Annotated in this window: 48 protein-coding genes, 3 tRNA genes and 2 riboswitches (1 of these 53 running past the window's edge); of the genes, 29 read left to right on the forward strand and 22 right to left on the reverse strand. The window is 71.6% G+C overall.

The annotated features are described in order from the left end of the window. Window positions 1-157 precede the first annotated feature (157 nt). On the reverse strand, window positions 158-1,231 hold the full coding sequence (locus ABD976_RS17390) for a ribonucleotide-diphosphate reductase subunit beta (RefSeq protein WP_369774841.1): 1,074 nt from the start codon (window positions 1,229-1,231) through the stop codon (window positions 158-160). A 26-nt stretch (window positions 1,232-1,257) separates the two neighbouring features. Then, window positions 1,258-3,663, reverse strand: a complete 2,406-nt coding sequence (locus tag ABD976_RS17395; protein ID WP_345364402.1) for a ribonucleoside-diphosphate reductase subunit alpha — start codon at window positions 3,661-3,663, stop codon at window positions 1,258-1,260. Between the two features lie 105 nt (window positions 3,664-3,768). Next, window positions 3,769-3,959: riboswitch (cobalamin riboswitch) on the reverse strand. Window positions 3,960-4,079: 120 nt separating this feature from the next. On the opposite strand from ABD976_RS17395, the gene ABD976_RS17400 reads away from it, so the two are divergent. Then, window positions 4,080-6,461, forward strand: a complete 2,382-nt coding sequence (locus ABD976_RS17400) for a glycoside hydrolase family 3 protein (protein WP_345364404.1) — start codon at window positions 4,080-4,082, stop codon at window positions 6,459-6,461. Window positions 6,462-6,493: 32 nt separating this feature from the next. Further along, on the forward strand, window positions 6,494-6,937 hold the full coding sequence (gene cynS / locus ABD976_RS17405) for a cyanase (RefSeq protein ID WP_345364406.1): 444 nt from the start codon (window positions 6,494-6,496) through the stop codon (window positions 6,935-6,937). 131 nt (window positions 6,938-7,068) lie between these two features. Here the strand turns inward: cynS and ABD976_RS17410 are convergent. Next, window positions 7,069-7,141, reverse strand: a tRNA-Lys gene (locus tag ABD976_RS17410). A 336-nt stretch (window positions 7,142-7,477) separates the two neighbouring features. Here ABD976_RS17410 and ABD976_RS17415 point away from each other — a divergent pair. Continuing rightward, on the forward strand, window positions 7,478-8,632 hold the full coding sequence (locus ABD976_RS17415; RefSeq protein WP_345364408.1) for a L,D-transpeptidase: 1,155 nt from the start codon (window positions 7,478-7,480) through the stop codon (window positions 8,630-8,632). Between the two features lie 96 nt (window positions 8,633-8,728). On the opposite strand, the gene ABD976_RS17420 is transcribed toward ABD976_RS17415, so the two are convergent. From ABD976_RS17420 to ABD976_RS17440, 5 genes are all read right to left on the reverse strand, one after another. After that, window positions 8,729-8,804 (reverse strand) — tRNA-His (locus ABD976_RS17420). 128 nt (window positions 8,805-8,932) lie between these two features. Then, window positions 8,933-9,586, reverse strand: a complete 654-nt coding sequence (orn, locus tag ABD976_RS17425; RefSeq protein ID WP_345364410.1) for an oligoribonuclease — start codon at window positions 9,584-9,586, stop codon at window positions 8,933-8,935. Between the two features lie 46 nt (window positions 9,587-9,632). Next, complete coding sequence (locus ABD976_RS17430; protein WP_345364412.1) at window positions 9,633-11,264, reverse strand: AMP-binding protein; 1,632 nt, start codon at window positions 11,262-11,264, stop codon at window positions 9,633-9,635. Window positions 11,265-11,340: 76 nt separating this feature from the next. Continuing rightward, on the reverse strand, window positions 11,341-11,547 hold the full coding sequence (locus tag ABD976_RS17435) for a hypothetical protein (RefSeq protein ID WP_345364414.1): 207 nt from the start codon (window positions 11,545-11,547) through the stop codon (window positions 11,341-11,343). 112 nt (window positions 11,548-11,659) lie between these two features. Continuing rightward, window positions 11,660-12,400, reverse strand: coding sequence for a hypothetical protein (locus ABD976_RS17440; RefSeq protein ID WP_345364416.1), 741 nt, complete (start codon window positions 12,398-12,400; stop codon window positions 11,660-11,662). A gap of 147 nt (window positions 12,401-12,547) precedes the next feature. After that, window positions 12,548-12,639, forward strand: a riboswitch (TPP riboswitch). Here ABD976_RS17440 and thiD point away from each other — a divergent pair. The 5 genes from thiD (at window position 12,627) to ABD976_RS17465 (ending at window position 18,255) form a co-directional block, all read left to right on the forward strand. After that, complete coding sequence (thiD, locus tag ABD976_RS17445; protein ID WP_345364418.1) at window positions 12,627-13,424, forward strand: bifunctional hydroxymethylpyrimidine kinase/phosphomethylpyrimidine kinase; 798 nt, start codon at window positions 12,627-12,629, stop codon at window positions 13,422-13,424. It overlaps the preceding riboswitch by 13 nt. 37 nt (window positions 13,425-13,461) lie before the next feature. Beyond that, window positions 13,462-14,172 (forward strand): thiaminase II, encoded by a 711-nt coding sequence (tenA, locus tag ABD976_RS17450; RefSeq protein WP_345364420.1) that lies wholly within the window; start codon window positions 13,462-13,464, stop codon window positions 14,170-14,172. 174 nt (window positions 14,173-14,346) lie between these two features. Further along, window positions 14,347-15,195: an ABC transporter ATP-binding protein gene (locus ABD976_RS17455; RefSeq protein WP_345364422.1), complete on the forward strand. Its 849-nt coding sequence runs from the start codon at window positions 14,347-14,349 to the stop codon at window positions 15,193-15,195. An 11-nt stretch (window positions 15,196-15,206) separates the two neighbouring features. Then, window positions 15,207-16,181, forward strand: coding sequence for an ABC transporter substrate-binding protein (locus tag ABD976_RS17460; RefSeq protein WP_345364424.1), 975 nt, complete (start codon window positions 15,207-15,209; stop codon window positions 16,179-16,181). Further along, entirely contained in the window at window positions 16,153-18,255 is a 2,103-nt protein-coding gene (locus ABD976_RS17465) for an iron ABC transporter permease (RefSeq protein WP_345364426.1), read from the forward strand. Before ABD976_RS17460 ends, ABD976_RS17465 begins: the two co-directional genes overlap by 29 nt. Window positions 18,256-18,786: 531 nt before the next feature. Here the strand turns inward: ABD976_RS17465 and ABD976_RS17470 are convergent. Then, complete coding sequence (locus tag ABD976_RS17470) at window positions 18,787-19,917, reverse strand: polysaccharide pyruvyl transferase family protein (protein WP_345364428.1); 1,131 nt, start codon at window positions 19,915-19,917, stop codon at window positions 18,787-18,789. 160 nt (window positions 19,918-20,077) lie between these two features. Between ABD976_RS17470 and ABD976_RS17475 the strand changes: the two genes are divergently transcribed. Further along, window positions 20,078-20,377 carry a DUF2218 domain-containing protein gene (locus ABD976_RS17475; protein ID WP_345364430.1) on the forward strand — a complete coding sequence of 100 codons (300 nt, stop codon included), beginning with the start codon at window positions 20,078-20,080 and terminating at the stop codon, window positions 20,375-20,377. 237 nt (window positions 20,378-20,614) lie between these two features. Here ABD976_RS17475 and ABD976_RS17480 read toward each other — a convergent pair whose 3' ends face one another. Together ABD976_RS17480 and ABD976_RS17485 are read right to left on the reverse strand one after the other, a co-directional pair. Continuing rightward, a complete protein-coding gene (locus ABD976_RS17480) occupies window positions 20,615-21,100 on the reverse strand; it encodes a hypothetical protein (RefSeq protein ID WP_345364432.1) in 486 nt (161 codons plus the stop codon). Between the two features lie 19 nt (window positions 21,101-21,119). Continuing rightward, complete coding sequence (locus tag ABD976_RS17485) at window positions 21,120-22,031, reverse strand: hypothetical protein (protein ID WP_345364434.1); 912 nt, start codon at window positions 22,029-22,031, stop codon at window positions 21,120-21,122. 316 nt (window positions 22,032-22,347) lie between these two features. On the opposite strand from ABD976_RS17485, the gene ABD976_RS17490 reads away from it, so the two are divergent. The 8 genes from ABD976_RS17490 (at window position 22,348) to ABD976_RS17525 (ending at window position 36,313) form a co-directional block, all read left to right on the forward strand. Next, on the forward strand, window positions 22,348-23,673 hold the full coding sequence (locus tag ABD976_RS17490; RefSeq protein ID WP_345364436.1) for a GNAT family N-acetyltransferase: 1,326 nt from the start codon (window positions 22,348-22,350) through the stop codon (window positions 23,671-23,673). Window positions 23,674-23,754: 81 nt separating this feature from the next. Then, entirely contained in the window at window positions 23,755-30,801 is a 7,047-nt protein-coding gene (locus ABD976_RS17495) for an amino acid adenylation domain-containing protein (protein WP_345364439.1), read from the forward strand. Window positions 30,802-30,850: 49 nt separating this feature from the next. Beyond that, window positions 30,851-31,054, forward strand: coding sequence for an MbtH family protein (locus tag ABD976_RS17500; protein WP_345364441.1), 204 nt, complete (start codon window positions 30,851-30,853; stop codon window positions 31,052-31,054). Next, window positions 31,051-32,517 (forward strand): MDR family MFS transporter, encoded by a 1,467-nt coding sequence (locus tag ABD976_RS17505; protein ID WP_345364442.1) that lies wholly within the window; start codon window positions 31,051-31,053, stop codon window positions 32,515-32,517. Before ABD976_RS17500 ends, ABD976_RS17505 begins: the two co-directional genes overlap by 4 nt. 90 nt (window positions 32,518-32,607) lie before the next feature. Further along, on the forward strand, window positions 32,608-33,435 hold the full coding sequence (locus ABD976_RS17510; protein WP_345364444.1) for a siderophore-interacting protein: 828 nt from the start codon (window positions 32,608-32,610) through the stop codon (window positions 33,433-33,435). Window positions 33,436-33,548: 113 nt separating this feature from the next. Continuing rightward, complete coding sequence (locus ABD976_RS17515) at window positions 33,549-34,871, forward strand: lysine N(6)-hydroxylase/L-ornithine N(5)-oxygenase family protein (protein ID WP_345364447.1); 1,323 nt, start codon at window positions 33,549-33,551, stop codon at window positions 34,869-34,871. A gap of 126 nt (window positions 34,872-34,997) precedes the next feature. Then, window positions 34,998-35,381, forward strand: coding sequence for a DUF3817 domain-containing protein (locus ABD976_RS17520; protein WP_345364449.1), 384 nt, complete (start codon window positions 34,998-35,000; stop codon window positions 35,379-35,381). Continuing rightward, window positions 35,378-36,313, forward strand: a complete 936-nt coding sequence (locus ABD976_RS17525) for a heme o synthase (RefSeq protein WP_345364451.1) — start codon at window positions 35,378-35,380, stop codon at window positions 36,311-36,313. Before ABD976_RS17520 ends, ABD976_RS17525 begins: the two co-directional genes overlap by 4 nt. A gap of 11 nt (window positions 36,314-36,324) precedes the next feature. On the opposite strand, the gene ABD976_RS17530 is transcribed toward ABD976_RS17525, so the two are convergent. Next, window positions 36,325-37,050 (reverse strand): PIG-L deacetylase family protein, encoded by a 726-nt coding sequence (locus tag ABD976_RS17530; protein ID WP_345364453.1) that lies wholly within the window; start codon window positions 37,048-37,050, stop codon window positions 36,325-36,327. 147 nt (window positions 37,051-37,197) lie between these two features. Between ABD976_RS17530 and ABD976_RS17535 the strand changes: the two genes are divergently transcribed. The 4 genes from ABD976_RS17535 to ABD976_RS17550 all read left to right on the forward strand — a co-directional run bounded on the left by ABD976_RS17535 (window position 37,198) and on the right by ABD976_RS17550 (window position 41,256). After that, window positions 37,198-39,579: a GTPase-associated protein 1-related protein gene (locus ABD976_RS17535; RefSeq protein ID WP_345364455.1), complete on the forward strand. Its 2,382-nt coding sequence runs from the start codon at window positions 37,198-37,200 to the stop codon at window positions 39,577-39,579. 188 nt (window positions 39,580-39,767) lie between these two features. Next, the gene (locus tag ABD976_RS17540) at window positions 39,768-40,376 is read left to right on the forward strand and encodes an Rv1733c family protein (protein WP_345364457.1); all 609 of its coding nucleotides are present in this window, start codon (window positions 39,768-39,770) and stop codon (window positions 40,374-40,376) included. 84 nt (window positions 40,377-40,460) lie between these two features. Further along, window positions 40,461-40,649 carry a hypothetical protein gene (locus ABD976_RS17545; RefSeq protein WP_345364459.1) on the forward strand — a complete coding sequence of 63 codons (189 nt, stop codon included), beginning with the start codon at window positions 40,461-40,463 and terminating at the stop codon, window positions 40,647-40,649. A gap of 13 nt (window positions 40,650-40,662) precedes the next feature. Continuing rightward, complete coding sequence (locus ABD976_RS17550) at window positions 40,663-41,256, forward strand: GNAT family N-acetyltransferase (protein ID WP_345364461.1); 594 nt, start codon at window positions 40,663-40,665, stop codon at window positions 41,254-41,256. Here the strand turns inward: ABD976_RS17550 and ABD976_RS17555 are convergent. From ABD976_RS17555 to ABD976_RS17565, 3 genes are all read right to left on the reverse strand, one after another. Then, a complete protein-coding gene (locus ABD976_RS17555) occupies window positions 41,246-41,557 on the reverse strand; it encodes a hypothetical protein (RefSeq protein WP_345364463.1) in 312 nt (103 codons plus the stop codon). The two genes, ABD976_RS17550 and ABD976_RS17555, sit on opposite strands and share 11 nt — an antisense overlap. Before the next feature lie 42 nt (window positions 41,558-41,599). Next, window positions 41,600-42,136, reverse strand: a complete 537-nt coding sequence (locus ABD976_RS17560) for a GNAT family N-acetyltransferase (RefSeq protein WP_345364465.1) — start codon at window positions 42,134-42,136, stop codon at window positions 41,600-41,602. Between the two features lie 503 nt (window positions 42,137-42,639). Further along, a complete protein-coding gene (locus ABD976_RS17565) occupies window positions 42,640-42,963 on the reverse strand; it encodes a hypothetical protein (RefSeq protein ID WP_345364467.1) in 324 nt (107 codons plus the stop codon). Between the two features lie 449 nt (window positions 42,964-43,412). Here ABD976_RS17565 and ABD976_RS17570 point away from each other — a divergent pair, with 449 nt between their 5' ends. Beyond that, the gene (locus tag ABD976_RS17570) at window positions 43,413-44,111 is read left to right on the forward strand and encodes a hypothetical protein (protein WP_345364469.1); all 699 of its coding nucleotides are present in this window, start codon (window positions 43,413-43,415) and stop codon (window positions 44,109-44,111) included. Between the two features lie 230 nt (window positions 44,112-44,341). On the opposite strand, the gene ABD976_RS17575 is transcribed toward ABD976_RS17570, so the two are convergent. From ABD976_RS17575 to ABD976_RS17595, 5 genes are all read right to left on the reverse strand, one after another. Next, window positions 44,342-44,674: an ASCH domain-containing protein gene (locus ABD976_RS17575; protein WP_345364471.1), complete on the reverse strand. Its 333-nt coding sequence runs from the start codon at window positions 44,672-44,674 to the stop codon at window positions 44,342-44,344. A gap of 20 nt (window positions 44,675-44,694) precedes the next feature. Beyond that, a complete protein-coding gene (locus tag ABD976_RS17580; RefSeq protein ID WP_345364473.1) occupies window positions 44,695-45,288 on the reverse strand; it encodes a class IV adenylate cyclase in 594 nt (197 codons plus the stop codon). A gap of 7 nt (window positions 45,289-45,295) precedes the next feature. Beyond that, window positions 45,296-46,675, reverse strand: coding sequence for a class I SAM-dependent methyltransferase (locus ABD976_RS17585; RefSeq protein ID WP_345364475.1), 1,380 nt, complete (start codon window positions 46,673-46,675; stop codon window positions 45,296-45,298). A 373-nt stretch (window positions 46,676-47,048) separates the two neighbouring features. Next, window positions 47,049-47,252 (reverse strand): hypothetical protein, encoded by a 204-nt coding sequence (locus ABD976_RS17590; RefSeq protein WP_345364477.1) that lies wholly within the window; start codon window positions 47,250-47,252, stop codon window positions 47,049-47,051. Beyond that, window positions 47,249-48,061, reverse strand: a complete 813-nt coding sequence (locus ABD976_RS17595; RefSeq protein ID WP_345364479.1) for a TauD/TfdA family dioxygenase — start codon at window positions 48,059-48,061, stop codon at window positions 47,249-47,251. Before ABD976_RS17595 ends, ABD976_RS17590 begins: the two co-directional genes overlap by 4 nt. 138 nt (window positions 48,062-48,199) lie before the next feature. On the opposite strand from ABD976_RS17595, the gene ABD976_RS17600 reads away from it, so the two are divergent. The 4 genes from ABD976_RS17600 to ABD976_RS17615 all read left to right on the forward strand — a co-directional run bounded on the left by ABD976_RS17600 (window position 48,200) and on the right by ABD976_RS17615 (window position 53,014). Continuing rightward, entirely contained in the window at window positions 48,200-48,622 is a 423-nt protein-coding gene (locus tag ABD976_RS17600) for an NUDIX hydrolase (RefSeq protein ID WP_345364481.1), read from the forward strand. 6 nt (window positions 48,623-48,628) lie between these two features. Continuing rightward, window positions 48,629-50,074, forward strand: coding sequence for a helix-turn-helix domain-containing protein (locus ABD976_RS17605; protein ID WP_345364483.1), 1,446 nt, complete (start codon window positions 48,629-48,631; stop codon window positions 50,072-50,074). Between the two features lie 354 nt (window positions 50,075-50,428). Further along, window positions 50,429-52,006 carry a restriction endonuclease gene (locus ABD976_RS17610; RefSeq protein ID WP_345364485.1) on the forward strand — a complete coding sequence of 526 codons (1,578 nt, stop codon included), beginning with the start codon at window positions 50,429-50,431 and terminating at the stop codon, window positions 52,004-52,006. Window positions 52,007-52,204: 198 nt separating this feature from the next. Then, window positions 52,205-53,014 (forward strand): hypothetical protein, encoded by an 810-nt coding sequence (locus ABD976_RS17615; RefSeq protein ID WP_345364487.1) that lies wholly within the window; start codon window positions 52,205-52,207, stop codon window positions 53,012-53,014. Between the two features lie 657 nt (window positions 53,015-53,671). Here the strand turns inward: ABD976_RS17615 and ABD976_RS17620 are convergent. Beyond that, window positions 53,672-53,745, reverse strand: a tRNA-Arg gene (locus tag ABD976_RS17620). 113 nt (window positions 53,746-53,858) lie between these two features. Further along, window positions 53,859-54,413, reverse strand: coding sequence for a DUF3558 family protein (locus tag ABD976_RS17625; protein ID WP_345364489.1), 555 nt, complete (start codon window positions 54,411-54,413; stop codon window positions 53,859-53,861). An 84-nt stretch (window positions 54,414-54,497) separates the two neighbouring features. On the opposite strand from ABD976_RS17625, the gene ABD976_RS17630 reads away from it, so the two are divergent. The 3 genes from ABD976_RS17630 to ettA form a co-directional block, all read left to right on the forward strand. Continuing rightward, the gene (locus ABD976_RS17630; protein WP_345364491.1) at window positions 54,498-56,513 is read left to right on the forward strand and encodes a bifunctional copper resistance protein CopD/cytochrome c oxidase assembly protein; all 2,016 of its coding nucleotides are present in this window, start codon (window positions 54,498-54,500) and stop codon (window positions 56,511-56,513) included. 118 nt (window positions 56,514-56,631) lie between these two features. Beyond that, complete coding sequence (gene ssb / locus ABD976_RS17635) at window positions 56,632-57,045, forward strand: single-stranded DNA-binding protein (protein WP_345364493.1); 414 nt, start codon at window positions 56,632-56,634, stop codon at window positions 57,043-57,045. Between the two features lie 144 nt (window positions 57,046-57,189). Next, window positions 57,190-57,671, forward strand: partial view of an energy-dependent translational throttle protein EttA gene (gene ettA / locus ABD976_RS17640; protein WP_345364495.1) — the 5' portion only. Its footprint extends 1,195 nt past the window's final position; 482 of the gene's 1,677 nt are visible here — the first part of the coding sequence; it begins with the start codon at window positions 57,190-57,192; its stop codon lies beyond the right edge, outside the window.

Genomic DNA, 57,671 nt, shown 5'->3' on the forward strand with positions numbered 1-57,671 from the left:
CTGAGAGAGGGGTGGGGCACGAAGACAAGTTGGTCTTCGTGCCCCACCCCTCCTTTTCGCGTTCTGCATGCAGACCGGACGGCGGCGGGGCCCTTCCGCTCAGCGACTGAGCGGAAGGGCCCCGCGGGCCGGGCGCCGTCTCGGCGGCGGGAGGAACTCAGTCCCAGGAGAGCGAGGCCCCGGACTGGTACTCGATGACCCGGGTTTCGAAGAAGTTCTTCTCCTTCTTCAGGTCCATCGCCTCGGACATCCACGGGAACGGGTTCGCCGTCTCCGGGAACACGGGGTCCAGGCCGAGCTGGGCGCAGCGCCGGTTGGTGATGAAGTGCATGTACTCGGCGCACTGGTCGGCGTTGATGCCGAGGATGCCGCGCGGCATGGTGTCCCGCCCGTAGGCGATCTCCAGTTCGCAGGCCTCGGTGAGCATCCGCCGCACCTCGGCCTGGAACTCCTCGCTCCACAGGTGCGGGTTCTCCAGCTTGATCTGGTTGATGCAGTCGATGCCGAAGTTCAGGTGGATCGACTCGTCGCGCAGGATGTACTGGTACTGCTCGGCGATGCCGACCATCTTGTTCCGCCTGCCCAGCGCGAGGATCTGCGCGAAGCCGGTGTAGAACCACATGCCTTCGAAGATGACGTAGAACGCGATGAGGTCCCGCAGGAACGCCTGGTCGGATTCGGCGGTGCCGGTGGCGAAGTCCGGGTCCTCCAGGCTCTGCGTGTAGTGCAGCGCCCAGGCGTCCTTGTCCGCGATGGACGGGATCTCCCGGTACATGTTGAACAGCTCGCCCTCGTCGAGGCCGAGGCTCTCGCAGATGTACTGGAAGGTGTGGGTGTGCACGGCCTCCTCGAAGGCTTGGCGCAGCAGGTACTGGCGGCACTCGGGGTTGGTGATGTGCCGGTACACCGCGAGCACGATGTTGTTGGCCACCAGGGATTCGGCGGTGGCGAAGAAGCCGAGGTTGCGCTTGAGCAGCCGGCGCTCGTCCGCGGAGAGCCCGTCGGCGGACTTCCACAGCGAGATGTCGGCCTGCATCGAGATCTCGGTCGGCATCCAGTGGTTGTTGCACGCGGCGAGGTACTTCTCCCACGCCCAGCGGTACTTGAGCGGCAGCAGCTGGTTGACGTCGGCGCGCGCGTTGATCATCGCCTTGTCGCCGACGTCGATGCGGTCCGCGCCGCGGGCGATCTCGCCGAGGCCGGTGGCGTCGTGGTGCTGCACTGAGGTCATGGTGCGGTGCTCCTGGGTTCGGGTGCTCACTGGCAGGCTTCGCAGTCGGGATCGGTGACCGAGCACGCCGCCGCGACGTCGGCGGGCACGGCGGCCGGGACCGCGTTGAGCTTGCCGTCGGTGCCGCGCAGGGTGCTCTTCTCCACGTGCGTGGCGCTGGTGGAGCGCAGGTAGTAGGTGGTCTTCAGGCCGCTGCGCCACGCCCGCCGGTACAGCTCGTCGAGGGTGCGACCGCTGGGCGCGGCCACGTAGAGGTTCAGCGACTGGGCCTGGTCGATCCACTTCTGCCTGCGCGCGGCGGCGTCGACCAGCCACTGCGGGGCCACCTCGAACGCGGTGGCGTAGAGCTGCTTGAGCCGGTCCGGGATCCGCTGGACCGGGGCGAGGCTGCCGTCGTGGTACTTCAGGTCGGCGACCATCGCCTCGTCCCAGAGCCCCGCCGCCTTCAGGTCGGACACGAGCTGCGGGTTGATGACGGTGAAGTCGCCGGACATGTTCGACTTGACGTAGAGGTTGCGGTACAGCGGTTCGACGGACTGCCCGACGCCGCAGATGTTGGAGATCGTCGCGGTGGGCGCGATCGCCATCACGTTGGAGTTGCGCATCCCGTCCCGCAGCACCTGCTCGCGCAGCGCGTCCCAGTCCAGGGTGGACGACCGGTCCAGGTCGACGTCGCCGCCGCGCGCCTCGGCCAGCAGCTCCAGCGAGTCGATCGGCAGCACGCCCCGGCTCCACAGCGACCCGTCGTAGGACTCGTAGCGCCCGCGTTCGGCGGCGAGCTCGCTGGAGGCGGCGATGGCGTGGTAGCTGACCAGCTCCATGCTGCGGTCGGCGAACTCCACCGCCTCGGCCGAGGCCATCGGGATGCGCTGGGCGAACAGCGCGTCGGCGTGCCCCATCAGGCCGAGGCCGACCGGCCGGTGCCGCAGGTTCGACCGGCGGGCCTCCGGGATCGTGTAGAAGTTGATGTCGATCACGTTGTCGAGCATCCGCACCGCGGTGCGCACGGTGCGCCGCAGCCGCGCCGCGTCGATGCCGTCGGGACCGACGTGCTGGGCCAGGTTCACCGACCCCAGGTTGCACACCGCGACCTCGTCGGCGCTGGTGTTGAGGGTGATCTCGGTGCACAGGTTGGAGGAGTGGACCACGCCGGCGTGCTGCTGCGGCGACCGGAGGTTGCACGGGTCCTTGAAGGTGATCCACGGGTGCCCGGTCTCGAACAACATGGTGAGCATCCGGCGCCACAGGTCCACCGCGCGGACCCGGCGGAACACGGCGATCTCGCCCCGGTCGGCCGCCTGCTCGTAGGCCCGGTAGCGCTCGGCGAACGCGGTGCCGTAGAGGTCGTGCAGGTCGGGCGTCTCGTCGGGGGAGAACAACGTCCACTGCTCGTCGGCCTCGACGCGGCGCAGGAACTCGTCGGGCACCCAGTTCGCGGTGTTCATGTCGTGGGTGCGCCTGCGGTCGTCGCCGGTGTTCTTGCGCAGGTCGAGGAATTCCTCGACGTCGATGTGCCAGGTCTCCAGGTAGGCGCAGACCGCGCCCTTGCGCTTGCCGCCCTGGTTGACCGCGACCGCGGTGTCGTTGGCGATCTTGAGGAACGGCACCACGCCCTGCGAGTTGCCGTTGGTGCCGCGGATGTGCGCGCCGATGCCGCGCACCGGCGTCCAGTCGTTGCCGAGCCCGCCCGCGTACTTCGACAGCAGGGCGTTGTTGCTGATCGAGTGGAAGATCGCGGCGAGGTCGTCGTCCACCGTGGTCAGGAAGCACGACGAGAGCTGCGGGCGGGTGGTCCCGGCGTTGAACAGGGTCGGCGTCGAGCACATGAAGTCCATCGAGGACAGCAGCTCGTAGAACTCGATCGCGCGCGCCTCGCGGTCGTCCTCGCGCAGCGCCAGGCCCATCGCGACCCGCATGAAGAACGCCTGCGGCAGCTCGTAGCGGGTGCCGCCGACGTGCAGGAAGTAGCGGTCGTAGAGGGTCTGCAGGCCGAGGAACCCGAAGGCGAGGTCGCGGTCGGGCAGCAGGGCGCGGCCGAGCCGGTCCAGGTCGAACGAGGCCAGTTCCGGGGCGAGCTGACCGGCGTCGACGCCGAAGCGCACGTAGTCGGCGAAGTAGCCCGGGTACTGGTCGCGCATTTCGACCTGGTCGGCTTCCCGCGGCTGTCCGGCCAACAGGCTCAGCACCTCGCGGCGCAGCTTGTCCAGCAGCAGCCGGGCGGTGACCGCGAAGTAGTTCGGTTCGACTTCGACCAGGGTGCGCGCGGCCATGATCTGCGCCAGCGCGAGTTCGTCACCGCTGATGCCGTCGTAGATGGTGCGCTGGACCTCGGCCAGCACGGCGTCGGCCGATACCCCGGTCAGGCCGTCGCACGCCTGCTGGACCACGGTGGACACCCGGGTCCAGGTCGGGGTGGCGAGTGTTGCGGTCACTTGGGCTCTCTCCCTCGCGAGCTCGGTGGACCACGACGGCGCACGGGGAGACCGCGGGGCGGTCGTCCGCGTGGACCCGCCCTCGAGGTCCCGGACAGGCACGCGCGCGGCGTGCCACCGGTGGCAGGTCTTCGGACTCACGGGCGGCCTACTGGTCGTGGCTTCCCAGGCTCGACGAGCCCAGTGCCGGATACGACGGTCGTTCCCGTTCACCGCTGCGGGGCAGTCCCGGACTCGCACCGGGTTCCCTCTTCGCCACCGGATCGCTCCGGTGGACCACCAGCGGCCACACACTACATCTTGGGTCAGCTCCTCTTTCGGATGGCCACATACCGGTGTGTCGGGCTTCCGGTCGACACGCCCGGACCGGTCGCCGAGACTGGCGGGGCGGACCACGGGGAGAGGGGGATCCCGGCATGGGGGCCGTCGACGAGGCCGAATTGCGCAGGCTGCTCGCCCAGCTCAGCGTCGCGGACAAGGTCCGGTTGCTGACCGGGGCGGACCTGTGGACGCTGCACCCGCTCCCGGAGATCGGGCTGCGTCCCTTGGTGCTCTCCGACGGTCCGCACGGCGTGCGCGGCCCCACCTTCGACGAGCGCGATGCCTCGCTGCTGCTGCCGGTGGCCTCGGCGCTGGCCGCCACCTGGGACCGGGCGGCGGCGCGCACCGCGGGCGGGCTGCTCGGCGACGAGGCCCGCAGGCGCGGCGTGCACGTGGTGCTCGCACCGACCGTCAACCTGCACCGCACCCCGTTCTCGGGCAGGCACTTCGAGAACTTCTCCGAGGACCCGCTGCTGGTCGCCGCGATGGGCGCCGAGGTCGTCGCGGGCGTCCAGTCCCGCGACGTGGCCGCCACGCCGAAGCACTTCGCGGCCAACGACAGCGAGACCGAACGGCTGTCCTACGACGTGCGGGTGGACGAGCGGACGCTGCGGGACGTCTACCTCGCCCCGTTCGAGCGGATCATCGCCGAAGCCGGGCCGTGGGCGCTGATGGCCGCCTGCAACTCGGTCCTCGGCCGGTCCATGACCGAGAACTCCTGGCTGCTCAACGACGTGCTCAAGGGCGAGTGGGACTGGGACGGCGCGGTGGTGTCGGACTGGTTCGCCACCCGCTCGGTGGAGGCCGCGGCGCTGGGCGGGCTGGACCTGGCCATGCCCGGGCCGGGTGGGCCGTGGCGGGAGCTGGGCGCCGCGGTGGAGGGCAACCGGGTGCCGGAATCCGTGCTCGACGACAAGGTGCTGCGGCTGCTGCGGCTGGCCGCCCGCACCGGGGCGCTCGGTCCGGAGCGCCCGGAACCCGGTCCACCGCCGGAATCCGCCCGGCCCGCCCTCCGCGACCTGGCGACCCGGGGTTTCGTGCTGCTGCGCAACGAACCGGTGGACGGCGCGCCGCTGCTGCCGGTGCCGGGCGAGGTGTCCCGGATCGCGGTGATCGGGGAGAACGCGCTGCTGCCCGTGGTGCAGGGCGGTGGTTTCTCGCGCGTCAGCCCGCCGCACGTGGTCACCCCGCTGGACGGGGTGCGCGCCGCGTTCCCCGCCGCCGAGGTGTTCTACCAGCGCGGGGTGCACCACCGGCGGCTGCTCGACCCGATCCCGCGCGCGGCGGTGCGCGATCCCCGGGGCGAGGGGACGGGCCTGCGGGTGGAGCACCTCGACGCCGACGGCGAGGTGCTGCGCAGCGAGCTGCGCGGCACCGACCGGCTGCTCTGGGCGGGCGACCTGCCCGCGGGCACCGAACGGCTGCGGGTGCGCGGCGAGCTGGCCGCCGCGGAGGGCGAGCACCGGTTCGGCGTGCACGGCGCCGGCCGGGTGCGGCTGTCGGTGGCGGGACGCGAGGTGCTCGACGCCGACAACGTCGCCGGGCCCGTCGACGATCCGGTGGGCGAGCTGCTGGAGCCGCCCGAGCAGCGCGTCGACGTGGTGCTCGTCGACGCCGACGTCACCGGTGGGGCGGTGGCGCTGGAGGTCGAGTTCACCCCGGCCGAGCCCCGCGGGCTGGTCGTGCTCGGGCTCGGGCACCGGGACCAGGAGCGGGACGAGGCCGGCGAGCTCGCCGCCGTGCGCGCGGTGGCGCGGGAGGCCGACCTGGCGGTGGTCGTGGTCGGCACCCACGACGAGGTGGAGACCGAGGGGCGGGACCGGGTCTCGCTGAGCCTGCCCGGCACCCAGGACGAGCTGGTCCGCCGGGTGGTCGAGGCCAACCCGCGCACCGCCGTGGTGGTCAACGCGGGGGCGCCGGTGCTGATGCCGTGGGCCGACGAGGTGCCCGCGCTGCTGTGGACGTGGTTCGGCGGGCAGGAGTACGGGCACGCGCTGGGCGACGTGCTGCGCGGCGCGGCCGAGCCCGGCGGGCGGTTGCCGACGACGTTCCCGGCGGAGCTGGCCGACGTGCCGGTTCCGCTGCCCGGGGTGCTGCCGGTGGACGGCGAGCTGCACTACACCGAGGGATCGCTGCTCGGCCACCGCGCCTACGCGGCGTACGGGGCCGAGCCCGCCTTCCACTTCGGGCACGGCCTCGGCTACACGACGTGGGAGTACGAGACCGCCGACGACGACGGCGACGCGGTCCGGGTGGTGCTGCGCAACACCGGGGACCGCGCCGGGCGCGAGGTGGTCCAGGTCTACGCCCGGCCGGACGACCTGCCCGCCTCGCTCGTCGGCTTCGCGGTGGCCGAAGCCGCAGCCGGTGACCGGGCGCAGGTGCGGGTCGCGGTGTCGGGGCGCCCCGGCGCGGAGCACCGCCTGGAGATCGGCCGCGGGCTCGGGGATCTGCGGCTCGTCGTCGACGGGGGCTGATCCGGGGGCCCGAGAACGGGGAGGACGTGACCATGCTGACCAAGCAGCAGGCGGCGGCAGCGGTCCGCGACGCCAAGGCGGAACTGGGCATCACCTGGCGGCAGCTCGCCGACACCGTGGGCAGGCCGGTGGCCTGGACCACGGCGGCGCTGCTCGGCCAGCACCCGATGGGCGAGCAGGAGGCGCGCGCGGCGGCGTCGCTGCTGGACCTGGAGCCGGAGGTGGAGGCGTCGCTGCGGGAGCAGCCGTACCGGGGCGCGCTGGGGCACCAGGTGCCCACCGACCCCACCGTCTACCGGTTGCACGAGGTGCTGGAGGTCTACGGGCCGACGATCAAGGAGCTCATCCACGAGGAGTTCGGCGACGGCATCATGAGCGCCATCAACTTCCGCCTCGACGTGCGTCGGGAGTCCGATCCGCAGGGCGACCGGGTGGTGCTCACCCTGAACGGCAAGTTCCTCCCGTACCAGTGGTGACGACCACCCCGCCCGCCCGCGGCCGTTGCCGGGCCACCCGGCAGTCGCTGCGCCATCGCGGGCCGGAGCAACGTTGTGGTCGGCGCATTCGGGAACGAAAAAGCCCCAGGCCGCGTGGCCTGGGGCTGCTGTGCGCCAACAGGGACTCGAACCCCGAACCCGCTGATTAAGAGTCAGCTGCTCTGCCAGTTGAGCTATTGGCGCTGGCACGTCGATCTGGGATTCCGTTCCGCATTTCCGCTTCCGGCGGGTGCTTCCCGGTCTCCCTGGCGACGTGAAAAACAATAGCACGGTTCCGGAGGGCCTCTCGCAGGGGGGTCCTCGATCGATCGAGGGCGCCGGGAACGCAACCTCACCCGGGGGCGTTGCGTCTACGAAGAGTGTAGATCCGCTGCGGGGATCACTCTGTGCAACGACCGGTGCCTGCACGCTCGGTCGGGGTATTGCTGCACACTGTTCCCGAGCGGTTTTTGGCGTATCGAATCGAACGGACTGTCGCCCATGAAGGTGTTGCGTAATCCTGTCGGGAGGTCCGCAGGGGTGTCGCGGTTGTTGTCGCTGCTGGTCCTCGGAGTGGTGGCGGTCTTACTCGCGGGGTGCGGCGGTTCCGGCCCCGCGGCGGAGCCCGCCGGGGAGCCCGCGGTGCCCACCGTGCGGACCACGCCGGACAACGGCGCCCAGGACGTCTCGCCGACCGGCGAGATCACCGCGTCGGTCACCGACGGCACGATCACCGAGGCGACCATGACCAACGAGTCCGGCGAGCAGGTCAAGGGCGCCGTCGCACCGGACCGCACCAGCTGGGCGGTGGGGGAGCCGCTGGGCTACGGCAAGACCTACACGCTGTCGGTGACGGCGCAGGGCCAGAGCGGTGAGCCGGTCACCCACCAGTCCACGTTCACGACGGTGAGCCCGAAGAACCAGACGTACGTGTCGATGAACCCGCTCGACGGCCAGACCGTCGGCGTGGGCCAGCCGCTCGCCTTCTACTTCAGCGCCGACGCGCCCGCGCCGGACAAGGAGCGCGCCGAGCAGGCCATCGAGATCAAGACCGAGCCGGCCGTCGAGGGCGCCTTCTACTGGTACGACGACCGCGAGGTGCACTGGCGGCCGAAGGAGTACTGGGAGCCCGGCACCAAGATCGAGCTGGACATCAACGTCTACGGCAAGGACCTCGGCAACGGCGTCTGGGGCCAGGAGGACCGCGAGGCCACCATCACCATCGGCGACGAGGTGGTGCTGCACGCCGACGGCGCCAGCAAGCAGATGCGGGTGACCCGCAACGGCGAGCTGCTGCGGACCATCCCGGTCGCGCTCGGCTCCCCGGAGTTCCCGTCCAACAACGGCGCCCACGTGGTGACCGAGAAGCACCCGAAGTACCTGATGGACTCCACGACCTACGGGCTCCCGCTGGACCAGGGCGGGTACAAGACCGAGGTCGAGTACGCCGTGCGGATCTCCAACGGCGGCGAGTTCCTGCACGCGGCTCCGTGGGCGGCGGCCGATCTGGGGCGGCGCAACGTCAGCCACGGGTGCATCAACATGACGACCGAGGATGCCAAGTGGGTGTTCGACCTGCTCAAGAAGGGCGACGTCGTGGAGATCACCAACTCCGGCGGGCCCGATCTGAAGTCCTGGGACGGCTTCGGCGACTGGCAGGTCCCGTGGCAGGAATGGGTCGCGGGCAACAAGTGATGCGGTCGGCCGGACCCTCCGGGGTCCGGCCCTCCCGGTGCCGGCCGTTCGCGGAACGACGAAGGCCCCGCTCCTGCTGGAGCGGGGCCTTCCGCGTGGGGTGAGTGACGGGATTCGAACCCGCGACTCCTGGGACCACAACCCAGTGCTCTACCGACTGAGCTACACCCACCACGTCCGCCGGATCAGCGGGACAGCCACCTCGTTCGTGCTGACCGCCTCAGCCGTGCCGGTGGAACCATCCTAGCGCGTCGCGCCGCGGGCTCCCGCACCGGCCCCGGTTTCGGCGATCGTGCGAGCTCAGCGCTCGTCCCCGGCCTGTTCCTGGCGGGCCTTCTCGATGCCGCCGACCCCTTCGCCGTCGAGCAGTTCCGCGGCGATCTCCTGGGCCCGCTCGCTGGACGGCCCGGGCGGCTCGACGAACGCGGTCCGCCGGTAGTAGGCCAGCTCCCGGATCGACTCCCGGATGTCGGCGAGCGCCCGGTGCGCCAGCCCCTTCTCCGGCTGCGCGAAGTAGATCCGCGGGTACCAGCGGCGGCACAGCTCCTTGATCGACGAGACGTCGACCATCCGGTAGTGCAGGTGCGCGTCGAGGGCGGGCATGTCCCGGGCGATGAAACCCCGGTCGGTGGCGATGGAGTTGCCCGCCAGCGGCGCCGACCGGCCTTCCGGCACGTACTTGCGGATGTGGTCCAGCACCTGCCGCTCGGCTTCGGCGAGGGTGGTGGTGGAGCGGCGCACCTCCTCGGTGAGCCCGGATTTGGCGTGCATCTCGCGCACCACCTCGGGCATCCCGGCCAAGGCGTCGTCGTCGGCGTGGATCACGATGTCCACGCCGTCGCCGAGCACGTTCAGTTCGGAGTCGGTGACCAGGGCCGCGATCTCGATCAAGGCGTCCTTGCCCAGGTCGAGCCCCGTCATCTCGCAGTCGATCCACACCAGACGGTCGTTCACCTGTCCGAGCCTAACGCGGCGGCGGGCGGTGTCGCGCGACCGCTCCTCAGCCGGCGTCGCGGCGGGCGAGCAGGTCGCCGGGCACCACCTTGCCGGTGGCGTTGCGCGGCAAGGAGTCGAGGAACACCACCTCGCGCGGCAGCGCGAACGCCGACAGCCGGTCGCGCAACCGGTCGCGCAGCCCCTCGGCGTCCAGCTCGGCGCCCTCGCGCAGCACCACGAACGCCGCCAGCCGCTGCCCGAACTCGGCGTCGTCCACCCCGATCGCGGCGGCCTCGGCCACCTCGGGCAGCGCGGCCACCGCGTCCTCGGTCTCCTTGGGGTAGACGTTCTCCCCGCCGGAGACGATCATGTCGTCCTCCCGGCCGACCACCTGCAGCCGTCCGGCCGCGTCGAACCGCCCGAGGTCCCCGGTGGCCATCAGGCCGTCCCGGAACTCCTTGCTCCCGCCGTGGGTGTAGCCCTCGAAGAGCATGTCGTTGCCCGCGAAGATCCGGCCGGTCCGGCCGCGGCGCACCGGTCGGCCGTCCTCGTCGAGGAGGCGCACGGTGGTCCCGCGCGGCGGACGTCCCGCGGTGCCGGGGGCGGCGCGCAGGTCCTCCGGCGTGGCGATGCTCACCCAGGAGACCTCGGTGGAGCCGTAGAGGTTGTGCAGCACCGGTCCGAACCGCTCCCGGAACCGCTCGGCGAGGTCGGCGGGCAGCGCCGAACCGCTGCTGGCCACGATCCGCAGCGCGCCGTGGTCGTAGCCGCGCTCGGGCAGGTCGAGGATGCGCTGGAGCATCACCGGCACGGCGAACATCGACGTGCAGCGGTGCCGGTGCATCGCGCCCAGCGCCTGCTCCGGGTCGAACTTGCGGCGCAGCACCATCGTCGCGCCCAGCACCGAGGCGAGCTGGAAGGCGGCGAGGCCCCAGGTGTGGAACAGCGGTGCGCCGACCAACATCCGCTCGCCCGCGCGCAGCGGGACCCGGGACAGGATGGTCGCGACGGGGGCCAGGCCCGGCGGTTCGGGCCGCCGCGCGCCCTTCGGGGTGCCGGTGGTGCCGGAGGTGAGCACGACCAGCCGGGAGCGCCTGCCGGGCCGCGGCAGCACCCGGGTCGAGCCGGTGGCCACCAGGTGCTCGACCGTGGAGTGGCGGGTGGTGCCGTCGGTCCAGGCCAGCACCACGTCGAGGTCCTCGGGCAGCGCGTCGAGGTGGTGGGTGAACTCGCCGTCCACCAGCAGCACGCCGACCTGCTGGGCGCGCACCACCTCGGCGACCTGCTCGGTGGGCAGCCCGGTGTTGAGCAGCACGACGTCGACGCCGAGCTTGCCGGCCGCGACCATCGCCTCGATCGGCCCGTGGTGGTTGCGGCAGAGCACCCCGAGGCGGGTGCCGGGGGCGAGCCGGGCGCGCAGCGAGTGGGCCAGCCTGGTGGTGCGCTGGGAGACCTCGGCGTAGCTGAGCGCCCCGCGCTCGTCGATGATCGCCGGGCGGTCCGGGTGCCGGATGGCGCCGACCGCGAAGCCCAGCGGCGGGGTGATGCCCCAGCGCCGCCAGGCCAGTGCGATGCGCAGCAGCTTGTCCGGCCGCATGGGGCGCACGACGCCCTGCCGGACCAGCACGCCGATCGTGTTCAGCGGGGCGAGCAGCCGTTCCAGGAGGCCGGCGGACCGGCGCAGCACCACGTTCACGCATCCACCCTCTCGGTACGAGTTACCCGGGAGTAGATGATGCCCGTTCGCGTTCCGGGCGGGAAGGCCCGAGCGCTCAGCCGTCCTCGTCCGCGGCGAGCACGACGGCGTCCCGCAGCGCGGCCCGCAACCGGCCGACCTCCAGCGGGGAGAGCACCGCGGCATCCCCCGGCGGGGAGACCACCACCACCTCGCCCCGCTCGACGAACACGGACATGTCCCGCCTGCGGCCCGCCACGTCGCGACAGGTCACGTGCCACTTCTTCGCGGTCTTCACCAGCATCCCCCGCATCCGTCGAACGTCGTCCCATCATGGGACGCGGCGGGTGCGGGCACATGACGCCGAAGGCTCCCGGGTGCGCGGATCGACCGTCCGGGGGATGGCCGACCCCCGCTCAGACCGGGCGGACGACCAGCCCGCCCGCCTCGGCGGTCAGGGTCAGCGAGCGGTCCTCGAAGTCGGCGATCGGGAGCTCGTCGCGCACCAGCAGGTGCCGGGCCCCGAACGCCTCCACGCGGGCCTGCCGGGTGGTCAGGGTCCGGGGCTCCTCCCCGGTGCCGCCGACCTCGATGCGCAGGCCCTCGTCGGTCACGGTGAGGCTGACCCAGCCGCCGGGCACCGACAGCGCCTCGCCGTCGTGCTCCACGGTCAGCGTGCTCTCGGCCGGGCACTCCGACCGCAGCGCGACGTGGGACAGCGCGACGTCGCGGCGCCCGTCCTCGGCCGCCATCGCGATCACGTTGCGGGAGACCTCGTCGGCCGGACCGTCGACCGGCTTGGGGGTGAGCACCGGGGCCTGCGCCTTGGCCGCCAGCCGGTAGGGCTGCCAGGACCCGGCGCCGGTCAGGTTCACCACGGCGGTGATCGGGGACTCGGTGGCGGGCAGCTCCGCACCGGACGCCGCGGTCACCTCCACGGCGGTGACGCCCCGCTCGTCCAGCAGGTCGCGCAGCGCCTTGCCGCGCTGGCGGCTGTTGCGGTCGAACGCGCGGTTGATGGCCACGGTCCCGGAACCGGCCGCGGCCACCGCGGCGTCGGTCAGGCTCGGCAGCGGACCCCAGATCTCCGCGGGGTCGGCCTGGCGCTGCGGGCGCCGGGAACGGGCAAAGCTCGGGGCGTCGGTCGTGGTCTCCATCGCCACCCATTTTAGTCCGGTGCCCAGGGGCGCTCCCGCGGGCGGTGGTCGAAGCGGGCTGTGAAATCCGTCGCCTCCGGCCCCACCCGCCCCATCGGCCCCGCCGACCTGCGGGTGTGGTCACGGCGCTCCCGGGTGGTTAGTGTGATCCGTGACGCGGGGTGCCCGGCAGGGCTGAGAACACACCCGTTGAACCTGACCTAGCTAGCACTAGCGGAGGGACGTCGTGATTCCCAACGTGCTGACCATCGCAGGCACCGACCCCAGCGGCGGTGCCGGTGTCCAGGCCGACCTCAAGGCCTTCTCCGCGCACGGCGCCTACGGCATGTCCGTGATCACCGCGCTGGTCGCCCAGACCACCACCGGTGTCGCCGAGGTCCACGAGGTGCCGCCGGAGTTCGTCCGGACCCAGCTCGACACGCTGCTCGACGACGTGCGGGTGGACGCGGTCAAGATCGGGATGCTCGGCGGCGCGGGGGTGATCCGCGCGGTCGTCGAGGTGCTGGACCGGTACGCGCCGCCGGTGGTGGTGCTGGACCCGGTCATGGTCGCCAAGAGCGGCGACCGGTTGCTCGCCCCGGACGCGGTGGGGGTGCTGCGCGAGGAACTGCTGCCCCGCGTCGACCTGATCACCCCGAACCTGCCGGAGGCCGCCGACCTGCTCGGCGAGCCCGAGCTCGGCGCGGTGGCGGGCATGGCCGACCAGGCGGCGCGGCTGGCCGGGCTGGGCGCCAAGCAGGTGCTGCTCAAGGGCGGTCACCTCGCCGACGAGTCCAGTGTGGACCTGTTCCTGGGGGACGGCGGGACCCGCGAGCTCAGCGGGGACCGGGTGCGCACCCGCAACGACCACGGCACCGGCTGCACGCTGTCGGCGGCCATCGCGGCGCTGCGCCCGCAGCGCCCGGACTGGTTCACCGCGGTGCGGGAGGCCAAGGAGTACCTGACCTCGGCGCTGCGCGCCGCCGATCGGCTCGACGTGGGCAGCGGCCACGGTCCGGTGCACCACTTCCACCGCTGGTGGTGACCGGCCGCCCCGATCCGCCCCGACCGAGAGGACCACCATGAGCACCCTGCCGCCCCCGCCCGCCGACGGCTTCTGCGCCCGCGCCTGGTCCCGCACCGCGGCGCTCCAGCAGGCGATCGTCGAGCACCCCTTCAACGCCGCGCTGGCCGACGCCACGCTGGACCGCGACCGGTTCGCCCAGTACGTCGTGCAGGACGCGCGCTACCTCGTCGGTTTCGCGCAGGCGCTGGCCGCGGCGGCCAGCCGCGCCGGTGATCCCGCCGACGCCGCGTTCCTGTCCGGGGCCGCCCAGGGCGCGCTGGTCGAGGAACGCCGGTTGCACGCCGGGTACGTCGAGGAGTTCGGCCTCACCGCCGCCGAGGTGGAGGGCGTGGAGACCCCGCCGTCGGCGCTGGGCTACATCTCCTACCTGCGCGCGTGCGCGCTGACCGAGCCCTACCCGGTGCTGGTGGCCGCGCTGCTGCCGTGCTTCTGGGTCTACCAGCACGTCGGCAGCACCATCCTGGAAGCCACCGGCGACCTCACCGGCCACCCGTACCGGGCCTGGATCGAGACCTACGCCGACGACGAGTTCGCCGAGGCGGTGCTCGCCGCCCGCGACCTCACCGACCGGCTCGCCGCCGAGGCGACCGGGGAGACCCGGGACGCGATGTTCGCGGCGTTCCAGCGGGCCACCGAGTACGAGTGGCTGTTCTGGAACAGCGCCTGGGAGAAGGAGGAGTGGCCCACCGCCCGCTGGCGGGCCTGAGGACCGCGCGAAGCGAGCATGTCGTGAGGTGAGGGGCACCCTTGACCAAGTAACTCGGGCAAGGGTGCCCCTCACTCAGCTCACGAACGGGTGAGAGGGGCGCGTGCCGGTGGTGCGGTGTGCGGTGTACCACCGGCGTTAGGAATTAGGCTAGCCTCGCCTTATTGTGATCGGGTGTTCGAGCCTCACCCGGTCGGGGTCACCGCCCGCGAGATCGACGTCGCCTACGGCCGCGACGTCGTGGTGCACGCCGCCTCGCTCGCGCTCGCCCCCGGATCGGTCACCGCCCTGATCGGGCCGAACGGCAGCGGCAAGTCCACGCTGCTGCGCGCGCTCGCCCGGCTGCACCCGCCCGCCGCGGGGGAGGTCGCCTTCGCCGACGGCACCGAGCTGCGCGCCCTGTCCAGCCGGGAACTCGCGCGCCGGATCACGCTGCTGTCCCAGCAGCGCGCGGTCCCCGGCGGGCTCTCGGTGCGCGAGCTGGTCGAGTTCGGCCGCCACCCGCACCGCTCCCGCTGGGGCGGACGCGACCCGGACGGGCCCGCCGCAGTGGCCCGCGCGATGGAGCTGACCGGGCTCACCGCGCTCGCGGACCGCCCGGTGCAGGCGCTCTCCGGCGGCCAGGCGCAGCGGGTGTGGCTGGCGAGCTGCCTGGCCCAGGACACCGCGCTGCTGCTGCTCGACGAGCCGACGACCTTCCTCGACCTGCGCTACCAGGTCGAGATCCTCGACGTGGTCCGCGACCTCGTCGACCAGCACGACGTCGGCGTCGGCGTGGTGCTGCACGACCTCGACCAGGCCGCCGCCGTCGCCGACCGGATGCTGCTGCTGGAGGGCGGCCGGGTCACCGCGGAGGGCGCGCCGGCCGAGGTGCTGACCACCGCGAACCTCACCCGCGCCTACGGCACCCGGATCGAGGTCGGGGTCGACCCCGGCGACGGGAGCATCCGGACCCGCGCCCTCGGCCGCTTCAACGGCGGCGGACGGCGCTCCGCGTCGGCCGGGGACCGGTCGCGCCAGTGAACAGGAGAGAAATGCGAATTCCCCGCGTGATCACCGGTATCGCCGCGGCCGTGCTGCTCGTGGCCGGTTGCGGCACCACGGAGGACCCGAGCCGCGGCGATGCCGTCGCCGACGGCGGGCAGCCCATCACGGTCGTCGACTCGCGCGGCAAGGCCGTCGAGCTCGACGGTCCCGCGAAGCGGGTCGCCGCCACCGAGTGGAACGGCGTGGAGGAGCTGGTCTCGCTCGGCGTCATGCCGGTGGGCGTCGCCGACCCGGAGGGCTACGAGCAGTGGGTGAGCGCCGCGCCGCTGGACGATTCCGTGCGCGACATCGGCACCCGCGGCGAGCCGAGCATCGACGCGATCAGCTCGCTGGGCCTGGACCTGGTGGTGGTCACCGCCGGGCTGCCCGAGGGGGCGCTGCGCCAGATCGAATCCCGGGTCCCCGTGCTGGTCATCGAGGGCGGCAACGCCGCGGACCCCATCGGCTCGCTGTTCTCCGACGTCGGCATGATCGCGAAGGCGACCGGGACCGAACCGGCCGCCGCCGCGCTGCGGGCGGAGTTCGACGACGGGCTCGCCGCGGCGAAGGCGGAGGTCGAGCGGCTCGGCGCGGCCGGTGACCAGGTCGCCTTCTCCGACGCCTACGTGAATTCCGGCTCGGTCACCATCCGCCCCTTCACCGAGGGATCGCTGGTCTCCGCGGTGTTCGAGCGCATCGGCCTGCGCAACCCGTGGCCGATGCAGGGCGACCCCCGGTACGGCTTGGGGCAGACCGACGTCGAAGGGCTCACCCGGTTGCCCGACGTGCGGTTCTGGTACCTCGCCAACGGCTCGCTCGGGGACCCCTACGCCGAGGTGCTCGCGGACAACGCGATCTGGCGCGGACTGCCGTTCGTGCAGCGCGGTGCGGTGCACCGGTTCCCGGACGGGCTGTGGATGTTCGGCGGCCCGAAGTCCATGGTGCAGTACGCCGATGCCGCCGTCGACGCGCTCCGCGGATAGCCCCGCGCCGCGGGTTCCCGGTCGGGTCCGGCGCCGCCGCGGCCGGCTGCTGCTGGTGGCGGCCGGGCTCGCCGCGCTCCTGGTCGCGCTGTCCGCGGCGCACCTGGCGCAGGGGACCTCGGGCGTGGACTTCGCCGCGCTCGTCCGGCTGGCCCTCGGTTCCGGGGCTGAGGACACCGCGGCGGTGGTCGTGGAGTCCCGGTTGCCCCGGTTGCTGGCCGCGCTGCTGGTCGGCGCGGCGCTCGGCGTCGCGGGTGCCGTGCTGCAGTCGGTGGCGCGCAACGTCATGGCCTCCCCGGACACGCTGGCGGTGAACGCGGGCGCGCACCTGGCGGTCGTCGCGGTCACCGCCTTCGGCTTCCAGATCCCGCTGCTGGGCGCGGCCGGGATCGCGTTCGCCGGTGGGCTGGCGGCCGCCGCCCTGGTGCTGGCCCTGGCGGGCAGCGGCGGCACCGGGGTGGTCCGGCTGGTGCTCGCGGGCACCGCGATCGCGCTCGCCATGACCTCGGTCACCCAGATGCTCCTGCTGCTGTTCCCGCAGGAGACCCAGGGGCTCTACGAGTGGGGCGCCGGTTCGCTGGGCCAGAACGGGCTCGACGGGGTGCGCGCGCTCGGCCCGGTGCTCGGCGTCGTGGTGGTGCTGCTGATGCTGCTGGCCCGGCGGCTGGACGTGCTGCACCTCGGCGAGGACCACGCGCGCACGCTGGGCGTGCCGGTGGGCCTGGTCCGGTCGGCCGCCGTGGTGCTCGCGGTGCTGGCGGCGGCCGCGGCGGTGACGCTGGCCGGTCCGATCGGCTTCGTCGGGCTCGCCGCGCCCGCGCTGGTGCGGCTGCTCGCCGGCGCGGTGCCGGGGCTGCACCGGCACGCCGCGCTGGTCCTCGTCTCCGCCGCGACCGGCGCGGTGCTGGTGCTCGGCGCCGACGTGCTGCTGCGCGCGGTGCTCGGGGCGCGGGCCGCCCTGGAGGTGCCGACGGGGGTGCTGACCACGGTGCTCGGCGCCGCGTTCCTGGTGGTGCTGGCGCGGGGCGTCCGGGTCGCGGCCGCCGCCCCGGGACCGCCCGCCGCCGGGGTGCGCAGCGGGATCACCCCCGCCCGCCACCGCGCGGTGCTGGTGGTGCTCGTCGCGGCGGCGGGCGCGGTGGTGGTGGGCGCGCTGCTGCTCGGCGACGCGAAGCTCCTGCTGGGCGACCTGGCGAACTGGGCGTCCGGCCGAGCCGGTCCGATCGTCAGCAGCGTGCTGGACAACCGGGTGCCGCGGGTGCTCGCCGCGCTGCTCGCGGGCGCCGCCCTGGCGCTGGCCGGTGCCGTCGTGCAGGCGGTGGCGCGCAACCCGCTGGCCGAGCCCGCCATCCTGGGCGTCTCCGGGGGTGCCGGGCTGGGCGCGGTCGCGATGATCATCGCGGTGCCCGGGGCGTCGTTCTGGCTCCAGGCCGGGTGCGCGGGCGCCGGGGCGCTGGTCGCCGCGCTCGTGGTGTTCGCGCTGGCGGCCAAGGGCGGGTTCGCCAGCCAGCGGCTGGTGCTGATCGGCTTCGGCGTGCAGGCCGCGACGCAGGCGCTCATCACGCTGCTGATCAGCGCGACCGACCCGTGGAACCAGACCAAGGCGCTGACCTGGCTGGGCGGGTCCACCTACGGGCGGCTCTTCGAGCACCTGCTGCCGATGGCCGCCGCGCTGCTGCTGGTGCTGCCGCTGCTGGTGCGCGCGCGGGGCGCGCTGGACCTGCTGTCCGTGGACGAGGAAACCCCGAAGGTGCTCGGGGTGCGGGTCGGCCCGGGGCGGCTGGTGCTGCTCGCCGGCGCGGTGGTGCTGACCGGTGCCGCCGTCGCCGGGATCGGCGTGGTGGCCTTCGTCGGGCTGGTGGCCCCGCACATCGCCCGCGCGCTCGTGGGACGGCGGCACGCGCGCACCCTGCCGGTGGCCGCGCTGCTCGGCGGCGTGCTGGTCTGCGCGGCCGACACCCTGGGCCGCACGGTCATCGCGCCGGACCAGCTACCGGCGGGGTTGACCACGGCGCTGATCGGTGCGCCGTACTTCGTGTGGCTGCTGCACCGCGACCGCGCCAGGACCGGCTGATCCCGACTCACCCGTTCGGGGAGTGAGTGAGGGGCATCCTTGCCCGAGTTGGGGTCTTTTCAGCATGCGGCGGAGCCGCATGCAGTGAGGCTGTCAGCTTGCACCGCCGCGGGTTCTCAGCGGTCTTCTCGCGAGGACGCCCTGATGCCGTGTATTGGCATACATCAAGAAGGGCGCCCGGAGCGAGAAGACCGCTGAGGTTCCGCCACCCGCACCGCCACGCAGGCCATTCTGAAAACAGTCCTTACTGGGGCAAGGGTGCCCCTCACCTGGGAGATCTTGGGCCGTTCCGGTGACGTTGTGACGTGTGGGGCGCGACATGTCACGTGTTGCTAACGAAACGGTGGTGGTCGGTCGATGTCCCGAGTGAACGCCCGTTCGGGCGACGGGGCCGTGGGGTTCTCCCACCGTAGACGGGATGTCGGTGCCGAATGTTCTCGATGTTGATCGTGCTGCTGGGCATGGTGGTGCCGGTGCTGACCGCCGCGCCGTTCTACGTCGCCGCGCACCGCCGGGAGCCCTGAGCCGGGCTCAGCTCCCGTAGATGCTCCACGCGAGCTGGCCCTTGCCCTCCTGCAGGGCGCGCAGCGCCTTCGGCGCGAAACCGCCGGATTCCGGCACCGCGGGCACCTGGAGCCCTTCGCTGAGCGCCCAGCCGGAACCGCGGTCGATCAGCGAGCGGTGCTTGTTGGTGTAGTAGTTCGAGTTGATCGACACGGCGACGCCGTGCGCCCCGGCCGCCGCGGCGACCAGGTGGGTGTGGAACCGGGTGGACAACCAGCGCTGCCCGGCCGCGGCGGGCAGCCCGGTGTCGGTGATCTCGGAGAACGGGTAGAACCGGGCGCCCGGCAGGTCGTGCTCGACGAGCGCGAAGACCTCCCGGTCGACCCGCGGGATGCCCTCCACCACGCCGACCTGCTCCGGGCGGACCCCCCACTCGCGCAACGTGTCGAGCAGGAAACCGGCCAGCGCGGGCACCGTCACGTCCAGCAGGTCCGACTGCAGGCAGATCATGACCTCGCGCAGGTCGTCGGTGCGGTACAGGCCCGGTTCGATGCCGAAGAACATGTCGTCCCCGGTCGCGCTGAACGAGGTCCCCGCCACCAGCGAGGCCGACGGCTCGTCCCGGACGTCGACGACGGAGAACTGCGCGGCCAGGTTGCGCAGCAGCGGGCGCGCCTCCTCGGCCACCGGCCACAGGCCCTGCCCGGTCATCACCGCGCGGCCGCCGGAGCGGCGCACCGCGGCCACCGCGGCGGCGAGCAGCCCGATGTGGCGCGGCCAGATGCCGTTGATGTAGCCGCCGCCGATGACGTGCACCAGGTCGACGCGGGCGGCGAGCTCGATGCCGGCCACCCAGCGCGGCGCCAGACCGGGGTTGTTGATCGCGTGCTGCACGAACGACGCGACCTCCCACGGGCCGTCCGAGGGGGCTTCCCAGCACAGCCGCCAGAACGTGTCGGTGAACCGCACCCGGGGGTGCAGGTGGCCGAGCAGCACCTCGCTGGGCCCGGGGTTCGGGCAGTCCAGCCACACCTCGCTGTCCGGCGCCACCTTCGCCAGGTACTTCAGCCAGGTCGCGGCGATCAGCTCGTCCCCGTAGTTCGGATGGCCGGTCGTGGCGACCAAGTACAGCGTCGGCGAAGTGCGGTTGCTGGTCACAGGCGGGGCTCCCACGGGTAGGCGTGCTGCACCGCGAACCTAACAACTCCGGACCGGCTCGCCGGGCGCGGTCCGCCGCCTCGGCCCTGACCTGCGGGGGTGGCGCGATGACACGACCGCGAGCTATGGTTAGGCAAACCTAACTCCGGGGGTGTTCTCGATGATCCGCTCGCGCGCGACGGTGCGCACCGACAAGCCCGACCGCTACGGCAAGCAGCTCAGCTCGCACCTGGGCCGCAAGTGCGCGGTCACCGAGGAGGACGGCGGCACCCGCATCGCGCTGCCGCCCGACCGCGGTGCCGGGAGCTGCCTGCTGCTCGCCGAGTCCGGAGCGCTCGCCCTGCACGCCAGCGCGGAGAGCACCGAGGTGCTGGACCGGGTCCAGGACGTGATCGGCCGCCACCTGGAACGGTTCGGCCAGCGCGATGGGCTGACCGTGTCCTGGGTGGCGGCCGAGTAGCGGACTCATTCCGTGGTCCCGCTGCGGGGCGGTGCCGGTGGCGGAACCTCAGCGGCCTTCTCGCTGCGGGATCCGCTCCTGATGTACCGAACGCGTACACGGCGTCGCGGCTGTCCTCGCGAGAAGGCCGCTGAGAACCCGCGGCGGTGCGAGTTGGGTGCGTGGTCGCAAGCGGCTGCGCCGCTTCGCCAAGGCGCTGAAGTGCCGTGGTCCCGCCGCGGGGCGGTGCCGGTGGCTTCAGTTGCCGTTGAGTTCGGAGCGGAGCCGTTCCAGCCGCTGCCGCGACCGGTTGAACCGGGCCTCGAAGTGCTCCTCGAACAGGTTCGTCGGCAGCACCGGGATGTCGCCCTTGTCCTCGGGGTGCGCCTCCGGCGGCACCGGTTCCGAGGGCTGGGTGGTCTCGGCGGGTGACTCCGGCGGCACCGGCTCGGCCTCCCGGTCCGGCGCCGCCGACGCGTCGGCCTTCGGCTCCGGCTGACGCGGTACGTCGGCGACCGGCTCCGCCTTCGCGGCCTCCGCCGTCGGCTCCTTCTCCGCCGACTTCGGCGCGGCGGCGGGACGCGGGGCGGTGGCGGCCTCGGTCCGCAGCGCGTGCCTGCCCTTCGGCGGCGACTCGATGACCCCGGCCTCGGTCAGCCGCCGTTTCGCACCGTGCAGCAGCGGCCAGAAGATGAGGGTGGCCAAGGCGAAGCCGGTCACGAACGACAGGACGATGACGTCCAAGGGACTCCTCCGATCGGGATCAGTTCTGGCGTGCTGGGTCGGGCGTCGCCGGCGGGACGCCGGTGCCTTCGGGGTGCGCGTCGAGCGTGATCGTGAAGGTGCGGACGCCTTCGCGCTGCTCCGGCACCGGGAGCACGGCGGCGGGCAGCGCGGCCTGCCCGGTGGTCGAGGTGCGCAGCTCCGAGGTCGAGTCGTCGAGCACCTGGCGCGCGCCGTCCATCGCGGTGAGCACCGACCGGCGCAACTCCTCCAGCCTGGCCTGCTGGACGCGCAGTTCCTCCAGCACTTCCAGCCGGAGCTGCTCGCTCTCGGCGTTCCACTGCCCGCACTGCTCGCGGGTGCGGGCGACGAGCTCGTCGGCTTCCTCCTGCGCGGCGGAGACGACCTTCTTGTACTCGTCGCGGATGCTCTGCCGCAGCCGCTGCTCCCGCGCGCGCAACTCGCTGACCGACTGCTCGTGGTCGCGGCGCAGCGCGTCCCGGCGCGCCTCGATGTCGGTGACCAGGCTGCTGCACTCGGAGCGGATCTCGGCGGCCTGGCCCTCGGCGGAGCCGAGCAGGTCGCGGGCCTCGGTCTCGGCCGCGCCGCGGATGATGTCGGCCTGGCGCTTGGCGGTGTCGCGGAGGGTCTGCACCTCTTCCTCCGCGATGGCGAGCATGTTCTGCACCCGCTGGGAGGCGGCGGGCAGGCCGGTGTCGGAGGACTCGATCCGCTGCAACCGCTGCTCCGCCTGGTCCAGCGACCGGCGGGTGTCGTCGTAGAGGGTGCGCAGATCGTCGTTGAGCCGGACGGCTTCGTTGCGATCGAGGGTGACCAGCCGGAGCTGGTCTTCGAGGACTGCGATGTGCTCCAGGACCTGGGTGCGGTGGAAACCGCGCAGTTGGATGTCGAATCCAGGCCGGAGCGGGACGACGGCGTCCACGTCTTCCATGCTGGATCTCCTCTCCGGCGGGGAATGGCGGGGGACCAGTGCGGCGAGTGCCGATCCGCATTCGGAGAGTAAGCGCGGTCCGCGATGATCGCCCAGCGAGACGGGGTGATCGTCACCGGATGGGGTGATCAGCGTCCGCGGCGGGGACTTCGTTCCTGGTCGCGGGGTTCGCGTCGGAGTCCACAGTGTACTGACGGCCTCGGGTGGGGCGGACCGTAGCTCCTGATCACCTGGTTAGGTTAGGCTCCGCTCATCGTCCGGGAGCTGCTGCTCGCCGACCAGGGAACCTGCTCGCCGACCAGGGAAGGAGTGCGGCGTGATCGTCGAAGCCGAGGGGAACGGGGTGCACCAGCGCTCGTCGGCGCTGCTGCGCCGATGGCTGGCGGAGACCCACACCCCGGTGCCCGAAGGCGCGCTGCGGCTGGCGATCGGCCCGGTGCGGCTGCGCACCGAGGTCGTCCACCGCTCCCCGACGGGCCAGCACGGCTTCGGCCCGATCCGGGTGCTCGACGCGAACGGCGCCGAGGTCGTCGAGGCGGAGCCGGTGCTGCTGGCCGCCGCCTGCTCGGCGGACGCCCGCGCCCGCGCGACCGCGGACGCCCCGCTGAACGCCCCGGGGGCGCCGACGCTGGTCGACTGGGCGGTGGATTCGGTGCTGCGGCGGGAATCCGACCCGCTGCCGCCGCCCGGCGAGCTGGCGGCGCTGGCGCGCTCGCTGTCCTCGGCCGACGAGGCGCGGCGCTGGTTGTCCGGTCACGTGGAGAGCAGGCTGCTGCCGGGGCTGCGCGCCGCGACGAACGCGGAGGCGGCCACCGAGGCGTTGCTGTCCCGCGGTGCGCTGCCGGTGATCGGCGGGCTCGGCCGCCGCGGGGTGGCCGACGAGCGGGAGCTGCTCGCCGGTCTGGTGCGCGGCCTGCACGCCGTCGTCGAGGGCTACCCGGAGACGAAGTGGCTGGTGGACCACTGGCTGACCAGTCCGACGCTGACCGATGCCGCGGCGCTCAACGGGGGTGCCGTGCGGTACGAGCGGACCGCCGAGGGCGCGGTGCGGGTGCGTCCGATGCCGTTCGAGCGCGCCAACCCGCTGCGGGTCGCGGAGCCCGAGGTGGAGATGCCGGTTCCGGTGCCGGAGCTGGGCGGCGGTTTCCGGCTGCGGCCGGTCCGGCTGGACCCCGACGCCGAGCTGGTGCACCGCTGGATGAACGCCGAGCACGTCGCGGTGAACTGGAAGCAGGCCTGGCCGCTGGAGCGCTGGCGGCAGGAACTCGCCGGCCAGCTCGGCGGGGACCACTCGCTGCCGTGCGTGGTGTCCCGGGACGGGCGCGACCTCGGTTACCTGGAGCTGTACCGGGTGCGGCGGGACAAGCTGGCGCACTGCTACTCCGGCGGGGACCGCGACCTGGGCGTGCACATCGCGATCGGGGAGCCGGACGTGATCGGCCGCGGGGTCGGTTCCGGGCTGCTGCGCGCGGTGGCCGAGGGGCTGCTGGCGGCCGACCCGGCGTGCGCCCGGGTGGTCGCCGAGCCGGATGTCCACAACGGAGCGTCGGTGGCCGCGTTCGGGAAGGCCGGGTTCGTCCGCTCCCGCGAGGTCGGGCTGCCGGGCAAGAATTCGGCGCTGATGGTCTTCGCACGCGGGTGAGGGATCCCACGGCGATCTGTTCCGGACCGGATCAGTGAAGTAAGGTTAGCCTTACTTCGCTTGTGGATCGTGGGGAGAACGATGACGGAGAGTGCTGCGCAGGCGCGGCCGTTGTCCGCCGCTCAGTCGGGGATCTGGTTCGCCCAGCAGCTCGACCGCGCGAACCCGGTGTTCAACACCGGTGAGTACGTCGAGATCGACGGACCGGTCGACCCGGAGGTGTTCTCCGCGGCCCTGCGCCGGGTCGTCGCCGAGGTCGACGCGATGCGGGTGCGGGTCGTCGAGGCAGCGCAGCCGCAGCAGGTGATCGACCCGCCCGCCGACGACGAGCTGCCGGTGCTGGACCTCACCGCCGAAGCCGATCCGCACGCCGCGGCGCTGGCCTGGATGCGCGCCGACATGGACACCCCGGCCGATCCGGCCGAGCCCGGACGGCTGCGCAGCGCCGCGCTGCTGCGCACCGGCGCCGAGCGCTGGCTGTGGTACCAGCGCATCCACCACGTGGCCATCGACGGCTACGGGTTCTCGATCATCCTCCGCCGGGTTGCCGAGGTCTACACCGCGCTGCTGGCCGGGGACGATCCCGGGGACAGCCCGTTCCTCGGCTCCGAAGCCCTGCTGGCCGAGGAGACCGCCTACCGCGAGTCCGAGAAGTTCCAGCGCGACGGCGAGTTCTGGCGCGAGCGCTTCGCCGACCGGCCCGAGGTGACCACGCTGTCCGGGCGCACCGGGATGAGCGCGCGCACCTTCCGCCGCCAGGTCGACGTGCTCGGCGACGGCGCCCCCGCGGTGCTGTCCGAAGCCGCCGCGCAGAGCCGCACCGCCTGGTCCGACGCGCTGATCGCCGCCGTCGCCGCCTACCTGCACCGGATGACCGGCGCCACCGACGTGGTGCTCGGGCTGCCGGTGATGGGCCGGCTCGGCTCGGCGACGCTGCGGGTGCCCGGGATGGTCGTCAACGTGCTGCCGCTGCGGCTGGCGGTCACCGGCAGCACCACCCGGGGCGAGCTGGTCGCGCAGGTCAAGAAGGCCGTGCGGGAGCTGCGCAAGCACCAGAACTACCGGGGCGAGGACCTGCGCCGCGACCTGCGGCTGCTCGGCTCCGACCGGCCGCTGTTCGGGCCCTTGGTCAACATCAAGTCCTTCGACTACGCACTCGACTTCGGCGGCCACCGGGGCGTGGTGCACAACCTCGGCGCCGGGCCGGTCGACGACCTGTCGCTGCTGGTCTACCCGGAGGGCGACGAACTGCGCTTCGAGTTCGACGCCAACCCGGAGCACTACGGCGCCGACGAACTCGCCGCGCACCGCGAGCGGTTCCTGCGCTTCCTGCGCGCCTTCGCCGAACGCCCGGCCGAGACCGGGATCGGCGAGCTGCCGCTGCTGTCGGCCGCCGAGCGGGAACGCGTCCTGGAGGAGTGGAACGCCCCGCCCGCGGGCATCCGCGAGCGGCCCGAGGCGACCCTGCCGCAGCTCTTCGAGGAGCAGGCCGCGAGCACCCCGGAGGCGGTCGCGCTCACCGAAGGCGACCGCGCGCTGACCTACGGCGAGCTCGACGCCCGCGCCAACCGGCTCGCGCACCACCTCATCGACCACGGCGTCGGCCCGGAGCAGCTCGTCGCCCTCGCGCTGCCCCGCTCGACCGAGCTCGTCGTGGCGCTGCTCGCGGTGCTCAAGGCGGGCGCGGCCTACCTGCCGCTGGACCCCGGGCATCCCGCCGAGCGCCTGCGCTACGTGGTGGCCGACGCCGAGCCGACCGTGCTGATCAGCGACACCGCGCACAGCTCCGGGCTGCCGGCGGGCGCCACCCGCATCCTGCTCGACGAACCGGAGTCGGTCGCGGCCGTCGAGCGCCACTCGCCGTGCGATCCGAAACCGGGGGCGCGCGGCCCGCTCACCGCCGACCACGCCGCCTACGTCATCTACACCTCCGGTTCCACCGGCCGACCCAAGGGCGTGTCCATCCCGCACCGCAACGTGGTGCGCCTGTTCGACGCCACCGAGCCCTGGTTCGGCTTCGGCCCCGACGACGTGTGGACGCTGTTCCACAGCTACGCGTTCGACTTCTCGGTCTGGGAGCTGTGGGGCGCGCTGCTGCACGGCGGTCGGCTGGTCGTGGTGCCGCACGAGGTGAGCCGGTCGCCGGAGGAGTTCCTCGCCCTGCTCGGCCGCGAGCGGGTCACCGTGCTCAACCAGACGCCCTCGGCCTTCTACCAGCTCATCCAGGCCGACCGGGAGCGCCCGGGGACCGATCTGGCGCTGCGCACCGTGGTCTTCGGCGGGGAGGCGCTGGAGCTGTCCCGGCTGGCCGACTGGTACGAGCGGCACCCGGACTCGCCGGTGCTGGTCAACATGTACGGGATCACCGAGACCACCGTGCACGTCAGCTACCAGGAGCTGAGCCCCGAGCTGGTGGCCCGGCGCGACGGCAGCACCATCGGGCGCGGCATCGGCGACCTGCGCGTCTACGTGCTCGACGAGCGGTTGCAGCCGGTGCCGCCCGGCGTGCGCGGCGAGCTCTACGTCGGCGGTGCCGGGCTGGCCCGCGGCTACCTCGGCCGCCGGGGCCTGACCGCGCAGCGCTTCGTCGCCGACCCGCACGGCCCGGCGGGCAGCCGGATGTACCGGACCGGCGACCTGGCCCGCTGGCGCCCGGACGGCGCCCTGGACTACCTCGGTCGCGCCGACCACCAGGTCAAGGTGCGCGGTTTCCGCATCGAGCTCGGCGAGATCGAGGCCCAGCTCGCCGGCCACCCGGCGGTGCGGCAGGCCGCCGTGGTGGTTCGCGAGGACCGGCCCGGCGACCGGCGGCTGGTCGGCTACGCGGTCGGCGAGGCCGACCCGGCCGAGCTCCGGGCGCACCTGGCCGCGCGGCTGCCGGACTACATGGTGCCCGCCGCCTTCGTCGCGGTGGAGCGGATTCCGCTGACCGCCAACGGCAAGCTCGACACCGCCGCGCTGCCCGCCCCGGACCCCGCCGCCGACGCGGGCGGACGCGGTCCGCGCGACGAGGTGGAGCGGGTGCTGTGCGCGCTGTTCGGCGAGGTGCTCGGCGTGGAGCGGGTCGGCATCGACGACGGGTTCTTCGACCTCGGCGGGCATTCGCTGCTGGCCACCCGGTTGCTGGCCCGGGTGCGCGCCGAGCTCGGCGCCGAACCGACCATCCGCGAGCTGTTCGACCACCCCACCGTCGCCGGGCTGGCGCCCCGGCTCGACGTCGGGGCCCGCGGTCCGCGCCGCCCCGCGCTGCGCCCGGCCGAGCGCCCCGACCCGCTGCCGCTGTCCTCGGCGCAGCGGCGGTTGTGGTTCCTGCACCGGCTGGAAGGGCCGAGCCCGACCTACAACCTCCCGCTGGTGCTGCGGATGTCCGGGGAACTGGACGTGCCCGCGCTGCGCGCCGCGCTGGCCGACGTGGTGGACCGGCACGAGAGCCTGCGCACGGTGTTCCCCGACGAGCTCGGCGAGCCCCGGCAGCACGTCCTGGACTCCGGTCCCGAGCTGGTCGAGGTCGCCACCGACGACCCCGACGCGGCGATCGCCGAGGAGGCCCGCCGCGGTTTCGCGCTCGACGCCGAACCGCCGATCCGCGCGACGCTGTACCGGGTCGGGCCTCGCGAGCACCGGTTGCTGGTGCTGCTGCACCACATCGCCGGTGACGAGTGGTCGCTGCGCCCGCTGCTGCGCGACCTGGCCACCGCCTACGCCGCGCGCCGCGAGGGGGCGGCACCGGACCAGGAGCCGCTGCCCGTGCAGTACGCGGACTACGCGCTGTGGCAGCGGGAACTGCTCGGCGACGAGTCCGACCCGGAGAGCCTGTCGGCGCGCCGGCTCGACTTCTGGCAGCGCACCCTCGCGGGCCTGCCCGACCAGCTGGAGCTGCCCACCGACCACCCGCGCCCGGCGGTGCCCAGCCACCGGGGCGACGCGGTGCGGTTCGAGATCGACCCCGCGCTGCACGCCCGGCTGCGGCGGCTGGCCGCCGAGCACGGGGCCAGCACGTTCATGGTGCTGCAGGCCGGGCTCGCGGCCTTGCTGAGCAGGCTCGGCGCGGGCACCGACATCCCGATCGGCACCCCGGTGGCCGGGCGCGACGACGACGCGCTGGACGAGCTCGTCGGGTTCTTCGTCAACAGCCTGGTGCTGCGCACCGACACCAGCGGCGACCCGTCGTTCGCCGCGCTGCTGGACCGGGTGCGCCAGACCGACCTGGCCGCCTACGACCACGCCGAGCTGCCGTTCGAGCGGCTGGCCGAGGTGCTCAACCCGGTCCGCTCGCTGTCCCGGCACCCGCTGTTCCAGGTGATGCTCGCGCACTGGACCGAAACCGGCGGGGTCGGCGCCGAGCTGCCCGGCCTGCGCACCGAGGTGGACGCGGCCGAGGCGGGCGCGGCGAAGTTCGACCTCGCCGTCAGCGTCACCGAGCGCGCCGACGGCGGCGCCGACGGGCTGGTCCAGTACAGCACCGACCTGTTCGAGCGCGGCACCGTCGAGGCGATCGCGGAGCGCTTCACCCGGCTGCTGGCCGGGGCGGCCGACGATCCGCGGCGCGCCGTCACCCGGCTCGACGTCCTCGGCGAGCGGGACCGGCAGCGGGTGCTGGCCTGGGGCGACGCCACCGCGGAGGCCGACGCGGTGCGCCCGGCGACGTTCCCGGAGCTGTTCGCCGCGCGGGTCGAGGCGCACCCGGACGCCCCCGCGCTGGTGTTCGCCGACGTCGAGCTCAGCTACGCCGAACTCGACGAGCGGGTGCGCCGGCTGGCCACCGTCCTGGTCGAGCGCGGGGTCGGCCCGGGCGACGTGGTGGGCGTGCTGCTGCCGCGTTCGCCGGAGCTCATCGTCGGCCTGCTCGCGGCGATGCACGCCGGGGCCGCCTACCTCGCGCTGGACCCGGACTACCCCGCCGACCGGCTGCGGCACATGGTCACCGACGCCCGGCCGGCCTTCGTGATCGCCGACGGCACCCGCTCCGACCTGCCGGTGGAGTTCGTGGACTGCCGCGAGGAACCCGCCGGGCACGCCGAGCCGACCCGCCCCGGGCTGGACGACGCCGCCTACGTCATCCACACCTCCGGGTCCACCGGAACGCCCAAGGGCGTGGTGGTGCCGCACCGCGGCATCGCCAAGCTGGTGGCCACCCAGTCCCGCCGGGTCGGCATCACCGCCGAGAGCCGGGTGCTGCAGTTCGCCTCGCCGAGCTTCGACGTCGCGTTCTGGGAGCTGTGCATGGGACTGCTCGGCGGCGGCACGCTCGTCGTGGTGCCCGCCGAGCTCCGGGTGCCGGGCGAGCCGCTGGCCGAGTACCTGCGCGAACACCGCGTGACGCACCTGGCGATCGGTCCCTCGATGATGGGGATGTTCCCGCCGGACACCGAGTTCCCGGCCGGTGCCACGCTGCTGTGCGGGGCCGAGAAGGTGCCCTCCGACCTGGTGCTGCGCTGGGCGGGCCGGATGCGGATGCTCAACTGCTACGGCCCGACCGAGGCCACCGTCAACACGACGCTGTGGGACTGCGAGCCGGACGCGGTGGGCACCGCGGTGCCGATCGGCGTGCCCGACCCGGGCGCCCGGCTGCACGTGCTCGACCGGAGCCTGCAACCCGTCCCGCCCGGCGTGGTCGGCGAGCTCTACGTCGCCGGGGCCGGGCTGGCGCGCGGCTACCTGAACCGGCCGGGGCTGACCGCCGAGCGGTTCGTCGCCGATCCCTTCGGCCCGCCCGGGTCCCGGATGTACCGCACCGGCGACCTGGTGCGCTGGCGCGCCGACGGCGTGCTCGACTTCGCCGGCCGCGCCGACGACCAGGTCAAGATCCGCGGTTTCCGGATCGAGCTGGGCGAGGTCGAGGCGGTGCTCGCCGAGCACGAGGCCGTCGCCCAGGTCGCCGCGGTGGTCCGCGAGGACACCGGGGACAAGCGGCTGGTCGCCTACGTGGTGGCCCGCGCCGAGGTGGACGCCGCCGCGCTGCGGGCGCACGTCGCGGAGGCGCTGCCGGACTACATGGTCCCGGCCGCGGTCACCTTCGTCGACGTGCTGCCGCTGATGCCCAACGGCAAGCTGGACCGGACGGCGCTGCCCGCCCCGGACCTCGGCGCCTCGGTGGGCACCACGATGCCCCGCAACCCCACCGAGGAGATCCTCTGCGAGCTGTTCGCCGAGGTGCTCGGACTCCCCCGGGTCGGCATCGAGGACGGTTTCTTCGACCTGGGCGGGCATTCGCTGCTGGCGGCCAAGCTGATCGGGCGGATCCACGACGCGCTGGGCGTGCGGATCAACGTCGGCAGCCTGTTCGCCGCGCCGACGGTGGCCGGGCTGGCCGAGCGGCTGCGCAGCGGCGGAACCGGCGACGCGCTGGACATCCTGCTGCCGCTGCGCACCGGCGGGGACCGCGAACCGCTGTTCTGCGTGCACCCCGCCGCGGGCCTGGCGTGGCCGTTCTCCGCGCTGCTCAAGCACGTCGACGAGCGGCGTCCGGTCTACGGCGTGCAGTCCCGCGGGCTGGCCGAGCCGAAGCCGGTGGCGCCGACGCTGGCGGAGATGGCCGCCGAGTACCTGGAGCACATCCGCGAGGTGCAGCCGCACGGGCCGTACCACTTCCTCGGCTGGTCCTTCGGCGGCGTGGTCGCGCACGAGATGGCCACCCACCTCCAGGCCGCGGGCGAGGAGGTGCGCTTCCTGTGCATGCTCGACTCGTACCCGACCGACGTCTGGGACGAGCTGCCCACCGAGGAGGAGGCGCTCAAGGCGCTGCTCTACATGGCGGGCTACGACGTGGACTCGCTCGGGGCGGGGCCGCTGCACCGCGCGGACGTGCTGGAGATCCTCTCGGCCGAGGGCAGCGCGCTGGCGAACCTGGAGCCGCACACCATCACGGCCGTCATCGACAACTTCGCCAACTGCGCGGTGCTGGAGAACGAGGCCGACCACGACAAGTTCCGCGGCGACGTGCTGTTCTTCAGCGCCACCGTGAACCCGGCGAAGGAATCGCTGACCGCCGCGATGTGGCAGCCCTACGTCGACGGGGCGGTGGAGAACCACGACATCGCCTGCGAGCACAAGGACATGACGCAGCGGGGACCGATCGCCGAGATCGGCGCGATCGTGGACCGGCGGCTGGGCGAGGTCTCCTCGTGACCCCGGCCGCTCCGCCGCCTTCTGAAGGATTCCGCAAAGGAGTGCAGGAATGACCAATCCGTTCGAGGACCTCGATGCGCGGTACTGCGCGCTGGTCAACGGCGAGGACCAGTACTCGCTGTGGCCCGCCTCGATCGAGGTGCCCGCCGGGTGGGCGGTGGCGCACGGCCCCGCGGGCAGGCAGGAGTGCGTGGAGCACATCGAGGCGAACTGGACGGACATGCGTCCGGCCCGCGACCACCGCGCCCCGTGACCGCCGCGCCCCGCACCCGGCTCGGGAAGTTCGACCCGAGGGTCGCGGTGTGCGTCGTCTACGTCGCCGCGATGTTCATGAACGGCATGGACGCCACCATCGTCAACGTGGCGCTGCCCGCGATCGGCGCGGAGTTCGCCGTCGCGCCCAGCGCCACCTCGGCGATCAACATCGGCTACCTGGTGGCGCTGGCGGTGTGCATCCCGGCCTCCGGCTGGCTCGGCGATCGGTTCGGCACCAAGCGGGTCTTCCTCGCCGCGTTCGGCGTGTTCGTGCTGGCCTCGGCGCTGTGCGGGGCCGCCACCGACCTCGGCCAGCTCACCGCCGCGCGCGTGCTGCAAGGCGCGGGCGGCGGGGTGATGAGCCCGGTGGCGCTGACCATGCTGTTCCGGGCCTACCCGCCCGCCGAACGCATCCGGTTGACCCGGGTGCTGGTGCTGCCGACCGCGGTGGCGCCCGCGCTGGGGCCGGTGCTCGGCGGTTTCTTCGTCGAGCACCTGGACTGGCGGTGGGGTTTCTACGTCAACCTGCCGGTCGGGGTGGCGGCGCTGCTGTTCGGCCTGCTGCTGCTCCCGGAGCACGTGGAGGCCCGCGGCAAGCGCTTCGACCTGCTGGGCTTCGCGCTGGCCGCACCGGGTCTGGGCCTGGTGATGTACGCGCTGGACGCGGTCGCCCAGCGCGGCCCGGGATCACCGCACTTCTGGGGCTTCGGGCTGCTGGGCCTGGTGCTGCTGGGCGTGCTGGTGGTGGGGCAGTTGCGCAGCCGGTCGCCGATGCTGGATCTGCGGTTGTTCACCGATCCGGCGTTCCGGCGGGCGAGCCTGATCCTGTTCTGCTGCGTGGCCGGGTTCCTCGGCACGCTCTACGGCTTCACGCTGATGTACCAGGGCGCGCTGGGCGCTTCGGCCTGGGAGACCGGGCTGGTCACGCTGCCCAAGGCGGTCGGGCTGATGGCGGCCTCCCAGCTCGTCGGCTGGGCGCACCGCAGGTTCGGGCCGCGGCGGATGATCGCCGGTGCGATGTTCGGCGCCGCGCTGTCGTTCGCCGCGATGAACCTGGTGCAGGCGGGCAGCGGGGCGTGGGTGGCGGCGCTGGTGCAGTTCGCCTCGGGCTTCTTCGTCGGGATGGCCTCCACCGAGTTGCAGGTGGTCGCGTTCGCGACGGTCGGCAGCGCTTCCACCGGCGGCGCGTCGACGCTGTTCAACGTGCAGCGGCAGGTGGGTTCCGCGCTCGGCGTGGCGATCACGGCCTGCGTGCTGGCGGCGGTCGGGGCCGGTGCGGCCACCGGTACCGGCGGCACGGCCGAGCTGGCGCCGTACCACGCGGCGATGCTCGTGTCGGCGGGATTCGCACTGGTGGGCGTGCTGCTGGCGCTGCGCATCAAGGATTCCGAGGTGCTGCCGCCCACCCCGAAGCCCACCATCGAGCGGGAGCCCGTGGCCTCGGAGCGCTCCGAGATGTGAGCCACCGGGGGGAAGACACGGCGAGCTTCGTATGGTTAGGCTAGCCTTAACTTGATCGTCCCGGGAATGCGAGGAAGGAACGCCAGGCGCATGACTATCGCGGATCGACCCCGGCGCAGCCGCCCACCGGCACGCGACCTGCAGGTGCTGCGCACCGCGGAGCTGAGCCCGTCGATGCGGCGGATCACCCTCGGCGGGGACGAGCTCAGCGGCTTCCTCGACGAGCACACCGGACCCAACATCAAGGTCTTCGTCCCCCAGCAGGGCCAGCACCGCCCGGTCCTGCCCACCCTGGACGTCGAGACCGGCCGGTACCGCTGGCCGGAGGCGGACCAGCGGCCGACCATGCGCACCTACACGGTCCGCCGCTACGACGAGGCCAACGGCGAGCTCGACGTCGACTTCGTCATGCACGGCGAGCACGGCGTCGCCTCGAACTGGGCGCGCCGCGCGCAGCCGGGCGACCACCTCGGCGTGATGGGTCCCGGCGGCAAGAGCTGCCGGACCGCCGAGTGGTACCTGCTGCTCGGCGACGAGACCGCGCTGCCCGCCATCTCGGCGATCGTCGAGCAGCTCCCGCCCACCGCGTGCGGGCAGGTCTTCGTCGAGCTCGGCGACTCCGCCGACCAGCAGCACGTCGAGTGCCCGCCCGACCTGCGCTGGACCTGGCTGCACCGGGAGGGCGCCCCCGCCGGCCGGTCGGAGCAGTTGTTCGACGCGGTGCGGTCGGTGGACCTCCCCGACGGTGCGGACGTGTCCGCCTGGGTCGCCGGGGAATCCGGCGTGGTGCGCGGCATCCGCAAGCACCTGCGCACCGACCGGGGGCTGGACGCCTCCTCGGTGCTCGCGATCGGCTACTGGAAGCAGGGGCTGGCCGAGACCGAATACCACGACAAGTACAACCACGACCGCGACTGACCGCCGACTCTCCGGCAGCGCGTGTCCGCGAAACCCCGCGGCGGTGCGTCCCGCACCGCCGGCGAACCCGCACGCCCGGGAAACCCGACCCGGCATGAGATGAGGGGACCACCGTGTCTGCGGCATCGACGGAAGAGCGACGTCCCGTCCACGACATCCTGGGGATCGGCTTCGGCCCGTCGAACCTGGCGCTGGCCATCGCGGTCGAGGAGCACAACCGCGACGCTGCCGAGTCCGACCGGCTGAGCTGCGCCTTCTTCGACAAGCAGCCGCGCTTCGGCTGGCACCGGGGAATGCTGATCGAAGGCACCACCATGCAGGTGTCCTTCCTCAAGGACCTGGTGACGATGCGCAACCCGGCCAGCGGCTTCTCCTTCCTGTCCTACCTCAAGGACAAGGACCGGCTGGCCGATTTCATCAACCACAAGACCATGTTCCCCACCCGGGTCGAGTACCACGACTACCTGGAGTGGGCCGCGGCCCGCGTCGGCCACCTGGCGCGCTTCGACTCCGAGGTGCTGCACCTCACGCCGGTGCCGGAGGGCTTCGAGGTCGTGGTGCGCCACGGTGACGGCCGCCTGACCACGGCCCGCGCCCGCAACGTGGTGTTCGCCCTCGGGCTGGAGGCCAGCGTTCCCGACGGCGCCCGGCTCGGTGACCGCGTCTGGCACAACCTCGACCTGATGCACCGGGTCGGCGAGCTCGACGGCACCCGCCCGCGCCGGCTCACCGTGGTCGGCGCCGGGCAGAGCGCCGCCGAGGCCACCGACTACCTGCACCGGACCTTCCCGGAGGCCGAGGTGTGCTCGGTGTTCAGCCGCTACGGCCACACCCCGGCCGACGACAGCCCGTTCGCCAACCGGATCTTCGACCCGCTGGCCGTCGACCACTTCTACGGCGCGCCGGAGGAGGTCAAGGAGCAGCTGATGTCCTACCACCGCAACACCAACTACTCGGTGGTGGACCTCGACCTCATCGAGGAGCTCTACGCCCGCGCCTACCAGGAGAAGGTCCGCGGCGAGCAGCGGTTGCGGATGCTCAACGCCTCGCGGGTCACCGACGTGGCCGAGGGCCCCGACGGGGTCGCCGTCACCGTGGAGTTCCTGCCGACCGGCGAACGCGAGGTGCTCGACTCCGATGTGCTCGTCTACGCCACCGGCTGCCGTCCGCGGGACCCGTTCCCGCTGCTCGGCGAGACCGCCCGGCACTGCGAGCGGGACGAGCGGGGCCGGATCGCGGTGGAGCGCGACTACCGGGTGCGCACCCGCGACGAGCTGGGCGGCCTCTACCTCCAGGGCGGCACCGAGCACACCCACGGGCTCACTTCCTCGCTGCTGTCCAACGGCGCGGTCCGCGCCGGCGAGATCCGCGACTCGGTGCTCCGGCACCGCCGGGCCGCCCGTTCGGCGCCCGACTACGCGCTGAGCCGGGGCTGATCGGGAGGTCCTCGATCACCGCGGGTGGGCGGCGCCACTCTTGCGTGAGGTCCACCGCGGCCCGCCGCGCCGCGTGGCGTACGGTCCTATGAACACCGTGTTCTGCGCGCGTTGCGGATGTGAGGGATGGTCGTGAAGCCTGGCGTGCTGACCTTGTACCGGATCATGGCGTACGTGACCGCCGTCCTGCTGCTCGCGCTGTGCGCGGCGATGGTGTTCAAGTACGGCTGGCCGGAGGGGACGGCCGCGCAGCTCGCCGGGGACGACTGGGTCGGGCTGATCGGCTTCGGGCACGGCTGGCTCTACATGGTGTACCTGCTCGTCGCGGTGATCCTCACCAAGGAACTGCGGGTGCCGATCGGCCGGATGCTGCTGGTGCTGCTCGCCGGTACCGTCCCGCTCGGCGCGTTCTTCGCCGAGCGCAAGGTGACCCGGTGGGCGCAGCTGCGCCAGGAGGGCAAGCCGATCGTGCAGACCGACCAGGTGGCGGAGGAATCGCGGGCCTCATGACAGCGTCCCCCGAATCGGCGACCCCCGCCGCGGCGGCCGCGCCCGTGCGCCGCCGGGGTGTGCTCGCCGCCTACTTCGCGCTGACCAAACCACGGGTGATCGAGCTGCTGCTGGTCACCACCATCCCGGCGATGTTCCTCGCCGAGCGCGGCATCCCGTCGCCCTGGCTGGTGCTGGTGACGCTGGTCGGCGGTGCCATGTCTGCGGGCAGCGCCAACGCCCTGAACTGCGTCGCGGACTCCGACATCGACGCGGTGATGCACCGGACCAAGAAGCGCCCGCTGGTCAACTACGAGGTGCCCAAGCGGCACGCGCTGACCTTCGGCCTCGTGCTCGGCGCCCTGTCGTTCCTCGTCCTGTGGCTCGGCGCGAACCTGCTCGCGGCGGTGCTGGCGACCTCGGCGATCCTGTTCTACGTCCTGATCTACACGCTGGTGCTCAAGCGCCGGACCGCGCAGAACATCGTTTGGGGCGGGGCCGCCGGGTGCATGCCGGTGGTCGTCGGCTGGGCCGCGGTGACCGGCACGGTCGAATGGCCCGCGCTGGTGATGTTCGGCGTGGTGTTCCTGTGGACGCCGCCGCACTTCTGGTCGCTGGCCATGAAGTACCGGGACGACTACGCCCGCGCCGGGGTGCCGATGCTGCCGGTGGTGGCCACCGCGCGGCAGGTCTCGGCCCGCATCCTGGCCTACAGCTGGGCCACCGTGGGCTGCACCCTGCTGCTGGTGCCCGCGACGAGCTGGATCTACATCGGTTTCGCGGTGCTGGCCGGGGCGGCGTTCCTGGTGGTGGCGCAGCGGTTGCACGGCGCGGTCCGCAGCGGGGCGGGCTACAACCCGATGACCCTGTTCCACCTGTCCAACTCGTACCTGGCCCTGATCTTCGTGGCCATCGCGGTGGACGCGGCCGTCGGCCTGCCCGCCGTGGTGTAGCCGCCCGCCGGTCAGCCGATCAGCTCGAACCCGACGCAGGGCCGTCCGCCGAACCGGTCGGCGGCCAGGTGCGCGGCCTGCTCCACGACCCGGCGGGCGTGCCGGTCGTGCGGCTCGTCGCTGAGCGCCTCCAGGTAGGTGCGGTGCGCGGCCAGCGACGCGACGGCCCGTTCCAGCGTCGCGCCGATGTCCACGGCGTGCGTCGGGTGCCGGGTGCCCGCCACCGCGATCCACCTCGCCTCCCACGGCTGCGCGCCCTGGGCGATCAGCTCGGGGAAGATCCACCGGTTGCCCGCGTCGGCGACGGCGTCCAGCGCCGCGGTGCCCACCGCCCGGTGGTCGGCGCTGTTCCAGCTCCCCGGACCCCAGCTCTCCCGGTGGTTGAGGGTGATGACCAGCTCGGGCCGCCGTTCCCGGATCGCCCGGGCGAGGTCCTGGCGCAGCGCGGGCCCGTGCTCGACGACGCCGTCGCGGTAGTCGAGGAACTCCACCGACGTCACGCCCACCTCGGCGGCGCTGGCGAGCTGCTCCGACTGGCGCAGCGGTGCGGCCTCCTCCGGCGGCAGCCCGTCGATGCCCGCCTCGCCCCGGGTGGCCAGCAGGTACGACACCTCGCGGCCTTCGGCGGTCCACGCGGCGATGGCACCGGAAACCCCGTACTCCAGGTCGTCCGGGTGCGCCACGATCGCCAGGGCGCGCTGCCAGTCGGTCGGCATCGGGGCCAGTTCGTCGGGCATCGGCGGCTCCCGTCGGTCGTCTCCGGCCCCACCGTACGCCGGGCGAAGGCGGCGGGAACGTCGAAAATGCCCGACTCCGGCCCTGGGTCCGCCCCGTCGCCGCTACCCTCGCGGTGATCACCGGCCAGTCGTGGAACGGAGCACGGGATGAGCGCGCGGGATTTCCATTCGCTGTTCTACACCGACTGCGGTCCCGGGCAGGGAACGCGGGGGACCGAGGGGTTCCAGATCCAGGCGATGTCGGCGGGCACCGGCCAGGAGGACGCGGCCTTGGTGCAGCGCGCCGCGCTCTACGAGGTGCCGCCGGACTGGCTGCGCGAGCGGCGCCCGGTCGCGGAGTTCCCGCCGTCGCTGGTGCACCTGCACGACGGCCGCTACGTCACCGCGCGCGGGGTGTACGCCGACACCGAGCAGGACCGGGTCGGCAACCACTTCACGCACGCCCTGGTCACCGACGACCCCGCCTCCTACGGCGGGCTGCGCCCCGCCCAGCTCTGGCAGGCGCCGTGGTGGGCGGAACGACCGGTCGAGGGCACCGAGTGCCCGCCGGTGCCCGCCGAACCCGAGCCCGGTCCGCACACCGCCGCCGAGCTGCGGGACTGGGTGCTGGCCCGCGACGACGGCCACGACTGGCTCACCGCGGTGCACACCGCGCTGGACCAGGTCCGCGAGCCCGACGCCCGGCGGGTGGTGTTCGTGGGGCGGCATCCCGACGAGGTGCTGCGCTGGATCGCGGCGGGGACCCTGCTGCTGCCGCAGGAGCGCGCGCTCCGGATCGGCTTCCGGGTCTACGCCACCGATCCGCGGTTGAGCAGGCAGCACGTCCTCGCGCTGCACCCGGACTGGGCGGGCGAGCTCGACGACGGCGACTTCGTGGTGTTCCACCTCGGCGACCGGCGCCGCGGTGCGATCGAACCGAGCGCCGCCGCGCGGCACTGGGTCGGGCGCTTCCTGCACGGCGATCCCGCCGCGGTGGTCGAGGAGCTCGAACTCGCGCACCGGTTCGCCCGGCAGCGCGGGGCCGAGCGGGCCGACGCGGGGGACCGCCTCGCCGCGGGCGTGCTCGCCTCCGGCGAGCCGGTGCCCGACCAGCAGGCCGCGATGGAGCTGGCGGGCTGGCTGGTCGGCACCCGGGCCCCGGAGCAGGCGATCGACCGGGTCCGGGAGGCGGTGCTCGCGCTGCCGCCGGAGCGGGCGGTGCTGGCCCGGCTCGCCGAGACCGCCCACGACGCGCGGGTCCGGGTGGCGCTGCTGCGCGCCGAACTCGCCGGGGCCGCCGCCGGGGAGCCGGTCGCGACCAGCCACCTCGCGGCGCACCGGTGGTCGGCCGAGGAGCTCTCCGACGCCACCGGGCTCGCCGAGGAGACCGCCGCGGACACCGCCCCGGAGCACCTCGACGGGGTGCTGCGGACCGCGGGCCGGTTCGGCCTGGAACCCCGCCCCACCCGGTTCGCGCAGGCCGCGAAGGACTTCATCGCCTGGTGGGCGCAGCACCCGCAGGCCCCCGTGGACCCCCGGGCGTGGCCGTGCCGGGCGGAGCTGATCGCGCTGCTGCGCGAGGAGCTCGGCAGCCGGTTGGCGGAGGACTCCGGCGCGCTCGCCGACGCCATCCGTGAGCACTGGTGGCGGCTGCTCGCGCCGACCGTCGCCGATCCGTTCCTGCCGCTGGACCGGCTCGTCGCCCAGTCCGCCGTCGCGGCCGGGGGCGAGCCGAGGCAGCAGGTCATCGACGCCCTGCGGGACCGGACGCGGGCCGCCGAGCGGCGCGGCCACGCCGACGCGGTGTGGGAGGCGCTGTTCGCGCACACCCCGCCGACGGTCGCCGAGGTGCGCTCGGTGCTCGGCGCGATGTCGGCCACGATGGTCTCCGAGGCGCTGGCCGAGCGGATCTTCCCGGTGCTGGAGAGCGCACCGGCCTCGGCCGACCAGCTCGACGTGCTGCGGATGCTGGTGCACCACCTCGGGTCCGAGCACGAGGGGCTGCGGTCTATGTGGGAGGACGACAGCGCGCTGCGGGCGTGGCTGGCGAACTTCCAGCGGGCGGCGCGCGCCCCCGGCGCCGGGGTCGGGGAGCTGAAGGAGATCGCCGACGAGGTGCTCACCGCGCGCGGGCCGGAGATCGTGGCGGCGCTGCTGTCCATCCCGCCGCCGACCGCGGCCTCGGCCGCCGTGGCCGGGGGCGCGCGGGTGCAGGAGCTGCTGGTCCGGGAACTCCCCGCGGTGTGGGCGGACGAGCAGCGACCTGCCGCGGACCGGACCGGGGCGGTGGCGCTGGCGTTCCTCACCGCCTGGTCGGACAAGGCCACCGAGGGCGCGCGGGTGGCGTTCGACAAGGCGCTGGAGGCGTGGGCCAAGCGGCGCACCTCCGCCGAGTACCGGAAGGTCAGCAAGCTGCTGCGCGGGGTGGACGCGGACAGCGCCCGCGCCTGGCACGACTGGCTCAAGGAGCTCTTCGACGCCAAGCCCAAGTCGACGGCGGCGCGGCTGGCCGAGCGCTGGCGCACGCGCTGGACGCAGCGGAAGGGCTGAGGCGGGCGCGGGTGCGCGGCGGCGATCACCCGGTGCAGCGATCGAGTCGCCATTTACTACACCGATGGTGTATGGACAATCACGCGGCCATAACGATGAGATTGGCGTCGGCGAATGCTGGGCGGGTGCGCGCCGCGACCGGACCGCGGAGCGCGCTCCGGCACCGGACCGGTCCCACGGAGGCTCGCATGATGGCGGCGCTGAAGGCGCACACGGGATGGTTGTTCCACGCGCTGAGCGCGTCCCCGAACCCGCTGCGCAGACCCATCGACCGGGTGGCCGCGCTGCTGTCGCTGCTGCTGCTGTGCGGCACCGTGCTGGCGGTGCCGGTGGCGCTGACCTCCGGATCGGTGGTGCGGGAGAACCTGACCCGGCAGGCCGAGCGGCAGGCCGCGGGCAGCAGGCCGATCAGCGCGGTGCTGACCACCGACGCCCGGATGGAGGTGCCGGTCTCGGAGGTCTACGGCTACGGCGACGCGGGCACCACGGCGCTGGTGAGCTGGCCGACGCCGCTGGGTGACCGGGTGGAGTCCGTGCCGGTCCCGGCGGGCAGCAGGGCGGGCGAGCGGGTCGAGGTCTGGGTGGACGGCGCGGGGGCGCGGGTGCCCGCCCCGCCGAGCGAGGCGTCGATCACCACCGCGGCCGCGTTCACCGGGGTCCTCGTGCTGGTGGTGGCCGAGGTGCTCTGCTTCGGCGCGATGCTCGGGGTGCAGGCGGCGGCGCGGCGGATCGCGCTGCGCGGGTGGGAACGGGAGTGGGCCCACGTGCAGCGCGGCGGGAGCTGGTCGCAGCACTGACGGGTGAACATCAAGGGGCTGTGCCGCCCGATCGGGCGGCACACTCGGGGGCGAAGCTGGAACCGCCGTTCCCGAGGAGCCGGTGTGACGCCCTACGCCCCGATCAGCACCGCGAAGGTGATCCAGGCCGTCGAGGCCGCCGACGAGGAACGCCTGGCGCTGCTGTCCGAGCGGTGGCCGGAGCTCGCCGTCGCGCTCGGCGAGCTGCTGCGGTCCAACGGGCGGGGCGTGCCGGTGCGCTGGCGGCAGCGGAGTCCGTCCTCGCTGCGCTGAGTACGATGGCGGCGTGCCGATCATCCGTCCCGCGGAGACCGCCGACGTCGACGCCGCCGTGGTCACGCTGCGCGCGGCCTTCGCCGACTACCCGTTCACCCGGCACACGCTGGCGGCCGAGGGCTACCCGGACCGGTTGGCCGAGTCGCAGCGGCTGTTCCTCACCCGCGTGGGCCTGCGGCACGGCCGGGTGTGGGTCAGCGAGGACGTCGCCGCGGTGGCGGCCTGGACCACCCCGGACTCGACCGGGCTGGACGAGGCGTTCGCCGAGCTGGAACCGCGGATGCGGGAGCTCGCCGGGGATCGCGCCGCGCTGTCCGAGGCCGCCGAGGACGCGCTGAACCCGCACCGCCCGCGCGAACCGGCGTGGTTCCTCGGGACCGTCGGGGTGCTGCCCGACCGCCAGGGTCGCGGACTGGGCCGGGCCGTCGTCGAACCGGGATTGCGCGCCGCCGACGAGCAGGGCGCCCCGGCGTACCTGGAAACCTCGCTGCCCGGCAACGTCGCGTTCTACCGGGGATTGGGCTTCGAGGTCGTCGCGGAGGTCGAGCTGCCGGGCGGCGGCCCGACCACCTGGGCCATGTCCCGGCCCCCGGTCACCCGCTGACCCCGCGCCGTTCGAGCACCGCGCCCACCGCCGAGGTCGCCACCAGGACCAGCGCGCCGAGCACCGCCCACCGCATGTCGCCCAGCCACACCCAGCCGAGCGAGCCGGCGACGAGGCAGGTGAACCCGGCCGCGGACAGGACGTCGGGCGGTTCCGGCGTCCCGAGCACCGCGGCGAGCAACGCCATCACCAGCGCCCCCGTCAAGGCGTACTGCCATTCGCCGAGCAGCACGGCCCCGACGAGGCCGACCACCACCGCGGCCCCGACGAGGCGCGACAACACCCCACGTGCACGGCCCACGTCGAGCAGTGTAGGTCGGTGGGCGGCTTTCGACCGCTCGGACTAGAGCGGCAGGTGCAGCAGGATCTCGTCGCGATCGTCGCCGGGGGCGATGCGCAGCGCACCGGGCCAGCGGCCGATCTCGCGCCAGCCGAGCTTGGCGTAGAACTCCTCCAGCCCCATCCCGGAGCGCGCGGTGAGCTGGAGCTGCTCGACGCCGAGCTCGTCGCGGGCCACCTCCCGGGCGAAGGTCATCAGCCGGGTCCCCACGCCTTCGCCCCGGCGCTCGGGACGGCTCTGCACCCGGTGCACCGAGGCCCGGTGGGCGACCAGCGGCGCCGGATCGCGGTGCAGCACCAACCATCCGGCGAGCCCGCGCCCGTCCGAGGCGGTGAGCAGGCGGCAGCGGTCCGGGTGCAGCTCCGAGATCAGCGCGTCCACCGCCCGGACGACCTCGTCCTCCGGCACGGGCGGGACCGGGAACCCCACGGCGCCACCCGCGTTGGACACGTCGAGCCAGCAGGACACCAGGGCGCGGCGGAGCAGGTCGTCGACGTGGGCACCGGTCGTGCACTGGTTGAGCACCAGGGAACGCAACATGCGCGCAGTATCACCGCGCCCTCCCGACCCCACGGAGCCGGGGCCCGCCGCCCGGGGGAGACGGCCGCGCCGCGCGGGGTCCGCTCGCCGCGCGGCTTCGACCTACGCGGTGATCAGGGCCGGGACCTGCTCGGTCGGCCACGTCGAGGGCGGCGGCACCCGCCGCGCCGCCTCGGCGGACGTGGGTGGACCCGCTGCCCGCACCGCTCGGGCGATCCGCGACCACGGCGCACCTGACCCGAGGCACGAATCGCACGGCACGTGCTCACCCCGCCTGATGGCGTCCAACCCGGGTGAACGCACCCAGTCGCCGCGCAGCGGGTGACCGCACACCGCCCACCCGTCCGCCGCGCTCAGGGCCGACCGCCGCACGCGACGAGCTCACGACGCTCATGGAGTTCGAGCGGACCTCCACCCGCATCATCGACGTCTCGCCGATCCTCATTCCCGGGCTGTTGCAGATCCAGTTCGGAATCACGCGACGCGTGGGTCGGCCTCGCCTGTCACATGATGCAATAGACCGAGGTGTAGCCGATCTGCCCAGAGGGCAGGACGACAGGCCGCCACGCGTTTCCTGGATTGTCCGTCCCGCAGGTCCCGGGCGGAATCGCCGGTCCTTCGACGAAGTCGTACGTCGCGTAGATGTGACCCGCGAAAATCCGCCCGTTGACGCGGCCCCCAGGCACCTCGAGCGTATCGACGGTGAAATACGCCTTGGAGCGTCCGGGCGATTGCGCTGCGTTGACCGCTGGCGAAAGCATCGCGCTCAACGAAATCGCGGCCACCGCCGCCACCAGAACGCGCGGCAAGAACCGTCCGAAAGACACAGGACCCCCTTTTTTCGTGGTCTCGCAGCACCGAAGCAGTGCGATCGAACCCCCATGATTCGCGGGCACAAGGCTGCCAGCCGGTGCTCGCGCCGCGTAGGGAATCGGTGGATGATCACCCGAAAAGAGGCCATCGGGCACCGACCACCCGCCTCAGCGCATGACCGAAATTTCCCTTCCATCCTCCCAATGGAATTTTCGGCACCTTCGAGCAAGGGGCGGTCGGCCCTCGGTGGCCAGGACTGCCCGGCGGGTCCCAGCGAAGCCCCTCGGGAGTACGAGTCGATCCTGACCGACTCGTTCGGCACCGTCTACGCTCGGATCTGAGTCATCGGTTGGAATCACCCGGTTACCCTTGACGGGAGGTACGTGACTCCCGATGGACGTCCTATCGGCACCATCACCGCGTGGTGCAAGGGCGTCACCATCCGTCCTTCTGAGGTCAACGGGTGAAACCAGAAAACACACCGGCTGCACCGCTCGCCGACACCGTCTACCGCACCCTTCTCGATACCCTGGTGCGGGACGTGTCCTGCGTCGTTCCCGGTCACGGGGTCACGCTCTGCGGTATCGTCCGCGATAGCGCGGAGCGCGTGCTGGTCCAGGTGGCGGTCGGTGGTGATCTCCGCAGTCGGTATGCCGTGACCGTGCCGCTGGTGACGCCCGGCGGCGACACCGTCAGCCACCGGCACGTCCTCGACTGCCTTCGCGAGCTGGAGGCCGCGAGGCGGGAGGGCGCCGAGCGGTGGAGCAAGTCCCGCACGGAACGCGATTTCCATGGCGCACCCGTGGTCGCCGGTGATGCTTTCCTCCGCGAGCGGACGGAATTCGTTCCGTCGTGGCCGGACGCGTTGCGGGACACCATGGCGGGAATGACGGGTTCGCAGGTACCCGGCGGGCCACGGTCGACGGATTTCGCGACCGCAGGATTTGTGCAGTTCGAGCCGGGATGGTTCCGGCTCTACGTGTCCTCAAGCCATTTCCCTTCGCCGATCGGCCTCGACCTGCCGGAGTACCCGAGCGCTGGCATCCAAGCCGAACTCGGCTCCTTGTTCCGCGAGGGCATCGCACCGGAAGTCCTCGACCACGAGCACGAACCCGATCAGCACAGCACTCGGTGCTTCAGCATGCTGCCCTGGTACAGCTAGCCGAGGCCGCCTCAGGACAGCACACAGGCACCGCACTCGGCGGGGTCGCAGACGCCCCGCCCGGTGGCCGCTTCCCCTGGCCAGCACGGGCGGGGCGCCGGTGCGCCGCCACGGGGTGCGTCTTGGCGCGCTACACGAGTCCACCACCGGCTACGTCGAGATCACCATGTGACGGCGCCCCCTGCACCCATCACCGGGTGCAGGGGGCGCCTTCGTCGTTCAAGGGGTTCTCATGCGGGGCGTGGTGGGTCGACGAGTTCGATGCCGATGGCCAGCACGCCGAGCGCTTCGCGTTCCGGCGGGTAGATCTGGCGGACGTTGGCCAACTGGTCTTCGCGGGTGGCCGTGGGGTTGACCGAGGCAACCGGTTCGCGGTCGAACATCTCCTCGAAGGAGTCGTACCGGGCGACGCGGGTTACCCGGGTCAGCATCTCGTCACCCTCGCACCGGAAGCGGATCAGCGACCCGGTCTCGATGTTGCGGCGGCTGGAGTCGTTGACTCGGACCTCGGTGGTCTTGCGTCCGGTAGCGATGAGGTCGAAGTACCGCTTGTAGATACCCATCTCGTGAGCGTGCTCGGCGTTCACGGGCGACGCGACGAGGTCAGGTGCGGGTCCGGGGCGCGTTCCATGACCAGATCGCGGTACGGAAGCCGCACCACCGGGAGATCGTCGAAGCCGCAGCGCTGCTCGGTGTTCTCCAGCAGTTCGTCGGCGCCGTCAGCGGTCGGGGCGAGCACTTCGGTTTCCACGAACGAGCCGACGCCGGCGATCGTGTCGACCGCGACGGTGACGGTGTCGTGCTCGGGGTGCCGCAGCGTGGTGCGGTCCTTCTCGACCCGGACGAGCTGCACCATGCCGATGGCGGCGAGTAGCTGGTTGGCCTGCGGGGCCTGGTCGGCATCCAACAGGACGTTGGTTTCCGGTTTGGTGATGATGTCGGCCGCGCTGTGCGCCGCACCGGTCGAGGCCGGTTTGTAGGTGATCTCGGCGAACCCGTTGCGCTCACGTACCCGCAGGCATTCCACGGTCACCATGAAATCCACGTCAGGTCGGCTGTAATAGGTGTCGATCTCGACCAAGCGGCCGACCTCGATGAAGCCGATGCCCACGAGACGGTGGACCAAAGCAGCGGGGTCAATGTGGTCGGGAAGTTCGCGCTTGCGTTCAACCTCCATGCCAGGATCATCCTCCGCCGTTGATCGCCGCGTACACGCGGGCAAGATCCGCCTTCGAGCACCAGTGCTCGATCGTGCCCCACGCCTGCCGGACCGTCTCCGAGTCCGACAGCGGCACGTTGGCGAAGAGCACCCTCTGCTTGCCGTCACGCAGGGGGTTCGCCAGCTTCCTCGTCACGTAGCGCTGGTAGTAGCTGCGCTCGGCTACCGCGACGTCATCGGCCCGGACCGGCACCAGGACCGTCCCCGCTCCCGCGGCTACGGAGTTGACGATGCAGGTGGTCAGCAGCTCGCCGAGGGGCAGGTACGCGTAGGTCTCGTGCGCCTCGCGCACGCACCACGCTGCCCACACCTCACCCCGCGCAGGGTCACCGGACTCGACGTCGTCGAAGAACTGTCTCACGGCGACGTCGGTGATCTCGTCGAAGACGTCGCCGTCGCACACCAGGTGATCGGCGTAGGGCTCGGACAATGCCGTCAGCATCGCGCACTGCGCCTCGGTCATTCGCCCCGAGGTCAGCCGGTAGTGGACCCGCTTGTGCCCGGCGCGCGCGTCGATCCAGTCGTCGGAGAGGACGCCCTCCAGCTCGGGGCGGAACCCGAGCACGCCGGTGCGCCACAGGTGGTCGCGGGCGGTGATGTAGTGGCGCTGGATCTCCCGGCACAGGCCCACCGGAGCGGTGATGATCGCGGACCGCGTCGGGTCGAGGTCCCGGACGGGCACGATCCGGGAATCCTGTCGCACCACGAGTTCGTCGGCCGCGTGGTGGTAGGGGTGGGTGCCGCCGCCGAGGTACTCGGGCAGGAACAGCCGCAGGAACTGCAACCACGGCCGCGCGCTGTAGCACTGCGTGACCCGTTCGTGCAGGTCCCCGCCCGCTACGGCGTAGACGTCGCGGTAGGCGAAGAACCCACCTTCCCGCAGCACCAACGGCAGGGTGCGGATCATCGCGTGCAGGCCGGGGTAGCCGCCGCCGTAGCTGTAGACCTCGTGCAGCAGCGCCGAGGCGGCGATGACGTCGACCGGCGCGGGGAGCAGCCCGGCGAGGTCCTGGGCGAAACCGTGCCGCAGCGTGCACGTGCCCCCGGCGGCGCGGAAGCGTCCCATGGCGCGGTCCAGGGACTCCGAGAACACCCCAGGGGCTTCGATGAGCGTGAGTTCCACGCTCCGCTCCCGGGTGTCGCGGGCGAGCTCGGCGGCGAGGTAGTCGACGGCCGCGCCGCCTCCCGGGCCGACTTCGACGACGTGGGCTGCCGCAGTGGGCAGGCGACGCAGCGCACGGCCCACGAAGTCGGCCTTCTCCGCGCCGCTGCCGTTGGCAGCCTGATCGAGGTAACGTGCGGCCGATTTCGCCGCGACGTCGAACCGTTCCAACGTGTCGGGCATCGAGTCCTCCAGGTATCAACGCGGGGTGCTCCTGGGTGTCCCAGTGGGACGGGTGCGGGAGCGCCCGTAACGTCTCAGCGGGTTGCGGACGCCCGGATGCCCGAACCGCCTGTCCCGCCTGCCACGGCTCGGCCAGCGCGGTACAGGACCCCGCGGCTGAGGTGAACCCGAGCCTGGTGCGGGGAGATCGCCCAGAGCGCTCCTACCGCGCTTCGGTCCGAGGCCGGATGCCGCGCCGCCCTTCGGGCGTCTGGCTGCCTATTGGCGAGCGGTGCCGGGGCCGTGTCGTCGCTGGGCAGGTAGTACCCGGTCGCCAGCACGACGACTACGACGATGAGAACCAGGCCCACGACAACGGCCCACCCCGAGGGGTTCACGAAGTCACCACTTGGCCGTCGATGAGCAGAGGCCCGGGCGCGGCGGCCTCGCGCAGTTTCCCGGCGAGCAGGTCGAGCGTCGCTGCGAGTCGTTCGAAGTCCCGCGCTTCGAGATCCCCTCCGCCTACGTTCTCGATCGCGTAGTACAGGGCGAGGTGCCCGAGCTCCACATCCCTCGCCAAGGCGCCGAAGTCTGTCATGACGCTGCCTCGCCGACCGCAACCGGACGAAAACCGGCCGGAATCGCCAGGTAGTCCCTCGGCTCGGCGTTGACCCGGTACATCTTGCGCTGCCCGGTGAACGCTCGGCGCCCGTGGAGCCACCGCCGGTTGTTCAGCACGTAGCCCTGGCCCGCACTCAGGTTGACCGTGATGGTGTGGCGATCGATCGCGTCGCGCAGCGCAGGCAGCCATCGGGTGACGTCGGGAGAGAACTGCGCGAGGTCGTCAAAGCGCACCCGCACGGCGACGAGCCCATCCGTGGTCGGCTCGAAGAGGGAACCGAGGTAGCCGGCACCACCGAACAACGCGGAACGCGGCGTGGTCAGGGCGTGCAACGCCTGGGGCTCGAACCGGGCGAGGTCCCGGTGGACAGCTCTGCCGTCGATGAGCACGCATTCACCGCCGACCGTGGCGGGTTGGCGGCAAGCCATGAGCAGCAACGTGGGCGGGCAGGGGATGCCGGACCGGTCCGTGTGCGGGTTCAGGGCGTCGGTGCTGAACCCGGCGAATCCGGAGCGCTGTCCTAAGGCCCCGATGGTGGCGATCGTGGTCACCCCGTCACCGTCGCTGTCCCGATGAGGCGTGACGACCCCGAGGGAGCGCGCGAGGTCGAGCAAGTCGCCTTGATCGTGGATGCCGTCGACGAGCACGATCCCGTCTTCAACGAGTTTCACGACCAATTCGCCCGCCCGGCAGCAGTGCCGACATCGAACATGTGTTGGCCGGTTCCTGGAATGGCAGGAAGCATTTCGGTACCTCCGTGAGGTCGGTCGGTGCTTCCAGCTCACCGGGTGGCGGTAGCCAGGTCCACTGACAGATTGTCACCATGCGCCGCGCTTTCAGCGCTGCCAGCCGGTACCGGGGCGGTGCTAGGTTGCCAGCGGAACTTCCGCGATTCCGATCCGTCCGCCCGGAGGCGTCTGAACATGCCCACGCCCCACTACCCGATCTCGGTCAAGGGCGTCATCGTCCGCGCCGGCGCTGTCCTGCTGCTGAAGAACGAGCGCGAAGAATGGGAGCTCCCCGGAGGGCGAATCGAGATCGGCGAGACTCCGGAGGAATGCGTAGCGCGCGAGATCACCGAGGAAACCGGGTGGCCGGTCACGACCGGGCCGATCCTCGACTCGTGGATGTACCACATCCGCTCGGTCGATCGGCACGTGTTCATCGTGACCTACGGTTGCTACCCGGACACCGACGTCGATCCGGTCCTCTCCCACGAGCACAAGGAGGTCCGCATGTTCCCCGAGACCGCGGTGGCCGACCTGACCATGCCCGACGGCTACAAGCGCTCCATCTTCACCTGGTTCGCCCGCCTGCGCGCCGCCGAATCCGAGTTCGCGGGGTGACCGGCGATGGCCCGTGCGCTGTGCGACTCGTGCGGTGTGGAAGTGAGCCGCTACGCGGTCGACTCGGTATGCCCCACCTGCTTCGCAGCGAGGCACACACCACCGGCGGACCTCCCCGCAGCCCGTCTTGCCCCGGCCGTCTGGATGTGGTCGTCCCCCGAAGCCAGCATCGCGCTGGCAACCCGTGACCTCCCGACCATCCTCCGCATCTACCGCAGGCTGAACCGGCTCAGCCAGGAGAAGCTCGCGAACGTCCTGGGCTACGACAAGACCTACATCTCGATGATCGAGACGGGTCGCCGCACCATCACCGACGTCTCGACCCGACGACACATCGCGCGCACGCTCGGCCTCCCCGCACACGCGCTCGGCGTGACCGACGCCGACGATGCCGACTTCACCGCGATGCTCCAGTTCGCCGACTCCACCATCCGACTCGCCGAGATCGCTCGGCAATCCGGTCGTGCCGTCGACGCCGTCAACGAGCTGTGGCCCCTGGTCGCCCGACTGGAAGCCCGTGCCGCCGCAGGGCACATCGAACGCGACAGCCTCGCCCTGCTGGCTCGCGGACGGGTGGCCCTCGGCGTCTCCCTCGGCACCGTGCTCCCGGAAGAACGCCTCACCGCCGCCGCGCGCTGGACCGGGAAGGCGCTGCTCATCGCCGAGCGCCTGGGCGATGCCGCCTTCCTCGCGCACACGCTGCGGATGCACGGCAACGAGCTGCGCAAGGCCGGGCGCGTACCGGCTGCCGTCGCCCGCCTCGAACGAGCGGCCGACCTCGCCAACGACGCGAACGGCCTGGGCACCGCGCTCGCGCTGCTGTCCAGGGCCGCGGGCGCACTCGGCGATCCCGAGCGCTTCGATCGAGCGATCGGCAGGTACGGCGACCTGCTCGACCAGCATCCCGGCGGCGGCATGTTGTTCAACCCGTTCACGTTCCGCGAGATCGAACTGCGCGGGCTCATGGCGACAGGACGGACCCGGGAAGCGATCCGCCTCGTCGACCCCCCGCAGGTCGATGCCTCACCAGCCGCGCCGCAATGGCACATCATCGAACGCGTCACCGCTGGCCACGTCCTCCTCGAGGCCGGGGAGCGCAGCGGCGCGGAAGAAGCCCTCACCACGGCACTCGGCGCGGCGGAAGCACACCGCTTGCCACACCAGATCCAGCGCGCCGTACGTGCGGCGCGTGCCGGACAGCTCGACTCCGTGACCACGAGAGGCGAAGCAACCCTCACCAAGCTCCGCGACCAACTCGGCGCACCGGCGCTGGTCGCCGAGGGTTCCGGAAGCCATCCCGTGTACCCGCCGCTCCTCGAGCAAGACTGGTTGCTACGACGGCTGACTGACCGCAACGGCGTCCCACCCCCGATGCTCGCAGGCTGGAGCCGGTCGCGGATTAAAAAGGATGTCTTGTCAACGCTTTGCGCGACCTGTCGTCATCTACCATGAGCAGCATGTTTACGATTGTTAACAGCCGTGGGTCTTAGCTGTTTGCTGGCGTTTGTAGCTGATAGATGGGAAAAGCGAGGGAAGTCAAGATCATTTCGATCGATCGGGCAATGGCGCGATCCGTCTGGTGCCCACATCATCTTCCGGCTTGATGGCCGCGAGAAGGACCACGTCGAGCAAGCGCGCCAACAGGGTGCGCAGTCACGCCTTCCGGTCTGACGATGTGCTGGGCCGATTCGCTCAGTACTCCCACTGTGTCTGGTGCACGGCGTGACCCGATTAGCGGATTCCGTCCCGCCAGTAAGGTCGCTAATCTTTCTGGTTGATCATGAAGTCGAGCATGGGGGATAAGCGGTGAGCGGCGGCACGCGAGGCTCTGATAAGCACCGGGCGATGCTCGCCGCTCAGCGTGAGGCCGAGCGGCAGCGCAAAGCGGAGGCCCGCGCGGAGGCAGCGGCCGAGAAGCAACGGTTGCAAGACTACCGCAAACGCAGGGAATCTGAGGTTGAGGCGAAGAATAGCAGTCTGAAGCAGCGCGTGGAGGAACTGCAAAACATCTTACAGGCTGGATTAGGTCGGTCTGCCAATTTCGACTTGACCTCGCTGCGTCGCAAACCGCAGGAAGCGCCCCTTGATTTAGGTGATGATGCATCACCAGTTGCTGCTCCTTCGTGGGACGCTTATAAGCCGCGCCCGCCTGGAGCGATCTCTCGTGCTTTCGGTGGCGCCGAGCGCTACGAGCGGCGACTGAGTGTCGCGCGCGATGAATTCGAACGTGCGCAGCAGGAATACAGCCGAAAAGAAACGGAACGACAGCAACGGGTCGCTTCTAAACGCCACAAACACAGCGAGAGAGCCAAGAAGGCTCGGGCGCGGGTAGACGAGCATAATCAACGTGTCGAGAGCTTAATTCGCGGACACCGTGATCGCGAGCAAGACGCGGTCGAGAACTATCTAGATCGTGTGCTCTCCGTGGTGCCTCGCCCAGCGGGATTTCCTAGTCGGGCTGAGGTGACGTTCAATCCACGCGCTGAACAGGTCGTTGTCCAGGTTGAGTTTCCTTCCCGCGAGATAGTGCCGAACGAGGCCGGCTACAAGTATATGCCCACTAAGGACGAAGAACGCACGAGTTCGCGAACCCGCAAAGATGTTGCCGCGTTGTATCGCAGCGTCATGAGCCAGTTTGCGCTACTGTGTATTCGAGATATTTTCAACAGTGAGCCAGCTTTGAGTTCGGTCGGGTTCAATGGCCATGTTCACGCCATCAACCCTGCCACGGGTGACCGGGAGTATCCATGCATTATCAGTGTCAACGTCGACCGTAGTGACTTTCCCTCGGACTCAAAGCTCCGTGACGTCACTCCCGAAGCATGCCTCCAGCACCTAAAGGCCATCGTGTCGCACCACCCGTACGACTTGGAACCTATCGAGCCAATCTTGGACTTCGACTGGAGCAAGTACTCTTTCGTTGAGGGACTCGACGCGGTGTCGACGTTGGATTCTCGTCCAGATCTCATGGAAATGTCTCCTAGTAACTTCGAGCACCTCGTCCGCCAGATCTTCGAAGCTCAAGGCGCGGAAGGATGGACCACTCAGCAGAGCAACGATGACGGTGTTGACGCAGTAATCGCTCGCCGGACCGCTCTCTTCGGCGGCTTGAGTATCGTCCAAGCTAAGCGCTACAGCAAGGTGGTCGGCATTAACCACGTCCGCGAACTTGCGGGAGCAATCGAAGAAAAGAAGGCTGGGTGGGGTGTACTCGTCACAACCTCCTGGTTCACCAGCAAGTGTTGGCAGAAGGCCCGCGAGCACGGCCGGATGGAACTGATCGACGGCGAGCGCCTCAAGTTCCTTATCAAGGAGCATCTAGGTAAGGACGTGTTGATCGGCATACCGAACCGGCTTCGCCAAAAAGGGACAAACGATTCCTAAGGTGTTAACCGAGCATGCGGCACGTCATCGTGGCTGAAAGGTAGAACCGTGACACGCGGATTTTGAGGACACATCCCTGGTTGCCTCCGATCACTTCCGGAGCGAGGTCATCAGTGAACCCGGAACCAAAGGCCAGCCCAGGGGACCTCGAACCGGGAACCTAGCCGCAAAGTAGACATCACCGCTAGTGTGGTAGCCGTGACCGAGAGCACCTGGACTTCCTTGACACGGCGCAGCGCGGGATTGGGGCCGCGCGAGGCCCTAATCGAGGGGACGCCCGATCATATACTTCCCCATCTCCAAGATTGGTGCGAAATGATCTTAGCTCGCAACGATGAATTGGAATTGGATCTCAGCCTCCGGCTCAGGTACGAAATCCCCCGCGTTGATTATGTAGCGGGAGAACGTCTCCTTGAGATCGTCGACGCGATCCTATACTGGCACTTTCCCGTCGCGCTCGATGAGCATTCCCGCTCCGCCATAAAACACCTTGATCGCATACTCACTGCCGGTGATTCCGCATGGCGAGTGTCCAGCAAATTGAATAGCTTGGAGCGGCGGGTTAACGAGACAGCAACTGCTGCCGCGGCTCACGTGTCCGGTACAACTGGAGCCGAACCTGCGGAACATCTCGCGAACGCATGGTACTCGGCATACGGTAGGATTCCGGATCCAGATAAAGCCTATGATTCAGCAGTGCTGGCTCTCGAATCAGTCTTCTGTCCCCTCGTTAGCCCGCACAATAATCGAGCCACCCTTGGCACGGTTATTCGCGATTTGCGAAATCAAGTCAGCAAGTGGGAACTCGCCATTGGGGGCCCCGATGGAGAACCGGTCGGTATTGCTCCTCTCGTTCAGATGCTGGATCTGATCTGGAAAGGGCAATCACGGCACGGTGGCAACTCGAACTCCCGAAATCAAACTCAAGCCGAAGCTGTAGCCGCGGTGCATATGGCCATCACGCTAGCTCAGTGGGTGTCGAGCGACATTCTAACGCGAAAAGATTAACCGACCGGTGACCACTTATCGGCCTAGTATTTCAAACGCCCTCCTAATCCCTGACCGGCCACTGACGCCACGGAACCGCAGCCAGGCAACCCGCTAAGCCGCCGCAACGCGCCATGCCCGTAGGAACTGGCAAGCCGCCCACCTTCGCAGCGTGCCCAGCGCTGGTCCATTGAATCTGCCGGAAGGGCACGCCAACCGCCGGCATCTCCGGAACGGAACCCGCGGTGACCTCCCGGCATCCCGGTGGCCTGTTGCTCCTCGGGCTCCTGGTCTTCGTCGTCCCGGTGCTCGTTGAGCTTCGCTTCATACTGCGGCCCCTGCGCGGTTCCTGACCGCCTGCCTTCCTTCCGTGCCCCGGCCGCCGGGCCGTGACAGGAAGGAGGGCAGCCGCACGCCCGGCTTGGCCGGGGCTTGCATACAGCAGGCAGGCGGCTCCGCAGGGGCCGCCCTTGACGGGGCCGGGCTCTCCGCCCGGGAGATCGCCGACTACTTGGGCCACGAGCGGCTCAGCATGACCCAGGAACCGGAAGGCGACCGGCGGTGCGGCGGCTGATGCGCTGAATGCGGTCCAACCGGACGGCTGAACCTAATGATGGCGGTTTGACGGAAATTGATCTTGAACCCGCCCGCCCTCGCCGCCGCTGCCAGCGGGGAGAGCGCCCCCAGCAGGACTCGAACCTGCGACCTAAGGATTAGAAGTCCTTTGCTCTATCCGGCTGAGCTATGGGGGCCCTTGCGCTGCTCCGTGAGCCGCAGCAAGCAAGGGTAGCGGTAGAGATGTCCGGTTGTCGGGTCGACGCTGCACCGTTGCAGACCCGGTATCGAACGGCAGCCTCGCCGTCGTTCACCCCGTCGGGAGGTTCCGGAGCGCCGCCGTCGTGAGGTCCTGGAGCACGTCGGTGGTGTCGGCGGCGGTGGCCCCGCGCAGCGACAGCATGGTCACGAGCGTGTGCTCGGCGTTGATCGCCGCGGTGGCCGTGCAGGTCTGGAAGCCGTCGATCACGTCGCAGTACAGCCACGCCGAGTGCCCCTCGACGTCGACGTCAACGCCGCGGGGCTGCTTGGCCTTGGCCGTCTCGAACTCGTCGTTGAAGCCCACCGCCGCGGTGTTGCCGGGCTGCGCGCCGCCCAGCGCGTAGGTGCAGGTGCGCGGTGTCGGGTTGCCCGGGTACGGACCTCCGGTGGTCCCGCCGGCCTGGTCGAGATCGGCCGGGGTGAGCAGCGTGCACGGGTCGACGCCGGTCACCGCGCGGGGTGTGGGGACGGCGGCGATCGAGGCGGAGTCGTCGCGGAAGCCCACGGCGGGCACCGGCTCACCGGTGATCGACGCACCGCACCCGGCCAGCGCGACCAGCAGGGACGCGGACAGCGCGGGGAGCCATCGGCGGACAGCAGTCACGGGATGAACAGTATCGGTGTGGCGTGCGGCAAAGCACGGGGTTGCGCATCATCCGCCGACCTGGGTGGCGGTTACGCTCGGTGCGTGTCAACCGAGACCGTTCGCGAGCCCGCTCGGGACCGGCAGCCGTCGAACGCGGTGGCCGTTCTCGCCGTGACCGGAGGCCTGCTGGCCGCGGTGGTCGCCGCCGCGCTGACCGCCCTGTTCGCGGCCGACTCCTACGCCCAGTACGGGTTGCCCGATCCGGGGCCGATCACCAGCTACGGCCTGCCGGTGGTCCGTGTGATCGCCGAGAGCGGTGCCGTGGTGACCATCGGCTCGCTGCTGCTCGCGGCGTTCGGGATACCGGCGAAGCGGTCCGGCGCGCTGGCCGCCGACGGCTACGCCGCGGTGCGCACCGCGGGGTGGGCCGCCGCGGTCTGGTGCGTCGGTGCGGCGCTGCTGGTGCCCTTCATCGCCGCCGACGCCACCGGCCGCGCGGTGTCGGAGGTGCTCAGCACCGAGGTGCTGTTCGGCCTGGTCGACGCGCTGGAGGAGGCGAAGTCCTGGGGGCTGACCGCGCTGATCGCCTTCCTCGTCGCGGTGACCTGCCGGGTGGTGCTGTCCTGGGGCTGGACGACCGCGGCCTTCGGCCTGTCGCTGGCGGGCATGTTGCCGGTCGTGGCCACCGGCCACTCGGCCAGCGGTGGCGCCCACGACATCGCCACCAACAGCCTGCTGTTCCACCTGTTCGGCGCGGTGCTGTGGGTCGGCGGTCTGATCGCGCTGCTCGCGCACGCCGCGCGCGGCGGCGCGCACGTCGGCCTGGTCGCCCGCCGGTTCTCCCGGATCGCGCTGGTCTGCTGGCTCGCCATGGCGGTCTCCGGCGTGGTCAACTCGCTGGTCCGGGTGCCGCTGGACCAGTTGCTCACCACGTCCTACGGGTTGCTCGTGGTGGTGAAGGTGGTCTGCCTGGTGGTGCTCGGCGTGGTCGGCTACTACCAGCGCAGCGCCAGCGTCCGGCGGATCGAGAACGGCACCGGCGGCCTGCTGCGGCTGGGCGCGGTCGAAGTGCTGATCATGTTCGTCACCATCGGCGTGGCGGTGGCGCTGGGCCGCACCCCGCCGCCCGCCGAGCTGGGCCCGATCCCGGGCACCGCCGAACTGCTCATCGGCTATCCGCTGCCGGAAGCGCCGTCCACCCTCCGGCTGTTCTTCGACTGGCGGTTCGACCTGGTCTACGGCACCGCGGCGCTGGTGCTCGCCGGGCTCTACCTGTGGGGGGTGCTGCGGCTGCGGCAGCGCGGCGACCGGTGGCCGGTCGGTCGCACGGTCGCCTGGCTGTGCGGATGCGCGACGATCCTGGTCGCGACGTCCTCGGGCATCGGCAAGTACGCCCCCGCGGTGTTCAGCGTGCACATGGGCCAGCACATGCTGCTGTCCATGCTGGCGCCGGTCTTCCTGGTGATGGCGGGGCCGACCTCGCTGGCGCTGCGGGTGTTCAAGCCCGCGGGCAAGGGCGAGCCGCCCGGGGCGCGGGAGTGGCTGCTGGCGTTCGTCCACTCGCCGATCACCCGGCTCCTGACCCAGCCGATCGTGGCGCTGGTGCTGTTCGTCGGCTCGTTCTACGCGCTGTACTTCACCGGGCTGTTCGACGTGGCGCTCAGCGAGCACTGGGCGCACCTGGCGATGAACGCGCACTTCCTGCTGGTCGGCTACGTCTTCTACTGGCCGGTGATCGGGATCGACCCGGCGCCGCGCCCGCTGCCGCACCTGGGCAAGCTCGGGCTCGTCTTCGCCTCGATGCCCTTCCACGCCTTCTTCGGCATCGCGCTGATGATGTCGCAGACGGTCATCGCGGAGACCTTCTACCGGGGGCTCGACCTGCCGTGGATGACCGACCTGCTGGCCGACCAGCGGCTCGGCGGCGGGCTGGCGTGGGCGTCGGGCGAGGTCCCGCTGGTCGTGGTGATGCTGGCGCTGCTGATCCAGTGGTCGCGCGCCGATGACCGGATGGCCCGGAGGATCGACCGGAAGGCCGATGCGGACGGGGAAGCGGACCTGGCCGCCTACAACGCGATGCTCAAACGAATGGCTGAACAGGACCGCACCGGCGGGTGAGTTGTCCACAGGCCGCCGAGTTGTCCACAGATTGTGACGACGCAGTGGCGCTCGGTGATCGCGCTCGGGCACTCTCGTCGTGGGGCCGATGGTCGGCTCCGCGACCCGAGGAGGTCCCATGTTCGAGACGACCGCGACCGTGGTGGGCATCGTGCTCACCGATCCGGTGACCAGGGAGACGGCGAACGGCAACCGGGTGGTGAGCTTCCGGCTCGGTGCCACCTCGCGCCGGTTCGACAAGGCCACGTCCGAGTGGACCGACGGCGACCGGTTCATCACCACCGTGAGCTGCTGGCGCCACTTGGCCGAGCAGGTGCCCTCGGCGGTCGGCCGGGGCGACCCGGTCGTCGTCTCCGGGCGGCTGCGCACCCGCGAGTACGAGTCCGGCGGGCAGTGGCGCACCGCCGTCGAGCTGGACGCCTCCGCGCTGGGCCTCGACCTGGCGCGGCTGCGCGGCCCGGCCCCGGTGGGAGCCGATCCGCCGTTCCCGGCCCGGACCGATCCCGTCGGCCGGACCGCCGAGGTCGGCTGACCGGGCGTGGCGCCGTGCTCACCAGCGATGACGTTGCCGAGGAGGAGGTGATGCCCCACCCCGCCGGATGCGGAGGAGAAGCCGCCCGGTCGGTGGGCTGACCGCGTGCGCGGACGCACCCGCGGCGCAACTACGATTCAGGGCATGGCCGAGTTCATCTACACCATGAAGAATGTGCGCAAGACGCACGGTGACAAGGTCATCCTCGAGAATGCGACCATCCAGTTCTACCCGGGCGCCAAGATCGGTGTCGTCGGGCCGAACGGTGCTGGCAAGTCAACCGTGCTGAGCATCATGGCGGGACTCGACCAGCCGAACAACGGTGAAGCGTTCCTGACGCCGGGCTACACGGTCGGCATCATGCAGCAGGAGCCGCCGCTGAACGAGGAGAAGACCGTCCTCGGCAACGTCGAGGAAGGCGTTGGCGAGATCAAGGTGAAGCTCAACCGCTTCAACGAGATCGCCGAGCTGATGGCCACCGACTACTCCGACGAGCTCATGGAGGAGATGGGCCGGCTGCAGGAGGACCTCGACCACGCCGACGCGTGGGAGCTGGACTCCCAGCTGGAGCAGGCGATGGACGCCCTGCGCTGCCCGCCGCCGGAAGCAGAGGTCAAGTACCTCTC

The organism is Saccharopolyspora cebuensis (genome assembly GCF_039542665.1).
Lineage (GTDB): Bacteria > Actinomycetota > Actinomycetes > Mycobacteriales > Pseudonocardiaceae > Saccharopolyspora > Saccharopolyspora cebuensis.

Coding starts and splice junctions, on each gene's coding strand:
- ABD976_RS17390 (WP_369774841.1), bottom strand. CDS start 1,231: ATGACCTCAGTGCAGCACCACGACGCCACCGGCCTCGGCGAGATCGCC.
- ABD976_RS17400 (WP_345364404.1), top strand. CDS start 4,080: ATGGGGGCCGTCGACGAGGCCGAATTGCGCAGGCTGCTCGCCCAGCTC.
- cynS (WP_345364406.1), top strand. CDS start 6,494: ATGCTGACCAAGCAGCAGGCGGCGGCAGCGGTCCGCGACGCCAAGGCG.
- ABD976_RS17435 (WP_345364414.1), bottom strand. CDS start 11,547: ATGCTGGTGAAGACCGCGAAGAAGTGGCACGTGACCTGTCGCGACGTG.
- ABD976_RS17440 (WP_345364416.1), bottom strand. CDS start 12,400: ATGGAGACCACGACCGACGCCCCGAGCTTTGCCCGTTCCCGGCGCCCG.
- tenA (WP_345364420.1), top strand. CDS start 13,462: ATGAGCACCCTGCCGCCCCCGCCCGCCGACGGCTTCTGCGCCCGCGCC.
- ABD976_RS17460 (WP_345364424.1), top strand. CDS start 15,207: ATGCGAATTCCCCGCGTGATCACCGGTATCGCCGCGGCCGTGCTGCTC.
- ABD976_RS17465 (WP_345364426.1), top strand. CDS start 16,153: ATGCCGCCGTCGACGCGCTCCGCGGATAGCCCCGCGCCGCGGGTTCCC.
- ABD976_RS17475 (WP_345364430.1), top strand. CDS start 20,078: ATGATCCGCTCGCGCGCGACGGTGCGCACCGACAAGCCCGACCGCTAC.
- ABD976_RS17485 (WP_345364434.1), bottom strand. CDS start 22,031: ATGGAAGACGTGGACGCCGTCGTCCCGCTCCGGCCTGGATTCGACATC.
- ABD976_RS17495 (WP_345364439.1), top strand. CDS start 23,755: ATGACGGAGAGTGCTGCGCAGGCGCGGCCGTTGTCCGCCGCTCAGTCG.
- ABD976_RS17500 (WP_345364441.1), top strand. CDS start 30,851: ATGACCAATCCGTTCGAGGACCTCGATGCGCGGTACTGCGCGCTGGTC.
- ABD976_RS17510 (WP_345364444.1), top strand. CDS start 32,608: ATGACTATCGCGGATCGACCCCGGCGCAGCCGCCCACCGGCACGCGAC.
- ABD976_RS17520 (WP_345364449.1), top strand. CDS start 34,998: ATGGTCGTGAAGCCTGGCGTGCTGACCTTGTACCGGATCATGGCGTAC.
- ABD976_RS17525 (WP_345364451.1), top strand. CDS start 35,378: ATGACAGCGTCCCCCGAATCGGCGACCCCCGCCGCGGCGGCCGCGCCC.
- ABD976_RS17530 (WP_345364453.1), bottom strand. CDS start 37,050: ATGCCCGACGAACTGGCCCCGATGCCGACCGACTGGCAGCGCGCCCTG.
- ABD976_RS17535 (WP_345364455.1), top strand. CDS start 37,198: ATGAGCGCGCGGGATTTCCATTCGCTGTTCTACACCGACTGCGGTCCC.
- ABD976_RS17540 (WP_345364457.1), top strand. CDS start 39,768: ATGATGGCGGCGCTGAAGGCGCACACGGGATGGTTGTTCCACGCGCTG.
- ABD976_RS17560 (WP_345364465.1), bottom strand. CDS start 42,136: ATGTTGCGTTCCCTGGTGCTCAACCAGTGCACGACCGGTGCCCACGTC.
- ABD976_RS17575 (WP_345364471.1), bottom strand. CDS start 44,674: ATGGGTATCTACAAGCGGTACTTCGACCTCATCGCTACCGGACGCAAG.
- ABD976_RS17580 (WP_345364473.1), bottom strand. CDS start 45,288: ATGGAGGTTGAACGCAAGCGCGAACTTCCCGACCACATTGACCCCGCT.
- ABD976_RS17585 (WP_345364475.1), bottom strand. CDS start 46,675: ATGCCCGACACGTTGGAACGGTTCGACGTCGCGGCGAAATCGGCCGCA.
- ABD976_RS17590 (WP_345364477.1), bottom strand. CDS start 47,252: ATGACAGACTTCGGCGCCTTGGCGAGGGATGTGGAGCTCGGGCACCTC.
- ABD976_RS17600 (WP_345364481.1), top strand. CDS start 48,200: ATGCCCACGCCCCACTACCCGATCTCGGTCAAGGGCGTCATCGTCCGC.
- ABD976_RS17605 (WP_345364483.1), top strand. CDS start 48,629: ATGGCCCGTGCGCTGTGCGACTCGTGCGGTGTGGAAGTGAGCCGCTAC.
- ssb (WP_345364493.1), top strand. CDS start 56,632: ATGTTCGAGACGACCGCGACCGTGGTGGGCATCGTGCTCACCGATCCG.